This window comes from Tateyamaria armeniaca, from assembly GCF_045797845.1.
Classification (GTDB): Bacteria; Pseudomonadota; Alphaproteobacteria; order Rhodobacterales; family Rhodobacteraceae; genus Tateyamaria; species Tateyamaria armeniaca.
Map to the genome: position 1 here is coordinate 284257 of NZ_JBHDIY010000002.1, position 56269 is coordinate 340525.

Sequence of the window (56269 nt, forward strand, 5' to 3'; positions counted from 1 at the left end):
GAAAGGCGATCAGGTCATCCAGTGGCGCGGCTGGCAGCCCGCAGGTCTGCGCAAAGGCATCCGAGGAATAAAGCGCATGCCGCGCCGGGTAGAGCGCATGATAGAGCGCGCGCTCCCCCTGCCCGACGGTGCGTGGCACGGCGTGGATCAGCACATCGCCGACCTTGTAATCCTCAAAGAACCGGCCCTGATTTGTCTTGCCCATGCTCAGTGCGCCCCAAGTTTGGTGTCAGCGGTATAGGTGCCGGTCACCTCTTTGGTCACCGCCTGTCCACAGCGCATGACCCCTGCCGCATGATCCCAAGTCTGGGTCGGGCTGCCGTGCAACTCCCACCCTTTGTTCAGCGCCTCGGTGACTTTGTGACAAAAGGCTGACGTGTCCACTTCGGACAGAAAACGATAGAGTTTCATATGCTTAACCCGGAAATGGCCAGACACCGGCCCAGATGTGGATACCGGCCACGACGCCGAACATGACCAGCGTGATCACAACCACCAGAATGTCCTTTTTTGCGTCGCCCGGCTTGGGACGTTTCCAGTCTGGTTCGGCCCGATTGATGAGGATGACCGAACCGATGGCCCAGGCGAGCAATCCGCCGAACAGGATGATCGAGGCCAGGTCGCCGTTCACCAGCAGGTGCGCCACGGCCCAGATCTTGACCGCTGTCAGTTGCGGATGACGCATCTTGCCCCGCAAACGGCCCGTGGTCGCAGACATGCCATAGACGAAAAAGGCGACCAACATCAGCAGGTTGTTGATGTGCACCATGAAAGCGGGCGGAAACCAGACGGGGATAAACGGCGCCCATTTGTACCCAAAGATCATGGCCAGCACGCTGACCACGATCAGCAACGCGACGACACCCTTGCCGGGATTGCCCATGCTGGCGCGCAAATCGGGGGCGAGACGTTTGAAGTAATGCGCCACGATCCAGAGGATCAGGCCGAGGATAAGAAGGGTCATGTGCTGCTCTCCGCTGCAAGGGCTGCGATGGCCTGCGTTTTGGCCAGTGTTTCGCGCGCCGTCACGATGTGCAGATTTTCAACGATACGTCCATCGACGACCGCAACACCCTGCCCCGAGGCTTCGGCGGCTTCAAAGGCGTCGATCTGGCGGCGTGCAAGGTCGACGTCAGCCTCGGACGGCGAAAACGCCGCATTTGCGATGTCGATCTGGGCCGGGTGAATCAGCGTTTTGCCGTCAAATCCCATGTCGCGCCCTTGCGCGCATTCCGCCGCAAGCCCTGCCTCGTCCTTGAACGCGTTATAAACCCCGTCGATGATCGCAAGCCCGTGCGCCTTGGCGGCCAGCAGGCACAATCCCAGTCCCGTTTGCATGGGCAAACGGTCAGGACGCGCGCGTGTCTGCAATTCCTTGGCCAGATCGTTGGTGCCCATCACCATGCCCGTCAGCTTGGGATGCGCGGCAATGCTTGCCGCGTTGAGCATCCCAAGCGCTGTTTCCATCATCGCCCACAGCGGCGTATCACCGGTGATCTCGGGAAGTGCATCCAGATCTGACGGCGCGGATACCTTGGGCAGCAGGATCGCATCTGCCCCCATTTTGACAGCGGCCTTTGCATCCGCTCGCCCCCACGGCGTTTCGAGGCCGTTGATGCGGATGATCTTCATACGCGCCCCATAACCGCCCGTGCTCAGTGCGTCGGCAAGGGTGTCGCGGGCGGCCTCTTTTTCCTCCAGCGACACGGCGTCCTCGAGATCGAAGATGATCGCATCCACCGGAAGTCCGCGCGCCTTGTCCAGCGCACGCGGTTTGGAGCCGGGGATATACAGAACGGAACGCAGCGGGCGGGCGATGGTCATGTGAGCCTCCGTAGAGTCATAAAGTTGCGCGGAGAGGTGCAATTATTTTCCAGATAGTTCAAGACCGGATGTGCCGCATCGCAGAAAATTCCATCTTCACCATCTGCAAAGATCAAATTGAACAGATCACCGAACGCGGCATTAACCATTAATTCAGAGCCTAAGCGCACCCTGCGTGCATTCCGACATCTCCGGGAGGGCCGTTTCAGCTGGGCCGCTGAACACTTTTGCGGAAAATGAGAGAACGCGGAATGCGATATGAACCGGGGCCGCCCGGTCATCACCGGGAAGACCGGTTGGGCCAGATGACCAGAGGTGACGCCTTCCATTGTGAAAGGCTGAACAAAATGACACGGAAAATGACTTTGATGACGATGGGTACGCTCGTCACGGCGGCGGCGCTGAACCTGATCACGTCGGGCATGGCCGCCGCGCAGCAGGCCCGCAATTGCGGCCCGCGCGAATTGGTGGTGAACCGACTGGCCGAGGGCTATGGCGAGACCCGTCAATCCATGGGGCTTGGGGCCAATAACGCGGTGGTCGAGGTGTTTGCCTCGGACGAGATCCGGAACGTGGACCATTACGGTGACATCCCCGAACGGTGTGACCTGCCTGGTTGCAAGCGGTCAGGCCTTTGAAGAGTTGGCCGAGGCGCTGCCTGCCAAGGGCAACGACGCCTGAGCACTGACGACTCGTTTCAAACCTGCAAGGCGCGCCGACGGGTGCGCCTTTTTCATGTCAGGCACCGCCTTGGGACGTATCGCTATTTGATTGACGCGTCGGCGCGCGGCGGATCGTCATCCCCCACTTTTCATCCGCGCCAAATCCCAAAGCCTCGTAGAACCCGCGCGCCTGCCCCTTTTTGCCCGACAGCAGCATGATCTTGTAACAGCCGGCCGCCCACGCTGCCTCCATCGCGGAATTCATCACGGCGCGGCCAAACCCCTGCCCGCGATGATCCCGGTGCGTCACGACATTTTCGATCAGCGCATAGCTGCGCCCTTGTTGCGTGATGTTGGGTAGGATGTGCAGCGTCGCCACGGCCACCAATGCACCATTTTCAAAAGCACCTCTGACCTGCGTGCCGGGATGATCAACCATCCCAGCAAAATCCGTCAGGTCCCCGAGCTGCTGATCCCCGACAAGGTGCGCATAAAGCGCAAGCGCGTCGGTTCCGTCTGATGCAGAAAGCAATCGCACACTCATGTCAGCCCATCCCAGATCAGTTTCGTCCCCGTGAGGATCAACAATACATATGTCAGTAGGAAGAACGCCCGCTCGGGCATCCAGTGGTGCGCCTTGACGCCCAACCAAGTGCCCAACAGGGCAAAAGGTGCCAATGCAAGATTTGCGGTAAATGTCTGCAGGGTGAACATGCCAAGAAAGGCGTAAGGCACGAATTTGAAGACATTGATCGCCGAAAAGATCAGCACAGTGTTGGCCTGATAGGTGGTTTTCCCCAGCTTCAACGACAGCAGATAGACCGCTGCGGGTGGGCCGCCCGCGTGACTGACAAAGCTGGTGAACCCGGCAACGGCCCCCGTGAGCATCCCGACCCAGTTCGGCAGGGCCCGTTCCGCCATCCGAGATCCAGCCCCGGGCCCGTCCGACCTGCCAGACCACGAAAGCAATTGAAATCGCACCGATCAGCAACCGGAACACATCTGCATCTGTGCGCGCAAAAAGCCACGCACCGAGCGCCACACCGGGCAGTCCCCCAAGGATCATGCGTCGCGAAATCTGCCAATTCCATTTGCCCCAATAGGGCCGCAGGGACGCGGCATCGATCAACATAAGCAGCGGCAGCGTGACGCCCAGCGCCAGCCCCGGCTCAACAACCAGCGCCAGAATCGATGTCGCCGCAAAAGCCGCGCCCGACCCAAAGCCGCCCTTGGATATTCCGGCAAAGACGATGGCAGGCGCGGCAATGGCGAAAAACCAGAGATCCAGCTCCAACATGTCCCGCCCCCTTGAAAAAGCCCGCGTTCCTCACCCTTTAGACCAGGGTTGCGCGACCGGCCAGCGATCACGAAACACCTCGCCGCACTGCAGCACACTTGCACGGCGCGCCCATGCGCGCTAGGCACCGCGCCAACGAAAACCCCTAGTGCGGAGAATTTCACCCATGGCCAGACCCAAGATTGCCCTGATCGGCGCCGGTCAGATCGGCGGCACACTTGCCCACCTCGCAGCCCTCAAGGAATTAGGCGATGTGGTCCTGTTCGATATTGCCGAAGGCACACCCGAAGGCAAAGCCCTCGACATCGCGGAATCCGGCCCGTCCGAAGGCTTTGATGCCAAGATGAGCGGGACACAGTCCTATTCCGACATCGCGGGCGCAGATGTGTGCATCGTGACCGCCGGTGTGCCCCGCAAGCCGGGGATGAGCCGGGATGACCTGTTGGGCATCAACCTCAAGGTCATGAAATCGGTGGGCGAGGGCATCCGCGATCACGCGCCGAACGCCTTTGTCATCTGCATCACCAACCCGCTGGACGCGATGGTCTGGGCGTTGCGCGAATTTTCGGGCCTGCCCCACGAGAAAGTCTGCGGCATGGCTGGCGTGCTCGACAGCGCGCGTTTCCGCCACTTCCTGTCCGAAGAATTCGGCGTGTCGATGCGCGACGTCACGGCCTTTGTTCTGGGTGGGCACGGCGATACGATGGTGCCACTGACCCGCTATTCGACTGTTGCGGGCATCCCGCTGCCCGATCTGGTCAAGATGGGCTGGACCACCCAAGAGAAACTGGATGCGATCGTCCAGCGCACCCGCGATGGCGGTGCCGAAATCGTTGGCCTGCTGAAAACCGGTTCGGCCTTTTACGCACCAGCCACATCGGCGATTGAGATGGCCGAGGCCTACCTCAAGGACCAAAAGCGCGTTCTGCCCTGTGCGGCCTATGTCGATGGCGCGCTTGGCCTCAAGGGTATGTATGTTGGTGTGCCGACCGTGATTGGCGCGGGCGGCGTCGAAAAGGTGATCGATATCCAGATGACCAAGGACGAGCAGGCGATGTTCGACAGCTCGGTCGCGGCCGTCAAAGGCCTTGTGGACGCCTGCAAGGGCATCGACGACAGCCTGACCTGATCCGACCTGTTTCGTGATTTTTCTGGCCGGGCGCAGTCGCGTCCGGCCTTTTTCGTTGCTATATGCCCCTCATGCCACAGTCGCGCCCCATAGATCGCAAGCTCACCACTATCCTTGCCGCGGATGCCGCCAACTATTCCGGCCGGATGAACCGCGACGAAGAGGGCACCGTGCGGGCGCTACGTGCCGCACGCGGCGTAATCGACACAGCGATTGCTGACGCGGGCGGGCGCATCGCGAACACGTCGGGTGACGGTCTGATCGCCGAATTCCCGTCCGTTGTGCGCGCCGTGCGCTGCGCCATCCTGATCCAGACCACCCTGAACGAGCGCGGCGATATGCTTCCGTTTCGCCTTGGCGTGCACCTGGACGATGTCATCATCGAAGGGGACGACCTTCTGGGTGATGGTGTGAACCTTGCAGCGCGTCTGCAGGAAATGGCTGAAATCGGTGGAGTCCTGGTCTCTCAACAGGTGTTTGACCACGTGCGCGGCAAGATCGAAGGCGTCGAATTACGCCCGCTGGGTCCGGCGACCCCAAAACATCTGGCGGATGAGGTCGGACTGTACGCCGTCGTTGCGCAAGGGCTGAACGTGCCACGTCTGCTCGACAATTTGGGACCCAAAGTGGAGCCAAGCAGGCCCGAGCCAAGTCCGCCCATTGACCCTGAACCGCTGCCAGTCCCCGCATCGCCCGAGGTCGAAGCGGCGCGTGCGCAGTTCAAGAAAGACCGCTGGCGGCTGGGCGGCGGCATCGTCGGATTGGCCGCTCTGGACATTGCAGCCGGACTGCCGCCCGCGGTAACTCTGATCCCCACAGCGGTGCTGATCGTCATCCTCTATCGCAAATGGAGCAAGCTGCGCGCGACTGAGACGTCTCAGGCCTGATCCAACCTCAGCAGGTCATGCACCCACGGGTTTCTTTCCAGCAGGTCAGCGTCAAATGCGGCGGGCGAGAGGTAGGGTGTGTTGCCTCCAATCACTGCACCTGGATCAAAGGGCACCTCGCACAACAGATCGAACTGCGCCAGTTGTGCGCACCGTTCCGGCGTTGCCTGGAGTAGCTTGGCGTGAGCCGCCAGTGCGTCCGTCATGGTCGCGCATCGCTCCAGCATCCATTCGATCTGTTCTGCACGATGCGATTGCAGGATGGTCTTTTGCACCTCAGTCGGAGTGCGGCGATACCGCATCATCTTGATCACCCAGTGCAACGGCGTCAGACCATCAAAATGCAGCAACCGCGCCGTGTTCGAAACATGACGCGCCGAGCGTCTCCACTTGCCCCCCGCCGCTCGGTCGCATTGTGCACCCCAAGGCGCAGATCATCATGCACGCGCACCCCGCTCTTGCCCGCGCCATGTGAATACTGCCCGCGTTTCATCATCGCGGCGAACGGGCCAAAAGCGACGGATTGATCAGTGGCACTCAGATCGCTGGTGGCGCGAAAGATGCCGTCAAACAGACTGGCCTGCGCAACATCATGCGGGAACAGCCGTTCCAGCACGGGCAAATTCACTTCAGTCCTGTCGGCGATACCCCCAGCCAATTCGTCAGCCAGCGGAAGGTCTTGCCAGATGAATTCATCCGCATCGATGTGAAACAGCCAATTGGTGCGCGCCACGTCCTTGGCTGCATTCGCATTGATCGACTGACGGCGCATTTGCGAGGCGGGTTGCCCACGCTTGCCACGATGGCACGCCCAGTGACCATCATCGCACAGTGTCACATGACATCCCTTGATGGCATTCAAGGCCCCGGCTACGGGGTCCGTCGGATCATCCAGATAGACGTGAACCGCCTGCGCACCGGTCGCCAGATGCCAGCGCACATTGCAAAGAACCAGTGCCGCAGGTTCGTTGACTGTCATCACGACACCCCAACTCGGGGCCGTTTCCGGGTGCGATGGACTGGTCTGCGCTGGCGGCACTTGATTCCCTTTTGTAGCAACAGGATAATTTTGTGATCACACATTTTTGGGCAGTGATCACAAAATTCACTTTTCTGCGCAAAAACCGCCCCCTAGGCACATTCGCGGTTTACGCCACGTTCAGTCCTGTTCGTATAGGGCCAACTGAGATGCATCAATACGGGACCTTACGCTCATGAACATCCACGAATACCAGGCCAAAGCCCTTCTGCGCAGCTACGGGGCTCCCGTTTCGGACGGACGTGTCGTTTTGCGCGCCGAAGACGCAAAGACAGCCGCCGGCGAAATGGACGGCCCGCTTTGGGTGGTCAAGGCACAGATCCACGCAGGCGGGCGCGGCAAGGGGACGTTCAAAGAGGCCGACGCGGGCGAGAAAGGCGGCGTGCGCCTGACCAAATCCGCAAGCGAGGCCGCCGAAGAAGCCAAGAAGATGCTGGGCCGCACGCTGGTCACCCACCAGACCGGCCCCGTCGGCAAACAGGTCAACCGCATCTATATCGAGGATGGCTCGGGTATTGAGACCGAGATGTATCTGGCCCTGCTGGTTGATCGCCAGACCAGCCGCGTCAGCTTTGTCTGCTCGACCGAGGGCGGTATGGACATCGAAGAAGTCGCCGCCGCGACCCCCGAAAAGATCCTGAGCTTTTCCGTTGATCCCGCCACCGGTTATCAGGCCTTCCACGGTCGCCGCATCGCCTTTGCGCTGGGTCTGAGCGGCAAGCAGGTCAAACAATGCGTGGGCCTCATGAGCCTGCTTTACAAAGCGTTCATGGAAAAAGACATGGAGATGCTGGAGATCAACCCGTTGATCGTGACGGACAGCGGTGATCTGAAGGTGCTGGATGCCAAGATCAGCTTTGATGGCAACGCCATGTACCGCCACGCCGACATCAATGAACTCCGCGACGAGACCGAGGAAGACCCCAAGGAACTTGCCGCCTCCAAATACGACCTCAATTACATTGCGCTGGACGGCGAGATTGGCTGCATGGTGAACGGCGCGGGTCTGGCCATGGCGACGATGGACATCATCAAACTCTACGGTGCTGAGCCTGCCAACTTCCTCGATGTGGGCGGCGGTGCGACCAAGGAAAAGGTCACCGAAGCGTTCAAGATCATTACCTCGGACCCGCAGGTCAAAGGCATTCTGGTCAACATCTTTGGCGGCATCATGCGCTGCGATGTGATCGCCGAAGGGGTGGTGGCCGCCGTGAAAGAAGTGGGTTTGAAAGTGCCGCTGGTGGTCCGTCTTGAGGGCACGAATGTCGAAGCGGGCAAGGACATCATCAACAATTCCGATGTCGACGTGATTGCAGCGGACGACCTCAAGGACGGCGCGCAGAAGATCGTGAAAGCGGTGAAGGGGTAACCCCACGATGAGCACCCGCAACAGCTGCATCGCAGTGGCAGGTTTCGCGCTGTTGACCAGTGCGCAAGGTTCGGCCGGACAGGAAATGACACTGCCTGTTCTGGTCGATCAATGCGTGGCGCGATATGCGACCACCTGCGGGACGGCGTTTTCCGATCTCGAAAGTTATGTTGCGCCTTTGTCGTCCGACCCCAATGTCACACTGTCAAATTCCGCAGACGGCTCGACCCTTGTTGTGTCGCGCACAACGGCAGCGGGAGGGGAAGATGGCATTTGGGAGCGCGCCAGCATCGCCGTGCTGGGCGACGCACGCTACACATTTTGCTCGCTCGACTGCAACAGGTCCGACACTGCTGATCCCGCCGGGTCAATTCAACTTTTCAAGGATGCCGTAGCGTCGCGTTTCCCGGGCGCAACAACGACAGGCGGCGATCTGCTCGACGTTCCGCCACAGATCGAAAGCGTGATCTGGTGGGGCTCTCATGTGATCTATGTCCGCAATTGGACCGATGACGTAGTCCAGCCGATGATCGCAACGTTGCACGAGGGCGGTCTGACCTTGCACAGCCTTCGGATCGAGCGGGCTGGTCCATGATCTTGGGTGCCGACACATATTTTGCCGCGCCGCCACAGCAGGAAATGCAGTTTGCATCTTTGGACATGCGGGGGCGCCAATGACCCGGTGGCGCATCCTGCCAGCGGGTGCCATCTGGTGCGTGGCGCTGATCGGCCATGCGCCATTTGGTGCAGCCAGCGCCCACCCGGCCATCGACGCCTTTACCGCCTATTGCTTCAAGGCCGGTCAGACGCCTGCACAGGCCCGTGCCAACATGACCGATCTGGTGGGCGACCCCCTGCCCTTCACCCTCACCTTCTGGGACAAGACGCTGCAGCCCGCCCCCGGCACCCCCGCACATGCTGAACGGCGCTGCGAGGTGGCTTTTGACGGCGATCACGCGGCGGATGCCGTGACCGAAGTGCAGGCCAAGATGGCCACACCGCCCGTCTTTGGTACCTCGATTCCGCTGACCTCTCCTTATGAGCCCAATGCAGGCACCGCCTATCTCGATGCCCGTGAATTGCTGCGCAAACGCGTCGCCGTGGTCCATATCGGCACCCGGGATGGCCCCGAGACCTTCATCCGTGTCGACCGTCTGCCCCCCGGCATGGGGCTGAGCGAATGAGCGATCTGCGTCCCTGCCCCGGTTGCGATGATCCCTCGGCCACCCGCCTCGACGCCTACAGTCAGGACCTTTGGCACGTGGCCACATGCGACGCCTGCCATCTGACCTACCTGCGCAACCCCGTGGCGTACGAAGCACTCGAAGAAGATTTTGCCCGGGAAAAGACTTACGAAGAAAAGAAGAAAACCGGTGGATCAACCGGCCTGAGCCCCGTGATCCGCCGCTTGCGGGAACAGCTTGGCCTGACCCATAAAAGCAAACACGGCAAGCTGGGCGGCTGGTTCAACAACGGCAAGGTGCTGGATATCGGTTGCGGCGGCTATCAGAACGTGCCTGAACCGATGATCCCTTACGGTATTGAACTGAGCCGCGCCCTGCACGCCCATGCTGACAAGGCCATGCGCGCACGTGGTGGCTATTGCGTACACGGAGCCGGGGCCGAGGCGATTTGGGATTTCGATCCGGAGATGTTCGATGGTGTGCTGATGCATTCCTATCTCGAACACGAGATTGACCTCATGGGCATCCTCACGGGCGTGTTTCGCGCCCTCAAACCCGGTGGTGCGGTCTATGTGCGGGTGCCCAACTTTGGTTCGATCAACCGGCATGTGATCGGTCCCAAATGGTGCGGGTTCCGCTACCCCGATCATGTCACATACTTCACCCTCCCGACCCTGCGCGACACTGCGCGGCGCGCCGGGTTCACCACCCATCTGGTCAACCGCATTGGCCTGCCCATCGACGACAATATCAAGGCGCTGCTGCGCAAACCGCAGGTGGCCGCATGACACATCAATTCCCGAAATACCCCGAAGGAGACGCCCAAAATGGCCGTACTGATTGACGAAAACACCAAGGTGATCTGCCAGGGCCTGACCGGCTCACAAGGCACGTTCCACACTGAACAGGCGATCGCCTATGGCACCAAGATGGTCGGCGGCGTCACACCGGGCAAAGGTGGGCAAACGCATCTGGACTTGCCCGTCTACAACTCGGTCCACGAGGCGATGGAGATGACCGAGGCGAACGCGTCGGTGATTTACGTGCCGCCCCCGTTTGCAGCCGACTCGATCCTTGAGGCTATCGACGCGGAAATGCCGCTGATCGTGTGCATCACCGAAGGCATCCCCGTTCTGGACATGATGCGGGTGCAGCGCGCGCTGGAAGGATCGAAATCCCGCCTGATCGGCCCAAACTGTCCCGGTGTCATCACACCCGACGCCTGCAAGATCGGGATCATGCCCGGCCACATCCACAAGCGGGGTTCCTGTGGGGTTGTCTCGCGCTCGGGCACGCTGACCTATGAGGCGGTCAAGCAGACAACCGATCTGGGCTATGGCCAGTCGTCGGCTGTGGGCATCGGGGGCGACCCGATCAAGGGGACCGAACATATCGACGTGCTGGAGATGTTCCTGGCTGATCCGGAGACGGAAAGCATCATCATGATCGGTGAGATTGGTGGGTCGGCTGAAGAAGACGCGGCACAATTTCTGGCCGATGAAAAGAAGGCAGGCCGCTGGAAGCCGACGGCTGGATTTATTGCGGGCCGCACCGCCCCTCCGGGCCGCCGGATGGGCCATGCAGGCGCGATCGTGGCGGGCGGCAAAGGCGGGGCCGAGGACAAGATCGAGGCCATGCGCGCCGCCGGAATCGTGGTGGCCGACAGCCCCGCGACATTGGGTGAGGCCGTGAAGGAGGCCATCGAGGCCTAAAGGCGTGTCCCACGCTGGGACACATCCTCGCCTGAGGAAAATCAAGGGGTTACAGGGGCGGTTTTACCATCCCTTAACCTTTGAAGGGGAATGGGCCCCGGGTCAGGGCTTGGGAGCCGGTAAGAAATGGAAGGAATTTTGCTTTGGATTTCATGACAGCGGTACGCACCTGCCTGACCGAGAAATACGCGAGCTTTCAGGGCCGCGCGCGCCGATCCGAATATTGGTGGTTCATTCTGTTCGTCGTCATCCTGTGCGTGGTGAGTTCACTGATCTGGTGGGTTCTGTATCTGCTAGTGTCTCTGGCACTGCTGGCTCCGGCGCTGGGGGCCGGGTTTCGCCGCCTTCAGGACACCGGGCGACCCGGCTGGTACATCCTGATCCCCTTTGGCCTTTCGGTGCTGACCAGCCTGTTGGCGCCAACCCTGCCCGACCCCGACACCATCGCCGCGACCGGAGAGTTGCCCGACATGGGCGGCACGTTGCTGTTTTCCCTGCTGAGCATCGTGCAACTGGTGATCAGCCTTGTGTTCCTGTGGTGGCTGACGCGGCCATCGCAGCCCGAAACCAACGCCTATGGGCCGCCCCCGGTATGAGTGGGTTTGGCGAAAATATCTGGCGGCAGGTGCGGTGGGCAGAATGCCCACCCTACGGCATATCCGAAGCGCGGTTTTTGGGGAGCGGCCACACATGCTGAGCCGGTTGACCTATGCACTTAAAGCATCCCCTTGCCGCGGGCGGGGAGTATGCCGCGCGGCAAAGCCGCTGAGCCGGGCGATGCCCGGGGTGGCCGCTGGGCGGGGGAGTGTCAGCGATGACCCTGACCGAGTCCGTCAAAACCTGCTTTAGTAAGTATGCCACTTTTTCCGGGCGCGCCTCCCGCCGGGAATTCTGGTATTTCTACCTTGGCACAAAGGGCATGATACTTGTGTCGGCAATTGTTTTCGCCTGGGCCGCCGTCGTTGTCTATGTTGTCACGCTCGTACCGGCACATGCCGCAGCCGTGAGACGGTTGCGTGATCAGGACAGATGGGTTTGGCCCATCCTGATCCTCAGCCCAATTATTCTCGTCGCAAATCTGCTTTTCCTGGCCGCTTTGGAAGAGCAACTCTACGCATCAGAGCCTGAAGTTTTTCTCGTCTTCACACTCATATGGGCGCTGCCCATCTTCCGCGCCTTCTGGATTCTCACTGGCCCGAGCGCTCAACACGCACGCTCGGATCAAAACAATGAGGTAACCCCATGACCGACCAATCCCCCAATGACCAGTTCCATGCCTCTTCCTTCATGCAAGGGCACAACGCGGAATACCTTGAACAGATGTACGCGCGATACGCCAATGATCCGCACGCGGTCGACGAAGCGTGGCAGGCGTTTTTCAAGGCGATGGGCGATGACGAAGTGTCCGTCAAGCGCGAGGCCGAGGGGCCAAGCTGGGCGCGCAGTGACTGGCCCCCGGTTCCGGGCGATGATCTGACCCAGGCCCTGACGGGCGAGTGGGCGGCCCCCGCCGAAGTGAAAGGTGCGGGCGACAAGATCAAGGCCAAGGCCGCCGAAAAGGGCGTTGAGGTTTCCAACGATCAGATCAAGCGGGCGGTGCTGGACAGTATCCGCGCGCTGATGATCATCCGCGCCTATCGTATCCGGGGCCATCTGGTGGCCGACCTCGATCCGCTGGGTATGCGCGATCAGACGCCGCATCCCGAACTTGATCCCAAATCCTACGGCTTTACCGAGGCCGACATGGACCGCCCGATTTTCATCGACAAGGTTCTGGGCCTCGATGTCGCCACCATGCGCGAGATCATCGACATCGTGAAGCGCACCTATTGCGGCACTTTTGCGCTGCAATACATGCACATTTCCAACCCGGAAGAGGCGGGCTGGCTGAAGGAACGCATTGAAGGCCTCGGCAAGGAAATCCAGTTCACCCGCGAAGGGCGCAAGGCGATCCTGAACAAGATGGTCGAGGCCGAGGGGTTCGAAAAATTCCTGCATGTCAAATACATGGGCACCAAACGCTTTGGTCTGGATGGCGGTGAATCCCTGATCCCGGCGATGGAACAGATCATCAAACGCGGCGGCAATCTGGGCGTGCGTGACATCGTGATCGGGATGCCCCACCGGGGCCGTCTGAGCGTGTTGGCGAACGTGATGGCCAAACCCTACAAGGCGATTTTCAACGAATTTCAGGGTGGATCGTTCAAGCCCGAAGATGTCGACGGGTCGGGCGATGTGAAGTACCACCTTGGTGCCTCCAGCGACCGCGAATTTGACGGCAACACCGTGCACCTGTCCCTGACGGCCAACCCCAGCCACCTAGAGGCAGTGAACCCCGTGGTTCTGGGCAAGGCGCGCGCCAAGCAGGATCAGAACAACGATCCTGAGCGCACCACCGTCATGCCTATTCTGCTGCACGGCGATGCGGCCTTTGCCGGGCAAGGCGTTGTGGCGGAATGTTTTGCGCTGTCTGGTCTGCGCGGTCACCGTGCAGGCGGCACCATGCATATCGTTGTGAACAACCAGATCGGTTTTACCACGGCGCCGCACTTTTCCCGCTCAAGCCCCTATCCCACCGACAATGCGCTGGTGGTCGAGGCCCCGATTTTCCACGTGAACGGCGATGATCCGGAGGCCGTGGTCCATGCCGCCAAGGTCGCCACCGAGTTCCGCCAGAAATTCCACAAGGACGTGGTTATCGACATCTTCTGCTATCGCCGGTTCGGGCACAACGAGGGCGACGAGCCCATGTTCACCAACCCGGTGATGTACAAGCGCATCAAGAAGCATAAGACGACGCTGACCCTTTATACCGAGCGTCTGGTCAAGGACGGGCTGATCCCCGAGGGCGAGATCGAGGATATGAAGGCCGCGTTTCAGGCGCATCTGAATGACGAGTTCGAGGCGGGCAAGGATTATCGCCCCAACAAGGCCGACTGGCTGGATGGCAAGTGGTCTCACCTCGATAAGATGGCGGAGAAGAAATACCAGCGTGGCAAGACGGCCATCCCCAAAAAGACGTTTGATGATGTGGGCCGCGCGCTGAGCACGGTGCCGTCGGGTATTCCGCTGCACAAGACGGTGGAACGTCTGCTTGAGGCCAAGGCGAAGATGTTCGAGAACGGCGCCGGGATTGACTGGGCGACCGGCGAGGCGCTGGCCTTCGGGTCGCTGCTGACCGAAGGCTATCCTGTGCGTCTGGCCGGGCAGGATTCCACCCGCGGGACGTTTTCGCAGCGCCATTCGGGGCTGGTGAACCAGGAGACGGAAGAGCGCTATTACCCCCTCAACAACATTCGCACCGGGCAGGCCCAGTACGAAGTGATCGACTCGATGCTGAGCGAATATGCGGTTTTGGGTTTTGAATACGGCTATTCGCTGGCCGAACCCAATGCGCTGACCCTGTGGGAGGCGCAGTTCGGTGATTTCGCCAACGGGGCGCAGATCATGTTCGATCAGTTCATCAGTTCAGGTGAATCCAAGTGGCTGCGCATGTCCGGTCTGGTTGTGCTGCTGCCTCACGGGTTCGAGGGGCAAGGGCCTGAACACTCAAGCGCCCGGCTGGAGCGGTTTTTGCAGATGTGCGGGCAGGACAACTGGATCGTGGCCAACTGCACGACGCCGGCGAACTATTTCCACATCCTGCGCCGCCAGATCCACCGCGATTTCCGCAAGCCGCTGATCCTGATGACGCCCAAGTCGCTGCTGCGTCACAAGATGGCTGTCAGCAAGACCGAGGAGTTCACCACCGGATCATCCTTCCACCGCATCATGTGGGACGACGCCCAGCACGGCAATTCGGACACCAAACTGGTGGACGACGCCAAGATCAAGCGCGTCGTGATGTGTTCGGGCAAGGTGTACTATGACCTGCTCGAAGAACGCGATGAGCGCGGGATTGATGACGTGTACCTGATGCGGTTCGAGCAGTTCTATCCCTTCCCCGCCCAGTCGGCGGTCAAGGAACTGGGCCGCTTCAAGCAGGCCGAGATGGTCTGGTGTCAAGAAGAGCCGCGTAATCAGGGTGGCTGGACCTTTATCGAACCCAACCTCGAATGGGTGCTGGGCCGCATCAAGGCCAAGCACACCCGCCCCGTTTACGTGGGCCGCGCCACCTCTGCCTCGCCCGCCACGGGTCTGGCCAGCAACCACAAAGCCCAACAAGCCGCTCTCGTCGACGAAGCGCTGACCATCAAAGGGAAGAAATAACCATGACAACCGAAGTCCGCGTGCCCACCCTGGGCGAAAGCGTTACCGAAGCCACTGTTGCCACGTGGTTCAAGAAACCGGGCGACACCATCGCCGTCGATGAAATGCTGTGCGAGCTGGAGACCGACAAAGTAACTGTCGAAGTGCCAAGCCCGGTTGCAGGTTCGCTTGCCGATATCATCGCCGCCGAAGGGGAAACCGTGGGTGTCGATGCGCTGCTTGCCACCATCTCCGAAGGGGATGCAGGTTCCAAAGCGGCCCCCAAGGGCAAGGAAACAGCCACTGATCCCAAGGCCGAAAGCTCCGCTGCGCGCACTGAGGCCAGCGACGAATCCGGCGGCGACAGTGTTGATGTCATGGTGCCCACTCTGGGCGAATCCGTGACAGAGGCGACGGTCAGCACATGGTTCAAGGCCGTTGGCGACAGCGTCACACAGGACGAGATGCTGTGCGAACTTGAAACCGACAAAGTCAGTGTCGAAGTTCCTGCCCCCGCCTCCGGAGTGCTGGCGGAAATTGTTGCGGGCGAAGGCACGACTGTCGATGCCTCCGCCAAGCTGGCGGTGATCTCATCCTCTGGCGCGGCGGCAACAGGGTCGGGCAGCGCCAAAACCGAAGGCAGTGCGGAGCCGACAAGCAACTACCAGAACCCACCTGCCGGTCAGGGCACCGCCCGTTCGGATGTCGAAGATGCGCCTGCCGCGAAAAAGGCCATGGCAGAGGCCGGGATCAGCCGTGATGCCGTCACCGGATCGGGCCGCGATGGCCGCGTGATGAAGGACGACGTGGCCAAGGCGGTTGCCGCCGCAAGTGCAGCCCCTGCGCCTGCCCCTGCCGCCGCGCCGCGTGCGCCGGTGGCCGCAGACGATGCGGCGCGCGAGGAACGGGTCAAGATGACCCGCCTGCGCCAGACCATCGCCCGCCGCCTCAAGGACAGCCAGAACACCGCTGCCATGCTGACCACCTATAACGAGGTCGACATGACCGAGGTGATGGCCCTGCGCAGCGAATACAAAGACCTGTTCTTGAAGAAACACGGGGTCAAGCTGGGCTTTATGTCCTTCTTTACCAAGGCGTGCTGTCATGCGCTGAAAGAGGTTCCGGAAGTCAACGCAGAGATCGACGGCACCGACATCGTCTACAAGAACTTTGTCCATATGGGTGTCGCCGCTGGCACGCCCACAGGCCTTGTTGTGCCGGTGATCCGCGATGCCGACGCGATGAGCTTTGCCGCCATCGAAAAGGCGATTGCCGAAAAAGGTGCGCGCGCGCGTGATGGCAAGCTGAGCATGGCCGAAATGCAGGGCGGCACGTTCACACTGTCCAATGGCGGCGTCTACGGCTCGCTCATGTCCTCGCCCATCCTGAACCCGCCGCAGTCCGGCATTCTGGGCATGCACAAGATTCAGGACCGGCCCATGGCGATTGGCGGTCAGGTTGTGATCCGGCCCATGATGTATCTCGCCCTGTCCTACGACCACCGGATCGTCGACGGCAAAGGGGCGGTCACGTTCCTTGTGCGGGTGAAGGAAGCGTTGGAGGATCCACGGCGGTTGTTGATGGATTTGTGATGCGATGACGCTCCGGCTCGCCCTGCTCAAGATTCCGGTGACCGATGTGACCGCATCGGTTGCCTTCTACGAGGCTGTGCTGGGGCGTGCGGCCGTGTTTGTGTCTGACGAATACGGCTGGGCGCAGTTTGACCATCCCGAACCCGGCCTTGCCCTGTATGTTCCGGGCAAGGGCGGGGGTGACGCGACACCGGGCGGATCGGTCGGCTTTCACCTGTCCGCGCCAGACCTGGATGTGCTGCACGCGCGGCTGCGGCCATTGACCGAAACAGCAAGCATTCACAGCAACGCAGATGGGTCCAAAAGTCTCGAACTGAACGACCCGGATGGCAACACTTTGAAAATCATGGAAGAGCACGCATGACCCCCGAACTCACCTACCTCACTTACGCCGTGATCCTGCTGATCGTCCACATGCTGATCCAGGCCACGTTTTCGGACCTGTCCAAAGGCATCGGCTGGGCGCTTGGCCCGCAGGATGAAAAGCGCGAACCGAGCCTTGTTGCGGGCCGCCTTGAGCGGGCGCTGACCAACTACGTCTACAACCTGCCTGCGTTCATCGCGCTGGCCCTGATGCTGGCGGTCACCGGCCTTGGCACCGAAACCACCGCCCTGGGCGCTGCCATCTGGTTCTGGGCGCGCGTGGCTTACGTGCCTGCCTATGCCTCGGCGATCCCCATGGCCCGCTCGATTGCGTGGTTCGCATCGCTCGCGGGCCTTGTTCTGATGATCGGTCCGCTGCTGGGCGCATGACCCTTGCACAGACATATCAGCGCGCCGTCGCCGCGCGGCGCGCCTTTGCCCTGCCGGGCTATCCGACGCTTGCGCAGGCGGGGTTCGATGGCGACTACGTCTCGCCCATCCAGATGACGTCCGGCAATCTGACCGGGCCGCTCTTGATGTCCAAGGACTGGCTTGATGCGCCGTCGGCGGAACGGCACAGGGATCAGCTGCAGGCCACGGGGTATTTGCCGACCAACCCGTTCAATCAGGTGATCGACCGGGTGCTGGGGTTGCTGGGCCTGACGCGGGCCGACATCTACATCACGCCGATCTTTCACCTTTTGACGCCTCGCCGGTCCTCCACCATCCCAGTCGCCCATGCGCGCGCCAGCTTTGACGCGGTGGGGCGGTTCGAGCTGATGGGGCGGCGGCCTGTGGCGCTTGGCACCGACAGCGCGCGGGTGTTGCGCCATTTCGGGGTCCATCACGTGCCTGCCCCCCACCCCTCGGCCCGGATCGGCAGCTATGATGCGCGTGCTGCACAGATCGCAGCGGCGGTGCGTGCCGTATGACGCCCGAGTTGACCGCCCTCACCCTTGCCGCGCTGTTACAGGTGGTCCAGTTCGTGCTGATGGCGGTGCCCGCCAACCTTGAGCTGGGACAGGGCAAAACGCTCAGCCCACGCGACCGCGACCGCCTTGGCGGCAGCCTCGAAGACATGCTGAGCACCCGCACTGCGCGCCTGTATCGCGCGCTCGACAACCACTTCGAAGGGCTGATCCTGTTTTCAATCGCCTGCGTGGTGGTGACACTGGGTGAAAAATCCGGCACGTTCACCACAATATGTGCCTACATTTATCTGATCGCCCGCATCGCCTACATCCCGGCCTACGCTTTCGGGTGGAGCCCGTGGCGCTCCTATATCTGGATGACCGGCTTTTCCGCCACCACCGCCATGCTGATCGCAGCGCTGATATGAGTTTCTTCTGACCGGAAATACCACGGGGGTTCCGGGGCAGCACCCCCGTCCCGACTTGCCAAAAAGGACCAACAAAATGGCTTCTTACGACGTGATCATCATCGGCTCCGGCCCGGGCGGCTATGTCTGCGCGATCCGCTGCGCGCAGCGGGGGTTGAAAACCGCCATCGTCGAGGGGCGCGACACGCTGGGCGGCACCTGCCTGAACGTGGGCTGCATCCCCTCCAAGGCGCTGCTGCACGCGTCCCACATGCTGCACGAAGCCGAGCATAATTTTGCGACCATGGGCCTAAAGGGCAAGTCGCCGTCGGTCGACTGGAAACAGATGCTGGCCTACAAGGACGACACCATCGGGCAGAACACCAAAGGTGTCGAATTCCTGATGAAAAAGAACAAGGTCGACTGGCTGAAAGGCTGGGGCAGCATCCCCGAAGCGGGCAAGGTCAAGGTCGGCGACGACGTGCACGAGGCCAAGTCGATCGTCATCGCCTCAGGGTCCGAGCCGTCCTCCCTGCCCGGGGTCGAGGTTGATGAAAAGGTTGTCGTCACCTCAACCGGTGCGCTGGAACTGGGCAAGGTGCCCAAGCGCATGGTCGTGATCGGTGCGGGTGTGATCGGGCTTGAGCTTGGGTCGGTCTATGCCCGCCTGGGTGCCGAGGTCGAGGTGATCGAATTCCTTGACGCCATCACGCCGGGAATGGACGCCGAGGTGCAGCGCCAGTTCCAGAAGCTGCTGACCAAGCAGGGCCTCAAATTCACCATGGGGGCCGCTGTGCAGTCGGTCGAGGCGATGAAGACCAAGGCCAAGGTCACCTACAAGATGCGCAAGGATGACAGCGAACATACCGTGGACGCGGACATCGTTCTGGTCGCAACAGGGCGCAAACCCTACACCGAAGGATTGGGGCTGGACGCCCTGGGCATCGAGATGACCAAGCGCGGCCAGATCGCAGTCGATGCCCACTGGCAGACCAACGTGTCCGGCATCTATGCCATCGGCGACGTGATCGAAGGGCCGATGCTGGCCCACAAGGCGGAAGACGAGGGCATGGCCGCCGCCGATCAGATCGCGGGCAAACATGGGCACGTGAATTACGGCGTGATCCCCGGTGTGATCTACACCCACCCCGAGGTCGCCAATGTCGGTATGACCGAAGAGGCGCTGAAAGAGGCGGGCACCAAATACAAGGCTGGCAAGTTTTCGTTCATGGGCAACGGGCGGGCCAAGGCGAATTTCGCAGGCGACGGGTTCGTGAAAATCCTCGCGGATGCAGACACCGACCGTATCCTTGGCGCGCATATCATCGGCCCTGCGGCGGGTGATCTGATCCACGAAATCTGCGTGGCCATGGAGTTCGGCGCCTCGGCCGAGGATCTGGCGCTGACCTGTCACGCCCACCCCACCTATTCCGAAGCAGTGCGCGAGGCGGCACTGGCCTGCGGCTTGGGGGCCATCCACAGCTAAGGATCAGCGCGCACAGCCATGTGCATGGGACGTGTTTCAAGGCAGCAGGCCGGGTCTCTCCGGGCGGCGCGGCACGGCTGATCCACGGCCAGCCGTATGGTGAGATGCGTCCCTAAGTACTTTGCGCCGCCCATCATCGGGCGACTCTTCGCCGATCCTGCGCGGTTTGTCTGGAACTTTTCTGCCAAGGCCTACGTTTGACCGTACGCAGGCGTGGGCTGGGGATATCTTTTGTCGCTCGCTTGCTTCTTGTTTCTATCCGAGCGGAAGGCGTCGCCTTGCCGCCAGACAAAAAAGCAAAGGATGACATCATGAACCGTCGCAGCACTCTGAAACTCATTGGGGGCGGTGCCGCCCTGCTGACCCTCGCCGCATGTGCCCAACCACAGGGTGACGACATCGTCGATATCGCAGCGGGTGATCCGAACTTCTCGACCCTTGTCGCCGCCCTTCAGGCCGCCGACCTTGTGGATACGCTGCGAGGCGATGGACCATTTACCGTGTTTGCGCCGACCAATGCCGCCTTTGCCGCGCTGCCCGCTGGCACACTTGACAGCCTGCTGCTGCCTGAAAACAAAGACACGCTGACCAGCATCCTGACCTATCACGTTGTGCCCGGTCAGATCACCGCGGGCGATGTGCTTGGCACCCGTCAGAACGTCACAACCGTGAATGGCGCGACTGTCGATGTGAACGGGATTGTCGGAAAGTTCGGCTCGGGCGTCAAAGTCAACGATGCCAATGTCATCGCCGCCGACATCTTTGCGACAAACGGCGTGATCCACGCCATCGACAAGGTGCTGCTGCCCTAAGCGATACCGGCCCGGACCCGTCGGGTCCGAAGCCAGACTACCACATGGTCCGCGCAGCACGCGCGGGCCATTCTGCGTCGTAGGCTGTGCCGCCTTCTTCGCCATTTGACACTTCGGCCAGAATTTCACCCGGTGTCGGCAATCCGTTCGCATCATCGCGCGACCACAGCCCGGCGCGCATCACGGCGCGCGCGCATTGGGTGTAAACCTCGCCCACGGCAATCACGATCACAGTTGCGGGCTGGCGCCCTTTTTGTTCGAACCGTGCGCGCAGATCGGCATCCGCCGTCAGCCGCGCCTGCCCATTCACGCGCACAACCGTGTTCGACCCCGGCACCATGAACATCAGCGACACGCGCCCGTCCTCGACGATATTGCGCAGTGAATCGAGCCGTTGGTTGCCGCGCCAGTCGGGCATGGCCAGCGTGTACGGATCGAGCGGCGTCACCACCGGCCCGTCATCGCCGCGTGGACTGCCATCTGTGCCCGCCGGCCCAACGGTGGTCAGCACAGTGAACCGCGAGGCCGCGATCCATTTGGCGTAAAGCGGGGTCAGATGATCGGCGACCTTGCGCATCGAGGCCGCCCCGGGCGTGCCATAGAGCGCTTCGAGCCCCGCAACGCTGTCAATGAATTCCATCAAACCCTCCTTCGTGCATCAGCGCATCGGACCGCGTTTCAACCACATCTTCGAGATGCGCGAGAAACGCGCTTTTTCCATGCCCGGTTCGATGACCGGCAGGAATTCGACCACCGCCAGACCAGGCTTGCGCCACATCCCCTTGCGCGGCCAGAAGATGCCCACATTGGTTGCGACCGGCACGCAGGGCTGGCCCAGCTGTTCATACAGCACCGCGGTACCGACCTTGTAGGGCTGTTTCACGCCCGGTGCGACGCGCGTGCCTTGCGAATAGATGATCAACTGTCCCGGATCGATGCGCCCCGCCTGCACGTCTGCCACCATTTTGCCGATGGCCGCGCCCCGTTTGCCCCGGATCACCGGGACGCAGTCCAGCCGTTTGGCGTAGAACCCGATGATCGGCGTCCACAGGATGTCGCGTTTCATGATGAACTTGGCCTTGGGCAGCGCCGTAAAGATCATCATGATGTCGAGGAAGGACTGGTGCTTGGCCGCGATCAGCACTTCGCCCTCGGGCACGTCCCCGCGCACTTCGTGGCGGATGCCGACCATCCAGCCCATGCTCCAAAAGACATAGCGGCTGAATGTCTTGCAGCACAGTCGCGCGCCTTCCTTGTTGAACAGCGCATAAGGGAAAAAGCCGAGGCCGATGACCAGCATCATGACGTACATCTGCGCGATGAACAGGTAGGATCGGATGGTCTGTATCATGACAGGCTCCTCAGGGCGCGGCTGGCGGCAAAGGCAGTGGCGGCCAGCGCCACCACGGCGCAGACAAGCGGCAGCACAAGGGGGACGAGCCACCCGACCCCCTGAAACCCGATGCCTGTGAGAAAGCTGGGCGCATCACCGCCCGAGGGCAGCAGCCAGACGGCGACAAGGCCGATGACCACCCCCACGCTCGATCCCACAAGGGCGCGCCATGTAAAGCGGCGCACGAAGGCCTGGGCGATGTAACTGTCGGTCGCCCCCACAAGGCGCAGCACGGCCACGACCTGGGCGTTGGCGGCAAGGGCTGCGTTCGCCGCGAGCGTGACCATCGCAGCCACTGCCGCAAGGATCAGCGCCGCCGCGAGCCAGCCCAGGACACGCAACCGCTGTGCCGCGGCCACAAGCGGCGCGCGCCAGCGGCCGTGATCGTCCAGAACGGCACCCGGTACTTCGGCCGCGAGGCGCAGGCGCAGGCCCGTCGCGTCAAAGCCCTGCCCGGCGCTCACAATCTCGATCAGGCGCGGCACGGGCAGGCTGTCCAACGGCAGGTCCGATCCAAACCACGGGGCCAGAAGGGCCTGTTGCTCGGCATCGGTCAGGGCACGGGCGCGCGCAATGCCGGGTGTGGTTTCAAGCACCTGAAGGGCCGCCGCAGTCTGTTGCGCGCGCTGGTCCTGCGGGGCCACGATGCGGATCGTCGCCGTGCCGGCCAGTTCGTTTCCCCAGCGTTCGGCCAACCGCCCGCTGGCCAGCGACAGGGCCAGCGCGAACACCGCCAGAAAGGCCATCGCGCCAGAAGCAAACAGCGTCAGTTGCGCGGTAAAGCCCGACGGCGGCACCACCCGGCCCGCATAGGGGTCGCCCAATATCAGCCCGCGCAAGGTCTTGAATTTGAACGTCACAGGTCAGCCCCTGCCAATTGTACGCGGCGGTTGGAAATGCGCAGCACGCGGGCCTGCACCTGCGCCTTGGCCGCCCGGATCAGGCTGAGGTCGTGGGTCGCGATCAGCACCGTCTTGCCCATGCGGTTCAGCTCGACCAGCAGGGTCAGCAGGCGTTGCGACATTTCCCAGTCGATATTGCCGGTGGGCTCATCCGCGAGCACGATGTCCGGTGACATGATCACGGCGCGCGCAAGGGCGGCGCGCTGGCGTTCCCCGCCCGACAGTTGCGGCGGCAGGGCCTCGGCCCGGTTGGTCAGGCCGACCCAGTTCATCAACTCGGCAAGGTCCGGGCCCGCTGCTTCGGCGTGGCGCCCTGACACGGTCAGGGGCAGCGCCACGTTGTCCGTGACCGACAGATGATCCAGAAACTGCACATCTTGATGCACCACACCGATCTTGCGACGCAATTGCGCGACGTCATCGCGTTCAAGCGAGCGCACGTCGGTCTGAAACAGGCGGATGTAACCGGCAGAAGGCAGCAGCGCCCCATAGCACAGCTTGAGCAGCGTGGTTTTGCCCGCGCCCGACGGTCCGGTCAGGAAATGAAACGATCCCGGCGCGAGCTTGACGGAGATATCCGACAAAAGTTCGCCCCCACCGTAACTGTACGCCACATTTTCAAGCTCGATCACGCGTGCCCCCGCCCATCGCGCCTGTTGTGCCTCAGCATCATGCGGGATTCAATTGGTAAGCTGGGCCACGGATACGCAAATATTACTTTTCTGGAAGTTCAACACAACATATGGTGGAACGTAAAAAGAGAGCAGGAACCGAGATGCGGCTGATTTGTCCCAATTGCGATGCGCAATATGAGGTGGTGGATGACGTGATCCCGACCGAAGGGCGGGACGTGCAATGCTCCAACTGCGGTCAGACCTGGTTTCAGCACCACCCCGACCACATGCCAGAGGCGAGCGAAGAGGTCGACGAGCCTGCGGATCTGGGCGAACCCGATGACGCCCCGGGCGAGGATGAGGAACGGGTCGCAACCACGCCGCAGCGCAAGGAACTCGACACGTCCGTCGCAGATATCCTGCGGCAGGAAGCGGAACTGGAAGCCAAGGCCCGCGCGGGCGATGCGCTCGAAAGCCAGCCGGAACTGGGGCTTCAGGACGGTGAGAGTGACGCCGAGCGCCGCAACCGCGAAGCCCAGGAGCGCATGGCCAAAATACGCGGCGAAGAAACCCCCGAACGCGCTGTGAGCGAAGCGGCGGCCACGGCCGCGGCACTGGGATCGCGTCGCGATCTGCTGCCCGATATCGAAGAGATCAATTCAACGCTGCGTTCGTCCGGCGACCGGCAGGCCGGAGTGTCAGGCCCCTCAAGTGATGCCCATGCCGCCCCGGTTGCGCCCCCTGCAAAATCGGGGTTTCGCCGTGGTTTTTCCCTGATGATCCTGCTGACAGTTGTTCTGGGCGCGATCTACGTGATGGCCCCGCAGATTGCGCAGTCGATCCCGCAGGTCGATCCGTATCTCAGCAGCTATGTGGCGCAGGTTGATACGGCGCGCGCGTGGCTGGATGGCCATGTGACGTCTGTTTTGACGTGGCTCGACGCAGTTGCGTCCTCTCATGAAGGCTGACGTCGCAGCGCTTTTCGCCCAAGATCAGACGGTTCAGAATCGATCCAGCAGGCGCTTGAGGTAATCCAGCTCGACATCCGGACGTTCCCCTTCGCCCGAGCGGCGGCGGATTTCGTCCAGCAGATCGCGCGCCCGGCGATAGACATCCTCGCCCTGCAACAACCCTTCTTCGGTGCCCACGGACCCGTTTGACCCGGGATCACGCCCCAATGGATCGCGCGCGTCGGCCCGGCGATCGGAATCGGCCATGCCCTGACCCTGCTGACCATTCTGCGCCTCTTGCTGCATCGCCTCACCCAGCGCGCGCATGCCTTCGCGCAGCGCTTCCATGGCCTGGGACTGGTTGTCGATGGCTTCGGCAAAATCATCCTGGCGCAGCGCCTCTTCGGCCCCGTCCATGGCGCGTCCTGCGCGATCCAGCGCGTCACGGGCGGCATCCCCTTCGGGCGTGCCCGCACCGGGAAGGCTGCCTTGCTGGCGGTTCAACTCATCGCGCAGCGCCTGCTGGCGGTCGGCGAGCGACTGTGCGCCCTGCCCCTGACCCTGCTGGTCGCCTTCGGCGCCTTCCTGGCCGTCACCCTGTTCGCCCTGACCTTCACCACCCTGACTGTGCTGCTGGCCCTGACCCTGGCCGCCACTGCGCCCTTCATTGCCCTGACTTTCGCCGGCCTGTGCCCCGGGATTGAACTGTTCCTGAAGGTCGCGGAAGGCCTGATCGGACAGGCCCTGCTGTTCGCGCAGTGTTTCGGCCAGCCCTTCCATCGCCTGTTCACCGGGGGATTGGCCGCCTTGGCCCTGCCCTTGGGTGACGCGCATGTTTTCGAGCATTTCCTGCAATTCCTGCAGCGCCTGTTCGGCTTCGGCCATGCGGCCCTGTTCCATCAATTCCTGAATGCGGTCCATCATGCGCTGCAGATCGTCCTGATTCATCTGCATCTGGTTCTGGCCGTTTTGCTGATTGCCGCTGTTGGGGTTGGCCTCGTCGTCAAGCTCGGCCTGACGCGACAGCTGGCGCATGTAGTCGTCCGTGGCGCGGCGCAACTCGCGCATCAACTCTTCGATCTCGGCCTGACTGGCCCCGTCGCGCATCGCCTGGTTCAACCGTTCCTTGGCGCGGCGCAGGCGTTCGAGTGCGCTGGACAAGTCCCCCTCTTCGATCCCGAGGGCGAGGTCCCACATGTCGCGCGCGATGTCGTCCTGCTGTTCGTCGGTGAGGCCGTAGCTTGCCAGCGTTTCGAGTTTGGTGATGACGCGGCGCAGGCGCAACTGGTCGACTTCCTTGCGGAACACCTCTTCGGGGCGGTGGGCGACGGCGCGCAGGATCTGGCCGATGCGCGTGGCGTTGTCCCGCGACCACAGCAGATCGCGGCGCTGTTCGATCACAGCCGCCGCCAACGGGTCAAAAAAGCGGCGCCCCGGCAGCACGATCTGGCGCGGCTCGGTCTCGGCCTGTTGTTCGGCGGCATCCAGCACGCTCAGCACCACGGTCACGGGCAGGTTGGCCCATGGGTGTTCGGAAAAGTCTTCGATCAGGCTTTCCTCGAACTGGGCGCGGTCGCCGGCGATGGGCATGGGCAGGGACACCGTCAGTTCGGGCCGTGGATCAGGGTCGATGGCCAGCCCGTGGCGGCGGTCAACCGATGGCAGATCAAGTGCGAAACGCGCCTCGCCTGCCTCGACGCCGTAGTCGTCCGATGCGCTATAGGGCAGCGACATCTCACCCAGCGCATCCGAATCCGGCCCGTTGAGGATGGAAACACGCGGGGCGGTGTCCGGGATCACCGCGACCGACCATGTGCGCCCGCCAGGGCCGCTGATGGCGATTTCGCCCGAATTGACGACTGTGAAATCCTGTTCGGAGGCCGAGGCCGGGGGCAATTCGCCCGTCCGTCCCGACACTGTTTCGGAAACGGTCAGCGCACCGACTTCGCCGTAAAGGCGCAAGGTGATTAGGCTGCCTGCGGGCACTTCCAGCGGCCCTTCGGCGATATCGTTGAGGTAGATCGTGGGCCGCCCGGTGTAGCGCGGGCTTTCTGCCCAGCCTTCCCAGACCGGGCCTGTGGCAAGGCCCTCGCCCGCGCCGGGGGTCATGTTCGTGACGGACCCGACGCGCCATATCGATCCGAAAATCAGCGCCACGGCAAAGATTACCACCGCCACATAGCGCAGCGCATAAGGGTCGCGCCGTGCGATGCGCAGGTCGGCGGGAACCGGTTTGGCCTGCGCCGCGCGCTCTGCCATGCGCGCCTGATGTGCGCGCCACACCGCCATCGAGGCGGCGTCGGCATCGCCCACGGCTTGCGTGTCCATCAACGCCTGAATGGGCCGTCCGGGCAGGGTTTCATCAAGCCGCACAAGGGCAGCCCCTCGCGTCGGAAGCCTAAAGCGCATCACGGCATAGATCAGAGCACCAAGGCCCGCGAGAGCGGAAACGACTGTCGCCCCCCAGACCGCTTCGACCACAACGCTGTCCTGCAGGCCCAGCATCAGAACGGCCAGAACTGCCAGCACCACCGTGGCCAGCGGCCATGTGGCGCGCCAGAAGTTTTCGGCGAACATGCCAGCGCGGGTCCAGAACAGCGGCCAGCGCAATCCGCTTAGCCCGCGGCGCACGTCATGTTTCGAAAAACTGGCCATATCTCGCGTCCCTTACCGGCGGCGCGGCGCACCATAGCACCATAAACCCTCAATATAGGCTCTGATCGTATCAAAGCCACTCGGGGATGCTATCGCGATTTATCATTTCTTCAAAGGTCGGGCGTTGGCGGATCACCGCGTATTGATCGCCTTTCACCAAAACCTCCGGAATAAGAGGCCTTGTGTTGTATTCGCTGCTCATTACCGCGCCATATGCGCCCGCGGAACGGAAGGCGACGAGGTCGCCCGCATTCAGCGGCGGCATCATGCGCTGTTTGGCGAACGTATCACCAGACTCGCAGACTGGCCCGACGATGTCATAAGGCACCTGTTCGATGCCCGGAGCGGGTTCGATCACGGGCACGATGTCGTGGTGTGCCTCGTACATGGCGGGGCGGATCAGGTCGTTCATCGCGCCGTCCAGGATCAGGAAATCGCGGCCCTCGCCTGACTTCACATAGATGACTTCGCTCACCATGCAGCCTGCATTGCCTGCGATCAGACGGCCCGGTTCGATCTCGATCTCGCAGCCAAGGTGGCCGACGGTGCGTTCGACCAGTTTGCCGTAGTCGCTGGGCAGCGGCGGGGCCTCGTTGCTGCGGGCATAGGGAATGCCAAGGCCCCCGCCCAGATCAAGGCGGCGGATGGTGTGCCCGTCGGCGCGCAGGGTTTCGGTCAGCTCGGCCACCTTTTGATAGGCCAGCTCGTACGGGGCAAGATCGGTCAGTTGCGATCCGATGTGAACGTCGATGCCGATCACTTCGAGATGTTCCATCGCCGCCGCCATAGCATAGACGTCGCGGGCGCGTGCGATGGGGATGCCGAACTTGTTTTCCGACTTGCCGGTGGCGATCTTGGCGTGGGTTTTTGCGTCCACATCCGGGTTCACGCGGATGGTGATGGGGGCGATCACGCCGACTTCACCCGCGACGCGGTTTAGCACCTCCATCTCGGGTTCGGATTCGACGTTGAACTGGCGGATGCCGCCCGTCAGGGCCATACGGATTTCGTCTGCCGTCTTGCCGACACCCGAAAAAACGATCTTGTCGCCGGGCACGCCGGCCGCCTTGGCGCGCAGGTATTCCCCGCCCGACACCACGTCCATGCCCGCGCCCGCCTGCGCCAACGTCTTGAGGATCGCCTGATTGCTGGCCGCTTTCATCGCGTAGCACACCAGGTGGTCCATACCTGCAAGCGCGTCGTCGAGCACCTTGAAATGGCGCAGCAACGTGGCCGTGGAATAGACATAGAACGGCGTGCCGACCGCTGCCGCAATCTCGGCAATCGGGACGTCTTCGGCGTAAAGGGCGCCATCGCGATAAAGAAAATGATCCATCCCTGCGCCTTTATCGGGGCGCAAGGGCCAGATCAATTGCTGTTTACGGGCTGCGACTTAACGCTTCTTCTTGGCGCCTTCGTTCAGCCGCGCGACCTGTTTGGTCTGGCGGGCGGCAACAGCGTCCCAGATCGGGGCCAAATCGGAGTTCGCAACCCCGCGCGCAGCGGCAATCTGGTAAAGCATGTGCGACGGGTTGTCGTTGCATTCAACAATGTGCGGACCGTTTGCAGTCACCGCGATGTCGAACCCGCAGATGCCGAATTCCGGGAACACCGCATGGGCGTCACAGGCGATTTGCAGCGTTTCGGCCCAATGGGGCAAGGTGATGCCGATGACCGGTTGGCCGGATGTCGGATGATCAAGGATCTCTTCGGCCTTGAGGCCGGTCCCGCGCACGCAGGACAGGACCTGCCCACTGGTCAGATCGAGATGGGCCAGAAGGCTGCCCGCCTGCCAGAAATTGTCCGACATGGCGTCGGGTGCGGGCAGTTTCCACACTGCATATGCCGGTTTCGGGCCACTGCCGTCATTGGTGGTTACGACGCGCACGCAGCCGATGGCCGCGCCTGCGATCCCGGCCATGGTCGGATCGGGCGACAGCGCGTCCTGAAACAGGAAGCCACCGGGATAACGCTCCATCACTTCGGCAGCGAACGTGTCGATGTTGAGGATGTTGCCATTGCCCAGACGCAAGCTGTCGCCATCGCGCGCCTGAATGCGCACAGACCCTTCGGACAGCGAACCGTGATGGGGTTTGCCAAACAGGGGATAGGTTGCGTCGTTGCGCAGGAACGCAGCGACAGCCGCCGCATCGCGCAGCACAGGCAGTTTGCCTGCGTCACGAAAACCGCTGACCAGTGCCTGCGTTTGCGCAGTCGCGATCCCGAGTTGGGTCAGAAGTTGCGTGTAGAGCAGCTTGTTGCCCACAAAGGCGCGTGTCGGCACGGCCACGGGCGGGTTCATGGAGGTGTTGAGCGCGTTCACCCCGGCCTGCCCCAGAAAGGCGCGCTTGTCCTCAGCGCTTTTGGCCGGATCGAACAGGCGCAGGGAATAATACTCTGGCCCGCTCAGTTTTTGCGCGCCACGGCGCATCGAAAAGATATCGCGCATCTGCCGGAACGGGCTGACCCCGTATGCTTTGGCGACTTGCGCGATCATTGGGGCTTCGGCCTTTTTCGCCTTGCCCGGCGCGTCCAGAAGCGCCCCTTTTGGTGCCTGTATGCTTGTATCTGTCATGGTCTCGTGCCCCGTTTTTGATACCCAATTCTACCTCGGGTTCAGCCATAGAGCGCGAAAATGGCAACAATTGGGCGGGATTGTTTCCGAATTGGTGAGAATTTTAGGAGAGTGCGGTGGCGACCTGGGCCGGGCCTTACGCCCTAGCTAACGGGCCGTGAGCGCAGGAACAGGTAGAGCGGCAGGCCACAGCTGACCCCGATGCAGAAGGTCGCGGGGATCGCCAGCAGGCCGATCCAGTTTCGCCGCACCGCGACTTCGGAGATGATGAAGACCGTAAGGGCCACAGCCGCGATTGTCAGATCCCAGACCAGACCACTGGTCGCGGCATTGACGTGCCACGCATCGACCATTGCCATGATGTCATAGCCGTTTTCGTTGAACCACGAGATGAAGTAATACATCGGGTGGATCGACCCCCAGATCGCGAGGGCAAGGTACAGGATACGGATCGGGGCCATCAGATCAGAAGATGCCCACGCCGACACTCAGCGGCCCGCGAGAGACACCGATCGTGCCGCCCACATGCCCGCCAGACCCGACAGAGATCCCCACATTGGTCGAGATTGGCCGTTCGGGTTCACCGTCCACGCCGCAGGCAGCGACGCCGAGCAGGGCAATCAGGCAAAGGGCATGTTTCATGACAGCATCTCCTTCCAGCGGGCGACTTGCGCGCGCACCTGATCGGGCGCGGTGCCTCCGTAAGATGTACGCGATGCGACGGAATTTTCCACGCCCAAAACGTCAAAGACGTCAGATGTGATGCCGTCATGGGCGGATTTCATCTGTTCCAGCGTCAGATCGGGCAGGTCACAGCCTTGCGTTTCGGCCATGGCCACAAGGGCGCCGGTGATGTGATGTGCGTCGCGAAAGGGCAGGCCCAGCACCCGCACCAGCCAGTCGGCAAGATCGGTTGCCGTGGAAAAGCCGGAGCCTGCAGCCGCGGCAAGGCTTTCGCGATTTGCAGTCATATCCCGCACCATTCCGTCCATCGCGGCCAGCGCCAGCATCCAGTTGTCGGCTGCGTCAAAGACCTGTTCCTTGTCTTCCTGCATGTCCTTGGAATAGGCGAGCGGCAGCCCCTTCATCACCATCATCAGCGCCGTATTGGCCCCAAAGATGCGGCCCACCTTGGCGCGGATGAGTTCTGCCGCATCCGGGTTTTTCTTTTGCGGCATGATGCTGGACCCGGTCGAGAACCGGTCGGACAGGGTGACAAAGCGGAACTGGGCCGAAGACCAGATCACCAGTTCTTCGGCAAAACGGCTGAGGTGCATGGCGCAGATGCTGGCCACGTTCAGGAATTCTAGGGCAAAGTCGCGGTCACTCACCGCATCAAGGCTGTTGGCGGCGGGGCGATCAAAACCCAGGGCCTGCGCCGTCATTTCCCGGTCGATGGGAAAGGATGTGCCTGCCAGTGCCGCGGCCCCCAAGGGGCTTTCGTTCATGCGGGCACGCGCATCGCGCACACGGGACAGATCGCGGCCAAACATCTCGACATAGGCCATCATGTGATGGCCCCATGTGACCGGCTGCGCGGTTTGCAGATGGGTAAATCCGGGCATGACCCAATCTGCGCCGGCCTCGGCCTGATCGAGCAGGGCCGAGATCAGCGACAGCAATGCCCCTTCGGCAGCGTCGAACTGATCCCGCACCCAGAGTTTGAAATCGGTCGCCACCTGATCATTGCGCGACCGACCCGTGTGCAGGCGGCCCGCTGGTTCGCCGATGATCTCTTTCAGTCGCGCCTCGACGTTCATGTGGATGTCTTCCAGCGCGGTTGAAAACGCGAACGTGCCGCCCTCGATCTCTGACAAGACCGTGAGCAGGCCTTCCCGTATCGCCTCGACATCCTTATTGCTCAATATGCCCGTGGCGCCCAACATGGCGGCGTGGGCGCGCGAGCCTGCAATATCCTGGGACGCCATGCGCTGGTCAAACCCGATCGAGGCATTGATCGCCTCCATGATCGCGTCCGGCCCGGCGGCAAAGCGTCCGCCCCACATGGTGTTTGCAGATTTATCGGTCATCACAGTGGCCCATCAGAGGTAAGAAAATGAAAAGACTAGTTGCTGCAGCCCTCTACATGGCCCTCGCACTCAGCGCAATTCCCGGCCATGCCGACACGTCTGCCGCTGCCGCCCTGCGGGACGGCGATATGCGCAAGCTGATCTTTCACGACACGCCCGAAGCGGTGTCTTCGGCCGCCTTTTACCTGGCCGATGATGCGGGCACGGCGACCCTTGAGGATTATCAGGGCAAGTATGTGCTGCTGAACTTCTGGGCGACGTGGTGCGCGCCCTGCCGCCACGAGATGCCCATGCTGTCCGAACTGCAGACCGAATTCGGTGGTGATGATTTCGAAGTGCTGACCATCGCGACCGGGCGCAACTCGCCCGCTGGAATTGTCAAATTCTTTGCCGATACCGGTATCGACAACCTGCCCCGCCATCAGGACCCCAAACAGCAACTGGCCGCCCAAATGGGCATCTTTGGCCTGCCCATCACGGTGATCATCGACCGCGAGGGCCGCGAGATTGCGCGGCTGCGCGGAGATGCGGATTGGTCGAGCGATAGCGCCAAGGCGATCATTGCGGAACTGATCGGGGCCGAGGGCAGCTGACGCAACGCCACGCTTGACGCATACGACCCAACCCCGATGAGATGGGGCCGGGAGGATGCGACGTGCCACTGCACATTCTGCTCATAATGGTGATCGGCGGCATCGCGGGCATTGCGCTGGCGCTGCACCTGCTGGGGCTGTCACGCCAGTCGCCCTTTACCGAAGGGACCGCACGCGCCGCTTGGCTGCGCCATCGCCCGGACGACACTGTCCTGACTGTCGATCTGACCAATGACGGGCTTGCCGCGCGCATCCTTTCGGACAAGGGGCGCGGCATTCTGTGGCACATGGGGGCCGACACTTGTGCCCGCCTGCTGACTGGGGGCGAAGAAGCGCATGTGCGCCGGAATACCGTCACCCTGCATCTGAATGACTACACCGCCCCGAAAATCCGGCTGCACCTTACCCCGGACGAGCAGGAGAGTTGGGCCAACTGGATTACCGAGCGATGATGAGCGATCTGACCTATCCGGACGTCGTGCAACTGGCCGTGCCCTTCTTTATCGCCGCTATCGCGATTGAACTCACGTGGATTGTGATCAAGGGGCGTGGGGGGCGGTATGAAACCCGCGATGCGGTGACATCGCTGATAATGGGGGCGGGCAATGTGGCGTCGGGCATCCTTCTGGGCTTTATCGCCTATGGGTTTTTCATGTGGCTCTGGACGATCACGCCACTTGATCTGGGCACGTCGCTATGGGTGGTTGCGCTATGCTTTGTGCTGGACGATCTGCGCTATTACTGGGTCCACCGGTTCGGGCACCGCATCCGCTGGGTCTGGGCCAGCCACGTCAATCACCACTCGTCCCAGCACTACAACCTGACCACAGCGCTGCGCCAGACATGGACGGGGACGTTCACCTTTATGATGGTGGTGCGCGCGCCGCTGATCCTGCTGGGGTTTCACCCGGCCATGGTGCTGTTCTGTGGCGGGCTGAACCTGATTTACCAGTTCTGGATTCACACCGAAGCGATCAAGAAGCTGCCCCCGTGGGTCGAGGCTATCATGAACACGCCGAGCCATCACCGTGTGCATCACGGGCGCAACGCGCGCTATCTGGATGCGAACTATGCCGGCGTGTTCATCATCTGGGACAAAATGTTTGGCACGTTTGTGCCCGAACTTGAAAAGGAGAAACCGGATTACGGGCTGGTCGAAAACCTGGGCACGTTCAACCCGATCCGCGTAGCCTTTCACGAATGGGTCGGCATCTGGCGCGACATCACGCAGCCGGGCCTCAGCCTGCGCGAACGGGTGATGTACGCCGTCGCACCGCCGGGGTGGAGCCATGATGGAAGTCGCGACACATCCGAGCAGATCAAGACCAAGCATCTGGCGCGCAGACCCGGCGACAAAGGCACGCCGGGCTTTTCGTGAGACAGCCGCCTCAGGCCGCGTGGCGCAGGATCGCCGCCTCGCTGCTGCTGAGGTTGCGCCGGGCATAGGTGCCATAGGTGTGGGGATCGAATTCCAGCTCGGGCAGACGGTGCAGCAGCCGCGTGCGATCAGATTCGTCCAGCGTTGAGAGCGCCGTGTTCGCGGGATGAAAGCTTTCGGTTTCGACGCCATTGGCGCGCAACACTTCGTGGCGGGGCAGCAGGAGGTGCACATATGTCACCTGAGGCACATTCAGATCGACACTGATGGTTGTGCCATTGATCAGGTCTTTGGCGGCGACAAGCACTTCGTGTGCGTTGAACAGATCGCGCGCAACCGGGCCGTCGATCAGCATCCGGTGTTCGGGAGAGACGAGCAGTTCCTGATCCGGGCGTTCCACACCCAGTGCGCCGGTCGAGATACGCACCGGACGCAGGCGCGGCATGGCAAAAAGGCGCGCGCCGGACATGCGACGCGACCCGATCCACTGGATGTCCTGTGCGCCGTTGTCCTTGGTCGACACCTGATCGCCCTCGCGCAACTCTTCGATCAGGCGCGGGCCGTCGGGCGTGTCAATCAACGTGCCCGGCGTGAAGCAGATCACCCCACCGGCCCCTGCCCCCATCCCGTCACCGGGTGAGGTGTTGAGCGTATGGTGCACGACCCACAAATCAGTGTTGCGCGGCGGAATGTCGTCGACAAACATCAACAGCGGCGGCTTGTGCACGCCGACCTCGATCAGCGTCACGGTATAGCTTTTGCCGCCATCGGTGACGACAAAGCTGTTGTCACTGAGATGCTGCGGCGCGTCAGGATCGGGCGGGGTCAGGGGTGCGTCATCAAGGGCCGCACCCACAAGGCGATGCACCATGCGCGCCGCCCGTCTGCGCAGCGCTTCACTTCCGTCCGCCTTGTCCAGACGCAACACATCATGCGGCCCATCCACGCGCACGACGTCCCCGCGCCATGCCCATGCGGCCCCCACTGCCAATGCCGGCAACGGTGCGGCCTCAAGACCATCTACTTCTGTTTGCGACCAGGAGATGACAAACGTGCCACGAAAGCCCGTCTTCATTGCCCTATGTGCCTGCCTTGTCTTTTTTTATTGCGGCTATCAAAGCGGCTGGCCGACGAGAAGTCAAAATTTGTATCGGATTCCAGCAGGTTGAAGGGTGAAATTCACCCGATTTCCTGAAATGTGTGGCATAAGTGTGATAATTTCGGCCTCAGGCGGGCCTAGAACGGGACGCGCAGCCGTATCGATCCGACGACCTGTCCTTCGGTCTGGCCCTCGAATTCCTCGCCCAGATAGGTCAGCCCGTAAAACGCGGTAATCCCTGTTTCGCTGCGCCATGTGAGGCCCGCGCGCACCCGTTCACGCGTATCGCGCAAGGTCACCGACCCGGCATCGGGCAGGAATTCACTGTCGCTCACCGCCGCAATATCTGCGCCCAGAACAAAGCTGTATCCGCTCCATTCGCCCTCGACCGCGCGGTAGCGGTGGCCGCTGACACTGTCGCGCACCAGCAATTCACCCCGGCCCAATTGTCCGAAAGTCACATCAAAGCCCACACGCGCCAGCGTTTCATTGCCCAACCTACCTTCGACAAAGGGGCGGATCGTGGTGGTGTCATTCAGGGCAAAGTTTTGGGCGATCTCGACCACCGCGGTGGGATTGATCGCGTTGCCGATCTGCGCGGCGCGCACCGAGTCGGATGGGCGAGGAATGTTGAAGAGGTCGTGGAACGCATCCTGAAACTCGTCCAGTTTGGTCTGCGGACCCACGAACACCACGTCGCCGCCCATGGCAAATTCAGTCTGTCCGCGCTGGAAATGGGTGTGGAGCCCAACCGACAGCGCACCTGCATAGGCACGATCACCGGGCGAGACATTGCGAATATCATCCGGCGCGAGGATTTCGGCACCCAGCCGCAATTCCAGCAACTGCCCGAACCCTTCGGGTGCAACGCCCGTCCAAGAAGGCCCCCACACGCGCGAGGACTGGATGCTGCCTGTGCGCCAGCGGTCCTCTCCATCCCCAAAGAAGTCATTTGTGATCAGGCGCCCATAGCCCAGCCGCGTTCTGTCTTGCGCATCCGCTGCGTGGGAAAGGCAAATCGACGCCACAAGAGACGCCGCAATCAATCGAAACATCAGGCCATCCTGAACAAATGTGCCCCCCGAGCCATCTCTGGATAGTCGCCTGCGCGCGCCTTGCCTAGTGCGCACGCGCCTTGCCGGGATCAGTTCACCCCGGTTGCGTGCAGCAACGCCACAGTTTCGCGCCCGTGGCGGGCAAGATCACATCATCCGCACTTGGAAAAGCCGCAGGAGGCGCAGGTCATGCACCCCTCGACCATGCGCAATTCATATGAGCCGCAGCTTGTGCACGCCTTGCCGCGCGGCGCGCCGAGTTGCGCCACATCAGCCTTGGGATCAGCCTTGAGGCCCATACCCTCGCCCGCGATAAAGCCCGTGGCGATCATGTGCTGTTCGATCACGCCCCCGATGGCGGCAAGGATCGACGGGATATATTTGCCCCCCATCCACGCGCCCCCGCGCGGATCGAACACGGCCTTCAGTTCCTCGACAACAAAGCTCACATCGCCCCCGCGCCGGAACACCGCCGAGATCATGCGGGTCAGGGCCACGGTCCAGGCGAAATGCTCCATGTTCTTGGAGTTGATGAACACCTCGAACGGGCGGCGATGCCCGCCCAGCACGATGTCGTTGATGGTGATGTAAAGCGCGTGCTCGCTGTCGGGCCACTTGACCTTGTAGGTGTTCCCTTCGAGTTCGCTGGGCCGGTCGAGCGGTTCGGACATGTAGATGACGTCGCCATGGGGCTGCATGGGCTCTTCGTCACCCTGCGCCACCACCTCGGCGACGACGGGTTTCTCCTCTGCCACCGTCAAAACGGACCCGGTCACCGCATTGGGCCGATAGGTCGTGCACCCTTTGCACCCCGTATCCCACGCCTGCATGTAGACATCCTTGAACGCATCAAAGCTGATGTCCTCAGGGCAGTTGATCGTTTTCGAGATGCTCGAATCCACCCATTTCTGGGCCGCCGCCTGCATCTTTACGTGATCGGCGGGCGCGAGCGTCTGGGCGTTCACGAAATGATCAGGCAATTCGGCGTCGCCCTTGAGGTCGCGCCACATCTGCACGGCATAATCCACCACCTCTTCCTCGGTGCGGCTGCCATCCTTTTGCAGCACCTTGCGGGTGTAGGCATAGGCAAAGACCGGCTCGATCCCCGAACTGACGTTCCCGGCATAGAGCGAAATCGTCCCCGTGGGCGCAATCGAGGTCAGCAACGCGTTGCGGATACCGTGTTCGGCCACTGCGTCGCGCACGTCCTTGTCCATCGCCTGCATGGTGCCGGAGGCCAGATACCCGTCGGCGTCAAACAGCGGAAACGCGCCCTTTTCCTTCGCCAATTGCACAGAACCCAGGTACGCGGCGCGGGCAATCGCTTTCAACCAGCTTTCGGTCTGACGCGCCGCCTCGTCCGATCCATAGCGCAGGCCGACCATCAACAGCGCATCCGCCAGCCCGGTGACCCCAAGGCCGATCCGGCGCTTGGCCGCCGCCTCGCGCGCCTGCGCCTCAAGCGGGAAGCGCGAGGCGTCGACCACATTGTCCATCATGCGCACGGCAGTGCCGACGAGGTCCACGAGCTGATCTTCATCCAGTGCGGCGGCATCGCCGAACGGGTCCGCAACCAGCCGCGCGAGGTTGATCGAGCCGAGCAGGCACGCCCCATAGGGCGGCAGCGGTTGTTCACCGCAGGGGTTCGTCGCTGCAATCGTCTCGCAATAATTCAGGTTGTTGGCCGTGTTGATCCGGTCGATGAAGATCACGCCCGGTTCGGCATAATCATAGGTCGCCTTCATGATCCCGTTCCACAGATCGCGCGCCTGTACGGTCTTGTAGACGTGGTCCTCGAACACCAGATCCCACGACCCATTGGCCTTCACCGCCTCCATGAACGCATCTGTCACCAGCACGGACACATTGAACATACGCAGACGGGCGGCGTCGGATTTGGCGGAAATGAAATCCTCGATATCCGGGTGATCGCAGCGCATCGTGGCCATCATCGCGCCGCGCCGCGAGCCTGCGGACATGATGGTGCGGCACATGGCGTCCCACACATCCATAAAGCTGAGCGGCCCGGAGGCATCCGCCGCCACGCCTTTGACGCCCGCGCCCTTCGGCCGGATGGTCGAGAAATCGTAACCGATCCCACCACCCTGCTGCATGGTCAGGGCCGCCTCTTTCAACATCTCGAAAATGCCGCCCATGCTGTCGGGAATCGTGCCCATGACGAAGCAGTTGAACAGCGTGACCGAGCGCGCCGTGCCTGCCCCTGCGGTGATGCGGCCAGCGGGCAGGAATTTGAAATCTTCGAGGGCGGCGTAAAACTGGTCTTCCCACGCGCTTGGGTCGTCTTCGACCTTTGCCAGATCACGGGCAATGCGGCGCCAACTGTCCTCGACGGTGACGTCGATGGGCGTGCCATCGGCCTCCTTGAAGCGATACTTCATGTCCCAGATCTGTTCGGCAATCGGCGCGGCAAAGCGTGTCATCAAGGCATCCCCGTGAGGGCCGCCGATTCTGTCGGCAGCAGTGCAGGCATTCAATCTACGCGAATTGAACCACAACCACTAGTCAAAAATGTGGCGCGAACTACCAAATGTAGGGGTGTGACAACCACAACACCTTGCAGGTCAGCCGCGCTCTGCTACAATATTTGGTGTGGGGAGTGTTGAGTCTGTGGACAAACCTGTGAGCAACTACATCAACCTGATAAAACTGTCGGTGGGCAGCGAGACCTATGACGACATCGTCGCATGGCAATCGACCAAGCGCGCCCAGACCCCTGACGGCCTGCCCCGCCATGTCACCCGCATGTGGCCCAAGCGCGAGGCCGAAATCCTCGCAGGCGGGTCGATCTATTGGGTGATCAAGGGAGTGCTGACCTGTCGGCAACGTATCCTGCGGCTGGATGAATATGTCGGCCAGGACGGCATCCGCCGCTGCGCCATCGTGTCAGACCCTGAATTGGTGCGGGTGCAAAGCGCGCTGAAACGCCCGTTCCAGGGTTGGCGTTACCTCAAACCCGAAGATGCGCCGCCTGACCTGCCCAAAGGGCGGGAAAGCGAAGAGCCGCTGCCGGTCGAGTTGAACCGCGCGCTTGCGGAGATTGGCGTGCTTTAAGTGCCGTGAAATGCGTTGTACGTTCCTGCATGCGCAGGCACTCTGAGGCGATGCGCCAAATGACACGTGACATACTGGGGACTGTCTTTTCGCCTTTCGTCTCCGCGGTTCGAGTCCTCCCGCTGGTGTTGCGCAATTACCGGACAGTCGGCGATTTGCTTGCCGCAGGTGATATCACCGTCAGGGATTGGGCGTCGGCCTTTGTTGCGGCCAATATTCCCTTCTTTCTATTCCTGTTTTTTCAGTCCCGGACGATCACCCAGAACCTGCCATCCGAGGTCATTCTGGTGATGTTCTTTGTCGGCTACGCGGTGACGTCGGCGTTGTATTATGCTGCCACACGCCTGCTGGGGCGCCACCCGGTGAGGTTTGACGTGGTGATGGGCGCGCACGCGTTGTCCTACGTTCTGGCCATCGCCTATGTCTATGTCGTGCTGTGGCCTCTGGGCTATCTGTATCTGGCCGTCGCGTGGGTTTTCGAGCTGCAGGTCGCAGTCCCGACGGCTGTGATATGGCTGTCGCTGGCAGTGGGCGCGGTTTGCATATTTTCGTATGCAATCTGGCTTGCGCCGTTGTTCCGGGTGCACCTGGTCGTATCGATCCTGATTGGCCTGGTGACGATGTATGCTGGCATGTGGTTGACCGCTGTGATGTCACGCATGATTTTTGGCGTGGACATGTACAGCTTCTGACCTCGGATGCCGTAGGTCTAGCCCAACTGGTCCAGCAAACCACGCAAGACCACGCGATCCGCGTCATCCACCTGCGCCACGCGCGAGCGCCACAGAGTTGCCTGCGAGGCAAGGATCAGCCCGTCGTTCAGTATCTTGAGGTGATTGGCGCGCAGGGTTTCGCCGCTGCTTGTGATGTCGGCAATGGCCTCTGCCGTCTCGTTCGCGACCGTCCCTTCGGTCGCGCCCTGACTGTCGACCAACTGGTAATCCGCCACCCCGACTTCGCGCAGGAAATCGCGCACAAGCCTGTGATATTTCGTGGCAATCCGCAGGCGAAACCCATGGCGTTCCCGAAAGGCCGCCGCGACGGCGTCCAGATCATCCGTCAGATCCACATCGACCCAGCCCGCAGGCACGGCCAGCACCAGATCAGCGTGGCCAAACCCCATTTCGGCCACCGGTGCGACCTGTTGTTCCCAAAGGGGCAGTTTTTCCTGCACCAGATCGGTGCCTGTCACCCCCAAATGAATGCGCCCGGCGGCAAGTTCGCGCGGGATTTCACCTGCCGACAACAACACAAGCGCCATGCCATCGACGCCCGCAACCTCGCCTGCATATTCGCGATCCGACCCCGTGCGGGTCAGGGTCACACCGCGTTTGGCAAACCAGTCAAACGTCTTTTCCATCAGCCGGCCCTTGGAGGGCACCCCCAGTTTGATCGTCATGTCGCGCCCTCCAGCAGGGCCATGAGGTCGGGGCGCAGCACAGCGCCCACTGCCGGGATTTCCGTGCCACCGCCAAGGCGTCGGGTCAGCGCATCATAGCGCCCGCCCGTCGCGACCGGGGGCAGATCAGGGCGGGATTCGGCATAAAATCCAAAGACAAAGCCGTCGTAATACTCCATCGAGGTACGCCCGTAGCTGGCCTCGAACTCCAGCCTGTCCACATCCACACCGCGTTTGACCAGCGCCTCGGCACGGGCATCGACGCGGGTGACAGCCTTGGCAATGGCGGGCAAATCAACGGTGAGGTTCTGCAATTGCGAGAGCGCAAAGGGCAGCGTTTCGCGCACGGACAGCAGCGCATCAAGGCCCTCCATTTCCGCGGCACTGATGGGCGGTTCGGCGGCATCTTCGGCAAGGGCCTTGATGCGCGCATCGACCTCGGCCTGACTGCGCAGACCGGTGAGAGGGGCATCCAACGTCACAACGCCCGCCAGCAGCGCACGGCGGGTTTCCGGCACCTGCACCCGTCCCCCGAAACGGTCCAGAAGCGCGCGGAACCGGCGGGGCCGCCAGATGTGGCGACGCAGCGCAGCCTTGCGGCGCGCAGAGGTCTTCAACCCATCCACGGCGGCCATCAGCACACCGATATCACCCGTGGCCGCGCGCAAGGCGAGTGGCGCAACCGCTTGCGCAATCAGCGAAAATACGTCGGCATCTGCGGCTGCCGGGTCAGTGCTGTCAAAGACTTCGTAGCCGACCTGCAGGTATTCGCTGGCGCGGTCGGGATCATCTTCCTGTCGGCGAAACACCTCGCCAGCATAGGTGTAGCGCGCCGGGTCCGCCCCGTTGGCCATGTGCATCTGCACGACAGGTACGGTGAAGTCGGGGCGCAACATCTGCTCGCCCCGCATCGCGTCGCTGGTCACGTAGGCGCGGGCGCGGATGTCCTCGCCATAAAGGTCCAGCAACAGGTCTGCCGACTGCAAGACGGGGGGTCGACCGCGCGTGCCCCTGCGGCGACAAAACTGTCGCGCAAGGCCAGTGCGCGGGCCCGCACGTCGCTCATCCCGCCAGGATCTCGCGCACTTTGGCCAGCATCTCGGAGCGCGGCACTTCGAACTGACTGGGGCGGTCTTTCCATTCTTCGTGGGTCGCCGTTTCGGCAATTTTTGCGCCAAGGATCAGGTCCTTGATCTGCACCACGCCACGCTCCTTTTCATCGCCGCCTTCGATGATCGCGATGGGGGAGTTGCGCTTGTCCGCATATTTGAGCTGATTGCCAAAGTTCTTGGGATTGCCCAGGTACACCTCGGCCCGGATGCCATCTGCGCGCAGTTCAGCGACCATCGCCTGATAGTCGGCCATGCGATCGCGGTCCATGACGGTGACGACAACGGGGCCGTGGGTTTCGGAGCCAATGCGCCCCGTGGCACGCAAAGCGGTCAGCAGGCGATCGACGCCGATGGAAACGCCGGTTGCGGGCACTTCCTGCCCGGTAAAGCGTTTGACCAGATCGTCATAACGTCCACCGCCCGCGACGGAACCGAACTGAACCGTCTGGCCCTTGTCGTTCTGAACGTCGAAGGTGAGTTCCGCCTCGTAGACGGGGCCGGTGTAGTAGCCGAGACCGCGTACGACGGAGGGGTCGACTAGTACCCTATCGGAGCGATAGCCCTGCGAAAAAAGTAGTTGTGCAACTTGGTCGAGCTCTTCGACGCCTTGCTTTCCAATTAAAGACCCACCTACCAACCCTCGAAGCATTTGAAGCGTAGTAGCGTTTGGGTTTTCTCCGCCAAACGCAGCTTGGTCTATCGGATTGCCAGATTTCACTACTTCAACCTGTCTGCTGACCTTTGCTTTATGGGCGTTCAACTGCGCTACACCGACTTCCAGATAAGAAACGATTACCGCAGCCTGTTCCGCAGTCAGCCCTGCGCCCTTCGTGAAATCCCCACTCTCATCCTTGCGGCCCTCACCGAGTAGCGCGCGCACCCCATCCGGCCCCAGCCGGTCCAGCTTGTCAATCGCACGAAGGACGATTCCGCGCTCGGCCTCCTTGTCGTCGCCCGAGAGGCCCGCAACCTCCATCACACCATTCAACACCTTGCGGTTGTTGATACGGATCACATAGTCACCACGTTCAATACCGACGGCCTCCAGCGTATCCGCCAGCATTGCACAAATCTCAGCATCCGCGGCCATGCTTGCCGTGCCCACCGTATCTGCATCACATTGATAAAACTGGCGAAACCGACCCGGTCCCGGCTTTTCATTGCGCCAGACGGGGCCCATCGTGTAGCGGCGATAGGGGCTTGGCAGATCGCCCCGGTGCTGGGCATAGACGCGGGCCAGCGGGGCAGTCATGTCATAGCGCAGCGCCAGCCAGTCGCCGTCTTCTTCCTGCCATGCGAACACGCCCTCGTTCGGGCGGTCCACGTCAGGCAGGAACTTGCCCAGCGCCTCGACCGTCTCAACCGCGCTGCTTTCCAGCGCGTCGAACCCGTAGCGATGATAGACCTCGGCGATGCGCGACAGCATCGCAGTCCGCTCGGTCACGTCGCTGCCGAAATAGTCGGCAAAGCCCTTGGGCGTCTGAGCCTTGGGGCGCGGGGTCTTTTTGGGCTTGGCCATGGTGCCACTCCGATTGGGTTCGGGCGCGTCGTATCGCAGGGCGGGTAAGGGGGCAAGGTGCGCGCGGCTTGCGCAAGCGTCCCTTTTGCCCCACATGAGGCTCATGGACAGCCGCATCAACGCCCTTGAAGAGCAAATCGCCCATTTGACCCGCACGGTCGATGACCTGAGCGATATCGTTGCGCGGCAAGAGCGCGAGTTGGCGTTGCTGACGCGGCGGGCACAGATGCTGATGGCGCGCGAGGCCGAACGCGAGGCCCAGGGCAGCGGCGGAGTTGTTGTCGGGGACGAGCGCCCGCCGCATTACTGAAACCGCAACAGGCGGCCCGTTCAGGGCGTCTTTACGGACATCGCCAGCAGCGCCCCGTCGTGCAACAGCATGTCCGCCCAGCGCCCGTTGTCACCGAAATGCTCGTAAACACTGACAAAGGCCGTCGTCTTTTCGAGCCGTGATATGCGTGGCCCGCATGGTTTGTTGCGCCCGACATTGCAAACCTTGGCCTTCACCTTTTCATAGGCGCGGTCCGTGGTTGAGTAGGGGTATTCGCTGGCAGGCAGACCATAGCGCAACTGTTCGTGAAATTCCGGCGTACCAAAGATCGCCAGTTCCGCCGTGAACTGGCGCGCGCAGTTGTCACCAAAGCCGGTGACAAAGAATGACCGTGGCTCAGCGCTGTTTGGCGCGCTGTCAAACAGGTTATAGCCCCGCCCTTTTCCCGCAGCCTGTTCGACCAGTTTGCCCAGATCGCGCGTGCGCACATCGCAGACACGGGCGACTTCGCCGAAGGGCAATACCGCACCCGGGTCCACATCCCGCAATGCCATGCCCGCAGCGGGTGCAGGTGCCGCACGCCCAAAGAGGCGGCGCCGTTTTTGCGGCTCGACCAATTCTGGTGCAGGCACCGCAGCGCTTTCCGGGGACAATGATGCGACCTGAACGTCTTCGATCTGCGGATCGGTTTCAGCATTTCCAGGGATGTCGAGATCGAGGTCATCGCCTTCGTCTGTTCCGTCAAACACCTCTGCATTGCTCACTGGTGCGGCTTCGGAAACCGGGTCCCGGCGCAGCCAGCCAAACACACCTTTGCGTCTTGGTTCGGAATCGGCGGATGCGGTGACGATTGCTGAAGTCTCGGCATCATCGGGCAGAGCCTCAACGGGCATATCCGATACCACTGTAACGCCATCATTCGCGGCCTGTCCGATGTCAGTTGTGCCAACGTCTGCCAAAAGTTCTTCAGGCTCTGCCCGCTTGCGGAACAGCCCGGACAGGATGCTCGTCTCGCGCGCCAGCTCGTCTTCGGTCGGCAAGGCCGTGGTGACAACGCTGTCCGGAAACGCCACACCGTCAGACACACGCTCGACCCCGGCAAGGGGATCGCCACATGCGCCAAGCACAAGTAAAGATGGAATAATCGCCCACGCCTTGCGCATATCGTTTTGCCTCCCCCGGCGGCAAAACTAGCGTGTGAACACTTCGCCGTCCAGTCAGGCGGGCGAAACCCGCCTACATCTCCTGCACTTCGACGACGCCGGACAGCGACTTGATCGCGCCTTTGATCTGCGGGGTGACGGGGAATTCCGCGCCCAAATCCATTTCCACTTCGCCCGGCAGGCTGTCATCCATCAGGCAGACGGTGATTGGCCCACGCCCTGCCCCTTTGGCCGCTTGCGCGGCACCATCCAGAACGGTCGCAACCGAAGACAGGGCCGATGGCGCGTCCACGAAAATGCGCAATCCCATGCTGCCCACATCCGCCACGACGGTGTCGATGGGTGCGACCGACCGGCCGAGCAGTTTCAGCTGATCCGCCTCCATCGTGGCCTCGACGGTGACCAGCACCTTTTCACCTGCGACGAGAAAATCCTGCGCTTTTTCGAGACTGTCCGAGAACAGGGTGACCTCGAAGGCGCCGCTCGTGTCCGACATCTGGCAAAAGGCAAAGCGATTGCCGCGGGCCGATTTGCGCACCTGCAAACCCGCGACGACACCCGCCAGTTTCGCGATCAATGGCTGGTTTTCGGCCTTGGCGGTGACTTCGTCCAGCGTGATCACGCCCTTGCGCTTGAGCGCGCCCATGTAGTCGTCCAGCGGATGGCCTGAGAGGTAAAAGCCCACGGCCTTGAACTCTTCGCCCAGCCGCTCAGCCGGCAGCCAGTCGTCCACCGGCATCAGGCGCGGTTCGGGAAGATCGTCGCCGGCCTCCCCAAACAATGACACCTGGTTTGAGTTCTTCTGATCATGTACCGCCGCAGAATAGGCCGACAGCGCATCCAATGCGTCAAACACGCGCCGCCGGTTGGGATCGAGCTGATCAAACGCCCCGGCCCGCGCCAGCATTTCCAGCGGTCGCTTGCCCACTTTCTTCAAATCCACCCGGCGCGCCAGATCGAACAGCGTGGCAAAGGGCTTGTCACCACGCCCCTCGACGACCAGCCGCATCGCCTCGACCCCGACGTTTTTCAGTGCGCCCAGCGCGTAGACGAGCGCACCGTCAACCACCTTGAACGTCGCATCAGACCGGTTCACACAAGGCGGCACCCACGGCAATTGCAGGACTTTGCGCACTTCCTCGAAATAGACCGCCAGCTTGTCGGTCAGATGGATATCACAATTCATGACCCCGGCCATGAATTCAACCGGGTGGTTCGCCTTCAGCCATGCAGTCTGGTAACTGACCACCGCATAGGCCGCCGCGTGGGATTTGTTGAAGCCGTAATTGGCGAACTTGTCGAGCAGGTTCCAAACCTCGATCGCCTTGGCTTCGTCCACCCCGTTTTCGCCTGCTCCTTTCAGGAATTTGGGGCGTTCTGCGTCCATCGCTTCTTGAATCTTTTTGCCCATCGCGCGGCGCAGCAGGTCAGCGCCACCCAGCGAGTAATTCGCCATCTCCTGCGCGATCTGCATCACCTGTTCCTGATAAACGATGATGCCTTGGGTCTCGTCCAGAATGTGATCGATTGTCGGGTGCAGCAACTCACGCTCGGACTTGCCGTTTTTGACCTCGCAGAACTTCGGAATGTTCTCCATCGGGCCCGGTCGATAGAGGGCGACAAGAGCGATGATGTCCTCGATACAGTCCGGTTTCATGCGTTTCAGGGCATCCATCATGCCCGAGCTTTCCACCTGAAACACCGCCACCGTCTTGGCCGAGGCATAGAGCTTGTAAGAGGCCTCATCATCCAACGGGATACCGCCGATGTCATTCTCCATACCCTGCGCGGGGGTGTAAAGTTCGGTGCCATCGGCGGCCACGTGCAAGGGACGGCCCGAGACAAGGATCTGGTCCACCGCGTTCTGGATCACAGTCAGGGTTTTCAGCCCCAGAAAGTCGAATTTGACGAGGCCCGCCTGTTCCACCCACTTCATGTTGAATTGGGTCGCGGGCATGTCGGATCGCGGATCCTGATAAAGCGGGACAAGCGCGTCCAAGGGCCTGTCGCCAATCACCACCCCGGCGGCGTGGGTCGATGCGTTACGCAGCAGCCCCTCGACCTGCTGGCCATATTCCAGAAGACGCGCGACAACTTCTTCGTTGCGGGCCTCCTCGCGCAAGCGGGGTTCGTCCGCCAGTGCCTTTTCGATGCTGACGGGTTTGACCCCCTCGACCGGGATCAGCTTGGACAAGCGATCCACCTGCCCGTAAGGCATCTGCAAGACGCGTCCGATATCGCGCACCGCCGCTTTGGACAAAAGCGCACCAAAGGTGATGATCTGCCCCACCTTGTCGCGCCCGTATTTGCCCTGCACGTAGCGGATCACTTCCTCGCGCCGGTCCATGCAGAAATCGATGTCGAAGTCAGGCATGCTGACCCGCTCGGGGTTGAGGAACCGTTCGAACAGAAGGGCATAACGCAAAGGGTCAAGGTCCGTCACTGTCAGGGCATAAGCCACAAGGCTGCCCGCACCCGAGCCTCGGCCCGGGCCCACCGGAATGTTCTCATCCTTGGCCCATTTGATGAAGTCAGCAACGATCAGGAAGTAGCCGGGAAAGCCCATGCCCTCGATGATATCCAGCTCGAAATCGAGGCGCTTCTGGTATTCTTCGACCGATGCTGCGTGGGGAATGACCTTGAGCCGCTCGACCAGCCCGGCATTGGCCTGCTTGCGCAACTCTTCCACCTCATCGTCCGCAAATTTGGGCAGGATCGGGTCGCGCCGATAAGCCATAAATGCACAGCGCCGCGCGATTTCCACCGTGTTTTCAATCGCTTCGGGCAGGTCCGCAAAAAGCGTCACCATTTCGGCCTGGCTTTTGAAGTAATGCTGGGCGGTCAACCGGCGGCGCGGTTCCTGCTGATCGACGTAAGCCCCGTCGGCAATGCAGATCAGCGCATCATGGCTTTCATACATGTCGGCCTTGGGGAAATAGACGTCGTTGGTGGCGACCAACGGCAGGTCCATCGCATAGGCCATCTCGACAAAGCCGCGCTCGGTCAGGCGTTCAGCCTCGGGGGCACCGCCCTCACCGGGATGGCGCTGCAATTCGACGTAAAGGCGATCACCGAACACATCGGCCAGCCGCGTCATAAGGGCCTGCGCGGCAGGGCGCTGGCTGGCCTGCAACAGCATACCCACTGGTCCGCTCGGCCCGCCCGTGAGGCAGATCACGTCGCTGGAATGTCCTGCCAGTTCCTCGACCGTGACAAAGGGCAATTCGGATCCGTCCCGCAAATACAGGCAGGAATTGAGCTTCATCAGGTTCTCATACCCCGCCTCGGACTGCGCCAGCAGAACAAGCGGCGCCGGGGCGCGGGGCCGTTCGCCGGGGCGCGAAGTGATGTATTGCAGGTCGACCTGACAGCCGATGATGGGCTGGATGCCCGCACCCGCCATACCGACGGAAAATTCGAGTGCCGCGAACATGTTGTTGGTGTCCGTCAGCGCGATGGCAGGCATCCCTGCGCCCCGCACCAGATCGGGCAGCTTTTTCAGGCGCATCGCCCCTTCCAGCAGGGAATATTCGGAATGGGTGCGCAGGTGAATGAATCGGGGGGCATCTGTCATGGCGACCAGATTAGGGCCAGCACGCCCCTATATCCAGTGGTGCCGCAAAGTTATGCACACCAAATCGGCATCATCGATTGCCACGTAATGCCTCTTGCAAAGGCCCGACTGACCCGCATAGCCTCAAAACCAGTTCCGCCCTGGCAACTGCCTCTACGCCGCATCGAGGCTGCCAAATCAAACGGGCTCAAGGTAGCGCGGCAGGTCATGAGAATGCACACGACATTTCTTCTCAACGGAAGGCGCGTCACTGCTGACACAACTCCTACAACGACCCTGCTGGACTGGCTGCGCGAGGATCAGCACCTGACCGGCACCAAGGAAGGGTGCAATGAAGGGGATTGCGGGGCCTGTTCGGTCATTGTGACGGATGAAAGCGGTGCAAATGCTCTGAACGCCTGCATCCTGTTCATACCGCAACTTGAGGGCAAGGCGGTTCGCACCGTCGAGGGGATCGCAACCCCCGAGGGCGCATTGCACCCGGTGCAAAAGGCGATGATCAAGCATCATGGCAGCCAATGCGGGTTTTGCACGCCCGGCTTTGTCACCACGATGGCCTGTGCACATCTGAATGGCGCGCAGGATCACGACACACAACTGGCCGGGAACCTGTGCCGCTGCACGGGCTACGCGCCCATCATCCGTGCCGCGCAAGAGGCCGCAGAGGCGCCAGTGCCGGATCACATGCACGACGCCCCGCTTCTTCTGACCGAGAATACGGCGGGGGAGGCGACGGGGGCAGAGCCCCCCACCACGCCCGAAGCCCTTGCAGACTGGCTGGATCAGCACCCGGGCGGCACCCTGATTGCAGGCGCAACTGATGTGGGCCTTTGGGTTACTAAAGGCTTACGCGATCTGGGGCCTGTCGCCTTTCTGAACCGCATTCCCGCGCTGGCCGGTGTGACGGTAACCGATGACCAGATCCACATTGGCGCAATGACCACGCTCAGCGCGTTGCACAGCGCAGTGGGCCCACTCTACCCCGCCTTTGGCGAACTGATCCGCCGCTATGGATCCGTGCAGGTGCGCAATGCGGCGACTATCGGGGGCAACATTGCCAACGGCTCCCCCATCGGGGATGGATCGCCCGCGCTGATCGCGCTTGGGGCCACGTTGCATCTGCGCAGCGTGAACGGGCCGCGCAGCCTGCCGCTTGAGGATTTCTTTGTCGACTACGGCAAACAGGACCGCGCGCGGAACGAGTTTGTCGAGGCAATCACGGTTCCGCGCGCTGGCGATCATTTGCGCTGTTACAAACTGTCCAAACGCTTTGATCAGGACATATCGGCGGTCTGCGGATGTTTCTGGATCGAGGTCGCCGACGACGTGGTCAAGTCCGCGCGCCTTGCCTTTGGCGGCATGGCAGGGACACCGAAACGCGCAGCGCAGGCCGAGGCCGCCTTGATCGGGAAACCCTGGAGCGAGACCACGGTTGCGACCGCCATGACGGCACTGGCGCAGGACTTTACCCCGCTGTCGGACATGCGCGCCTCGGCCCGCTACCGGATGGCGGCGGCACAAAACATGCTGCTGCGTGCGTGGCTTGAGGATCAGGGCCAAGAAACAAATGTGCTGGAGGTGACATCGTGAGTGTCGCCAAGCCCCTGCCCCATGACGCCGCGCACCTGCATGTGACCGGCGCTGCGCGCTATGTGGACGACATGCCGATGCCCACAGGTACGCTGCACCTCGCCTTTGGCCTCAGCACTTGTGCCAGTGGCTCGATCACCGCGCTTGATCTGAACGCCGTGCGTGATGCACCGGGCGTTGTGGCCGTGCTGACAGCACAAGACCTGCCGTTTGCCAATGATGTCTCGCCGTCTGCTCATGACGAACCGCTGCTGGCCATGGACGCGGTCCATTATTTGGGCCAGCCCGTTTTTGCCGTGATCGCGCAAACCCATCTGCAGGCGCGGTATGCGGCGCGACAGGGCAAGATCGATATCGCGGAAACCACGCCGATCTTGAGCATCGAAGAAGCGCTGGAGGCTGAGTCAAGGTTCGAGGATGGCCCACGCATCTATGCCCGCGGAGATTCAGCAAGCGCCCTGGACGCCGCCGAAAACACACTCAGCGGCACGCTGCATATCGGCGGGCAGGAGCACTTTTATCTCGAAGGGCAAGCGGCCCTCGCTCTGCCGGGCGAGGATGGCGATATGCATATCATTTCCTCGACCCAGCATCCGACCGAAATCCAGCATAAGGTGGCCGAGGCCATCGGCCTGCCGATGCATGCCGTGCGGGTCGAAACCCGGCGCATGGGGGGCGGGTTTGGCGGCAAGGAAAGTCAGGGCAACGCGCTGGCCGTGGCCTGTGCAATCGCCGCGCGCCTGACAGGGCAGGCCTGCAAGATGCGCTATGACCGCGACGATGACATGATCATCACCGGCAAGCGTCACGATTTCCGCATCGATTATGACGTTGGTTTCGATGATGACGGACGCATCACCGCGCTTGACGTGCGCCAGTTCACCCGCTGCGGTTGGGCGATGGATCTGTCCCTGCCCGTTGCGGACCGCGCGATGCTGCACGCTGACAATGCCTATTGGTTGCCCAACGTCCGGATCGAAAGCCATCGCTTGCGCACCAACACCCAAAGCGCGACCGCCTTTCGCGGCTTTGGCGGCCCTCAGGGTATGTTGGGGATGGAGCGGATCGTGGATCACGTCGCCGCCGAGCTTGGGCTTGATCCGCTGCTGGTGCGCCAAAGTAACTTTTATGACTGCGGCGAGGACTCTGTCGAAACAGAAGACGTGCAAACCACGCCTTATGGCCAACCTGTAACCGATTTCATTCTGGATGATCTGGTCGATCAACTGCGCGAAAACGCCGATTATGATGCGCGGCGCGACGCGATTGCCGACTGGAACGCGGCCAATCCGGTTTTGAAAAAGGGCATCGCGCTGACCCCTGTGAAATTCGGCATCAGTTTTACACTCACGCATCTCAATCAGGCTGGTGCGCTGGTGCATGTGTATGCGGATGGCTCGATCCACCTGAACCACGGCGGCACGGAGATGGGACAGGGCCTGTTTCAGAAAGTGGCGCAAGTGGCCGCAAGTCGGTTTGGTGTCCCGCTTCCATCCATCAAGATCACCGCGACAGACACCGCGAAAGTACCCAACACGTCGGCCACCGCCGCCTCGTCCGGCAGCGATCTGAACGGTATGGCCGTCAAGGCCGCCTGCGACACCATCCGCGACCGAATGGCCGAATACCTTGCGCAATTGCACCAGTGCAGACCGGACGCTGTCGTCTTTGAGGACGGGCATGTGATGGCAGGGACAGCGCGTTACAGTTTTGCCGAAGTCGCGGCCATGACGCATCAGGCGCGCATCAGCCTGTCCGCGACCGGTTTTTACAAGACGCCCGACATCGAATGGGACCGGATCAAGGGCCATGGTCGCCCGTTCTTTTACTTTGCCTATGGCGCGGCAGTGACGGAGGTGGTCGTGGACACGCTCACCGGTGAAAACCGTATCCTGCGCGCGGACATCCTGCATGACGCAGGCGCGTCGCTGAACCCTGCGCTCGACATCGGGCAGGTCGAAGGCGGGTATGTGCAGGGCGCGGGCTGGCTTACCACCGAAGAACTGGTGTGGGACGACAAGGGCGGCTTGCGCACCCACGCGCCGTCAACCTACAAAATCCCGGCCTGTGGCGACCGGCCAGATGTGTTCAACGTGGCCCTTTGGGACGGGGAAAACCGCGCCGACACGATCTACAAGTCCAAGGCGGTGGGCGAACCTCCATTGATGCTGGGCATCTCTGCCTTTCTGGCGCTGAGCGACGCGGTGTCCGCGTGCGGACCCAACTATCCCGACCTGCACGCACCTGCCACGGCGGAAAGCGTTCTGGCCGCCATCGACCGGGCCCGCGATGTTTGATCGCGACACGCTGATCGCTGCCTGCACGGCCCATGGGCGCGTTGTCCGCGTGGTGATTGCTGCTGTGCACGGGTCGGCCCCGCGCGAGGTCGGGGCCGCCATGTGTGTCTGGGAAAGCGGGCAATCCGGCACAATCGGTGGGGGTGCGCTGGAATACGAACTGGCAATTGCCGCGCGTGCGCTGACGCAGGACACAACCAGCCGCCATGCCCTTGGCCCTGATCTGGGCCAATGTTGCGGTGGGGCCGTCGAGGTGCTGAGCGAAGTCTTTGACCTGCCCCGCGCCCTCGCCCTGCCAACAGACGTAATCGCACGCGGGCCGGACCCCATGCCGCTATCAATCAAACGTATGCTGAGCGCGGCGCGCAATCAGGGTCAGATACCAGATGCGCAACGGATCGATGGCTGGATGATCGAAGGGGTGCGTCCACCTGACCACGCTTTGTGGATTTGGGGGGCAGGCCATGTGGGGCGCGCCTTGGTCGATGTGCTGCACCCCATCCCCGGCATTGCTATCACCTGGGTCGATACGGCGGCGGATCGTTTTCCGGATGATGTGCCAAACTGCGTCACAGTTGTGCCAGCCGGTGATCCATCCCGCTTGGTGCCACACGCGCCCGTCGATGCAGACCACCTAATCCTGACATATTCCCATGACCTTGACCTGTCATTGTGCCACGCAGTGTTGCAGCACGGGTTTGGCTCTGCCGGGCTGATCGGATCAGCGACGAAATGGGCCAGATTTCGCAAACGGCTGAGTATGCTGGGGCACGGGAGCGATCAAATTGCGCGCATCACCTGCCCGATTGGCGATCCGGCTTTGGGCAAACAACCACATATGATTGCGATCGGGGTGGCGCATCGGCTACTGATGGAACGCAGGCGGGCCCACGTCCGGGCCGAGGTACGCGCATGACGACCCCACTTCTTAATCTGTCAGGCCTGACCAAAGCATATCCCGGAGTCCTCGCCAATGATGACGTGAGCCTGACCATCGGCACCGGTGAAATTCATGCGCTGCTGGGTGAAAACGGGGCCGGAAAATCCACGCTGGTCAAGATGATATACGGGTTGGTCAAGCCTGACACCGGCACGATGCAGATGCACGGGGCCGAATTTGCACCTGCCGATCCACGCGCCGCGCGCAGTGCCGGTGTTGGCATGGTCTTTCAGCACTTTTCCCTGTTTGACGCGCTGTCTGTTGCAGAAAACATCGCCCTTGGTATGGAAGCGCCTCCGCCCATGGCGACACTTGCAACCCGCATCCGCGAGGTGTCCGAGACGTACGGCCTGCCCCTGTCACCGGACCGTACCGTCGGGGACCTCTCCGCAGGGGAGCGCCAGCGTGTCGAAATCATTCGCTGTCTTTTGCAGGACCCGAAGCTTTTGATTATGGACGAACCCACGTCAGTGCTGACCCCGCAAGAAGTCGACATTCTGTTCGAGACATTGCGCAAGCTGAAGGCCGAGGGCACGGCGATCCTGTACATCTCGCACAAGCTCGAAGAAATCCGCGCACTCTGCGACGCTGCCACCATCCTGCGGGGCGGAAAAAACGTGGGCACTTGCGTGCCGCGCGTCACATCGGCGCGCGAAATGGCGGAAATGATGGTGGGCACCACGCTCGCCACGCCAAAGAGCGCGGCACATACGACGGGGGATGTGATGCTGTCGGTCAAGGGACTGTCCGCATCCTCGCCATCCGCGTTTGGCATGGCGCTGAAAGACATATCGTTCGATGTGCAGGCGGGTGAAGTGTTGGGTATCGGCGGCGTCGCCGGAAACGGGCAGGATGAATTGCTCGGCGTATTCTCGGGCGAATTGCCTTGCGCGCCGGGCATGGTCACGTTTCAGGGGCGCGATTTGGCGGGGATCGGCCCCGAAGCGCGGCGCGGCCTTGGTGTGCTTGCCGCCCCCGAGGAACGGCTGGGCCATGCTGCAGCGCCGGATATGTCACTGACGGAAAACGCGATGCTGACCGGCATGGCGCGCGAACAATTGGCGCGTGGCGGTATGCTCAATTGGCCGAAAGCACGCGACTTTGCGGAACGGATCATCGCGTCCTTCGATGTGCGCACACCGGGGCCACACAACGCTGCACGCTCGCTGTCGGGCGGCAATTTGCAGAAATTCGTGATCGGGCGGGAAGTGCTGCAACGCCCGGAGGTGTTGGTCGTGAACCAACCCACATGGGGTGTGGATGCCGCCGCAGCGGCGGCGATCCGTCAGGCCCTGCTGGATCTTGCGGCTGGTGGCACGGCGCTTGTGATCATCTCGCAAGATCTCGACGAGTTGATGGAAATCTCTGACCGCTTTGCGGCCCTGAACGAAGGGCGGCTCAGCGCGCCCAAGCCGACCTCGGGTCTGAATGTCGAGCAGATTGGCCTGATGCTGGGTGGCGCGCACGGCATGGAGGTTGCGCATGTATGACACCGGCCCCTCGGGGAGGATTTTTTCAAATCAGAGAAGCAGGGGACGGCCATCGTGATCCGCCTAGAGAAACGCCCCCAACCGTCACAGATGATGTCCTGGGCCACACCCTTGCTGGCGGTGCTGGCCACGATGATCTTTGGCGGCGTGCTGTTTGCGGCATTGGGCAAGGACCCGATCCAGTCGATCCTCACCATTTTCTGGGAACCGCTGTTTGGCGAATTTTCCTTCTTCTATCGCCCGCAATTGCTGATCAAGGGCGCGCCGCTTGTGCTGATCGCCATCGGGCTAGCCCTTGGGTTCAAGGCTGGCATCTGGAACATCGGGGCCGAGGGTCAATACATCGTTGGGGCCATATGTGGCGCCGGTGCGGGCCTTGCGTTTTACCCGGCAGAGAGCATTTTCATCTTTCCGATCATGATACTGGCGGGTGCTTTGGGCGGCTGTCTATGGGCGCTGATCCCGGGAATTCTGAAGGTGAAATTCGGCACAAACGAGATCCTTGTCAGCCTCATGCTGGTCTATGTGGCCGAGCAACTTCTGGCCTCCATGTCATTAGGATTGCTGAAAAACCCGGAAGGATTTGGATTTCCCGGGTCGCGCAACCTGCAGCAATACCCATCGGCCCACAATGCCGAGTTGATCGCGGGCACGGGCATGCATTGGGGTGTCGTTGCGGCCCTGATCGCCGTCATTTTTGCCTATGTCCTGCTGACGCGCCACCGGTTGGGCTTTGCCATTCGGGTCACGGGTGAAGCACCACGTGCCGCGAGGTTCGGAGGCGTGAACCCGGCGCGGCTGGTGCTGTTCTGCCTTGGAACATCTGGCCTGTTGGCGGGGCTGGCAGGATTTTTCGAAGTCTCCGGCCCGGCGGGACAGATCACTATCGATTTCAATGTGGGTTATGGGTTCACGGCCATCATCGTGGCCTTCCTCGGGCGGCTCAATCCGCTGGGGATTGTGGCCGCGGGGCTGCTGATGGCGCTCACCTATATCGGAGGGGACATCGCGCAATCCCAACTCGGCCTGCCTGCGGCAGCGATACAAGTGTTTCAGGGGATGCTGTTGTTTTTCCTGCTCGCGCTGGATGTGCTGACCAACTATCGCGTGCGGTTTGGAACAAGCGAGGTGGCGACATGACCCGACACAGTCTGATGCCCTTTGTCATGGGTGCCGTTATGGGCCTGGTGATGCTCTGGATGCTGCACATGCAGATCACTGGCGAAGGTGATCAGAGCATCGCTGCGCTGGTTGTCTTTGCCGCTGCACATGTCGGCGCACTGGCCGCCATTCTTGTCGTGCCGCTGTTCGCCGCGCGGCGGCTGGCATGGGTGCGCCGCCTTGCAAAACACATGCACAGGCCGCGCCTGTCCCAAGCTGTCTACATGCTGGCCGGTGCCGTATTTGCCGCAGCCATCACGCATGTGATCATCCACGGCGGGGTGATCTGACATGGACCTATCCGCCATCAACCCCATCCTTCTGGTCGCCGCGATGATTGCCGCATCGACCCCCATTCTGCTCGCCGCCATCGGCGAGTTGGTCGTCGAACGCGCAGGTGTTCTGAACCTCGGGGTCGAGGGGATGATGATCACGGGTGCGGTCTGCGGCTTCATCATCACCGTCAACACAGGCTCGCCCGCTGTCGGCTTCATCGCCGCTGCTTTGGGCGGTGCCGTGCTTTCGCTGTTGTTTGCGTTCCTCACCCAGGTCGCGCTGGCCAACCAAGTGGCAAG

At 61.8% G+C, this 56269-nt stretch carries 54 protein-coding genes and 4 pseudogenes (2 of these 58 running past the window's edge); 32 read left to right on the forward strand and 26 right to left on the reverse strand.

The genetic code is table 11. The features are described 5' to 3' along the window. The 4 genes in view from ACERZ8_RS01475 to ACERZ8_RS01490 are tightly spaced (at most 4 nt apart) and all read right to left on the reverse strand, a layout consistent with a single transcriptional unit that may run on beyond the window. Nucleotides 1-205, reverse strand: the 5' end (the start) of a protein-coding gene (locus ACERZ8_RS01475; RefSeq protein WP_407590350.1) for a MaoC family dehydratase. 827 nt of this gene lie to the left of the window's left edge; only the first 205 of its 1032 coding nucleotides appear in the window; it begins with the start codon at nt 203-205; the stop codon falls past the left edge of the window. A gap of 2 nt (nt 206-207) precedes the next feature. Then, nucleotides 208-411 (reverse strand): DUF1737 domain-containing protein, encoded by a 204-nt coding sequence (locus ACERZ8_RS01480; protein ID WP_407590351.1) that lies wholly within the window; start codon nt 409-411, stop codon nt 208-210. A gap of 4 nt (nt 412-415) precedes the next feature. Next, the gene (locus tag ACERZ8_RS01485; protein WP_407590352.1) at nt 416-964 is read right to left on the reverse strand and encodes an NnrU family protein; all 549 of its coding nucleotides are present in this window, start codon (nt 962-964) and stop codon (nt 416-418) included. Beyond that, the gene (locus ACERZ8_RS01490) at nt 961-1824 is read right to left on the reverse strand and encodes an HpcH/HpaI aldolase/citrate lyase family protein (protein ID WP_407590353.1); all 864 of its coding nucleotides are present in this window, start codon (nt 1822-1824) and stop codon (nt 961-963) included. The genes ACERZ8_RS01485 and ACERZ8_RS01490 overlap by 4 nt, the downstream gene beginning before the upstream one ends. A gap of 374 nt (nt 1825-2198) precedes the next feature. On the opposite strand from ACERZ8_RS01490, the pseudogene ACERZ8_RS01495 reads away from it, so the two are divergent. After that, nucleotides 2199-2505, forward strand: a pseudogene (locus ACERZ8_RS01495) (hypothetical protein). A gap of 57 nt (nt 2506-2562) precedes the next feature. Here the strand turns inward: ACERZ8_RS01495 and ACERZ8_RS01500 are convergent. Next, nucleotides 2563-3030: a GNAT family N-acetyltransferase gene (locus tag ACERZ8_RS01500; RefSeq protein WP_407590354.1), complete on the reverse strand. Its 468-nt coding sequence runs from the start codon at nt 3028-3030 to the stop codon at nt 2563-2565. Continuing rightward, nucleotides 3027-3783: pseudogene (locus tag ACERZ8_RS01505) on the reverse strand (sulfite exporter TauE/SafE family protein). The gene ACERZ8_RS01500 and the pseudogene ACERZ8_RS01505 overlap by 4 nt, the downstream one beginning before the upstream one ends. Before the next feature lie 166 nt (nt 3784-3949). Here ACERZ8_RS01505 and mdh point away from each other — a divergent pair. Both mdh and ACERZ8_RS01515 read left to right on the forward strand, forming a co-directional pair. Next, a complete protein-coding gene (gene mdh, locus ACERZ8_RS01510; protein WP_407590355.1) occupies nt 3950-4912 on the forward strand; it encodes a malate dehydrogenase in 963 nt (320 codons plus the stop codon). A gap of 71 nt (nt 4913-4983) precedes the next feature. Next, nucleotides 4984-5799 carry an adenylate/guanylate cyclase domain-containing protein gene (locus tag ACERZ8_RS01515; RefSeq protein WP_407590356.1) on the forward strand — a complete coding sequence of 272 codons (816 nt, stop codon included), beginning with the start codon at nt 4984-4986 and terminating at the stop codon, nt 5797-5799. Here ACERZ8_RS01515 and ACERZ8_RS01520 read toward each other — a convergent pair. Both ACERZ8_RS01520 and ACERZ8_RS01525 read right to left on the reverse strand, forming a co-directional pair. Next, complete coding sequence (locus tag ACERZ8_RS01520) at nt 5790-6149, reverse strand: hypothetical protein (protein ID WP_407594330.1); 360 nt, start codon at nt 6147-6149, stop codon at nt 5790-5792. The two genes, ACERZ8_RS01515 and ACERZ8_RS01520, sit on opposite strands and share 10 nt — an antisense overlap. Continuing rightward, nucleotides 6128-6778 carry a glycosyltransferase family 2 protein gene (locus tag ACERZ8_RS01525; protein WP_407590357.1) on the reverse strand — a complete coding sequence of 217 codons (651 nt, stop codon included), beginning with the start codon at nt 6776-6778 and terminating at the stop codon, nt 6128-6130. The genes ACERZ8_RS01520 and ACERZ8_RS01525 overlap by 22 nt, the downstream gene beginning before the upstream one ends. Before the next feature lie 235 nt (nt 6779-7013). Here ACERZ8_RS01525 and sucC point away from each other — a divergent pair, with 235 nt between their 5' ends. From sucC to ACERZ8_RS01600, 15 genes are all read left to right on the forward strand, one after another. Continuing rightward, nucleotides 7014-8207: an ADP-forming succinate--CoA ligase subunit beta gene (sucC, locus tag ACERZ8_RS01530; protein WP_407590358.1), complete on the forward strand. Its 1194-nt coding sequence runs from the start codon at nt 7014-7016 to the stop codon at nt 8205-8207. Between the two features lie 7 nt (nt 8208-8214). Beyond that, nucleotides 8215-8802 carry a hypothetical protein gene (locus ACERZ8_RS01535; protein WP_407590359.1) on the forward strand — a complete coding sequence of 196 codons (588 nt, stop codon included), beginning with the start codon at nt 8215-8217 and terminating at the stop codon, nt 8800-8802. 79 nt (nt 8803-8881) lie between these two features. Beyond that, the gene (locus ACERZ8_RS01540; protein WP_407590360.1) at nt 8882-9391 is read left to right on the forward strand and encodes a hypothetical protein; all 510 of its coding nucleotides are present in this window, start codon (nt 8882-8884) and stop codon (nt 9389-9391) included. After that, a complete protein-coding gene (locus ACERZ8_RS01545) occupies nt 9388-10179 on the forward strand; it encodes a class I SAM-dependent methyltransferase (RefSeq protein ID WP_407590361.1) in 792 nt (263 codons plus the stop codon). Before ACERZ8_RS01540 ends, ACERZ8_RS01545 begins: the two co-directional genes overlap by 4 nt. Nucleotides 10180-10218: 39 nt before the next feature. Then, nucleotides 10219-11103 carry a succinate--CoA ligase subunit alpha gene (gene sucD / locus ACERZ8_RS01550; protein ID WP_407590362.1) on the forward strand — a complete coding sequence of 295 codons (885 nt, stop codon included), beginning with the start codon at nt 10219-10221 and terminating at the stop codon, nt 11101-11103. A gap of 152 nt (nt 11104-11255) precedes the next feature. Further along, a complete protein-coding gene (locus ACERZ8_RS01555; RefSeq protein WP_407594126.1) occupies nt 11256-11699 on the forward strand; it encodes a DUF805 domain-containing protein in 444 nt (147 codons plus the stop codon). Nucleotides 11700-11917: 218 nt separating this feature from the next. Then, entirely contained in the window at nt 11918-12349 is a 432-nt protein-coding gene (locus ACERZ8_RS01560; RefSeq protein ID WP_407590363.1) for a DUF805 domain-containing protein, read from the forward strand. Then, nucleotides 12346-15312, forward strand: a complete 2967-nt coding sequence (locus ACERZ8_RS01565; RefSeq protein ID WP_407590364.1) for a 2-oxoglutarate dehydrogenase E1 component — start codon at nt 12346-12348, stop codon at nt 15310-15312. The genes ACERZ8_RS01560 and ACERZ8_RS01565 overlap by 4 nt, the downstream gene beginning before the upstream one ends. Before the next feature lie 2 nt (nt 15313-15314). Beyond that, nucleotides 15315-16883 (forward strand): 2-oxoglutarate dehydrogenase complex dihydrolipoyllysine-residue succinyltransferase, encoded by a 1569-nt coding sequence (gene odhB, locus ACERZ8_RS01570; RefSeq protein WP_407590365.1) that lies wholly within the window; start codon nt 15315-15317, stop codon nt 16881-16883. A 4-nt stretch (nt 16884-16887) separates the two neighbouring features. Next, nucleotides 16888-17247 carry a VOC family protein gene (locus tag ACERZ8_RS01575; protein ID WP_407590366.1) on the forward strand — a complete coding sequence of 120 codons (360 nt, stop codon included), beginning with the start codon at nt 16888-16890 and terminating at the stop codon, nt 17245-17247. Continuing rightward, on the forward strand, nt 17244-17636 hold the full coding sequence (locus ACERZ8_RS01580; RefSeq protein WP_407590367.1) for an MAPEG family protein: 393 nt from the start codon (nt 17244-17246) through the stop codon (nt 17634-17636). The genes ACERZ8_RS01575 and ACERZ8_RS01580 overlap by 4 nt, the downstream gene beginning before the upstream one ends. Further along, nucleotides 17633-18178 carry a hypothetical protein gene (locus ACERZ8_RS01585; protein WP_407590368.1) on the forward strand — a complete coding sequence of 182 codons (546 nt, stop codon included), beginning with the start codon at nt 17633-17635 and terminating at the stop codon, nt 18176-18178. Before ACERZ8_RS01580 ends, ACERZ8_RS01585 begins: the two co-directional genes overlap by 4 nt. Continuing rightward, the gene (locus ACERZ8_RS01590) at nt 18175-18585 is read left to right on the forward strand and encodes an MAPEG family protein (RefSeq protein ID WP_407590369.1); all 411 of its coding nucleotides are present in this window, start codon (nt 18175-18177) and stop codon (nt 18583-18585) included. The genes ACERZ8_RS01585 and ACERZ8_RS01590 overlap by 4 nt, the downstream gene beginning before the upstream one ends. A 76-nt stretch (nt 18586-18661) precedes the next feature. After that, nucleotides 18662-20050: a dihydrolipoyl dehydrogenase gene (gene lpdA / locus ACERZ8_RS01595; RefSeq protein WP_407590370.1), complete on the forward strand. Its 1389-nt coding sequence runs from the start codon at nt 18662-18664 to the stop codon at nt 20048-20050. Between the two features lie 311 nt (nt 20051-20361). Then, nucleotides 20362-20862, forward strand: a complete 501-nt coding sequence (locus ACERZ8_RS01600; protein ID WP_407590371.1) for a fasciclin domain-containing protein — start codon at nt 20362-20364, stop codon at nt 20860-20862. A gap of 37 nt (nt 20863-20899) precedes the next feature. Here ACERZ8_RS01600 and ACERZ8_RS01605 read toward each other — a convergent pair whose 3' ends face one another. From ACERZ8_RS01605 to ACERZ8_RS01620, 4 genes and pseudogenes are all read right to left on the reverse strand, one after another. Further along, nucleotides 20900-21502, reverse strand: coding sequence for a pyridoxamine 5'-phosphate oxidase family protein (locus ACERZ8_RS01605; protein WP_407590372.1), 603 nt, complete (start codon nt 21500-21502; stop codon nt 20900-20902). Beyond that, nucleotides 21489-22213, reverse strand: a pseudogene (locus tag ACERZ8_RS01610) (lysophospholipid acyltransferase family protein). The gene ACERZ8_RS01605 and the pseudogene ACERZ8_RS01610 overlap by 14 nt, the downstream one beginning before the upstream one ends. Then, nucleotides 22210-23115, reverse strand: a complete 906-nt coding sequence (locus tag ACERZ8_RS01615; RefSeq protein WP_407590373.1) for a cell division protein FtsX — start codon at nt 23113-23115, stop codon at nt 22210-22212. Before ACERZ8_RS01615 ends, ACERZ8_RS01610 begins: the two are co-directional and overlap by 4 nt. Continuing rightward, nucleotides 23112-23789 carry a cell division ATP-binding protein FtsE gene (locus tag ACERZ8_RS01620; protein WP_407590374.1) on the reverse strand — a complete coding sequence of 226 codons (678 nt, stop codon included), beginning with the start codon at nt 23787-23789 and terminating at the stop codon, nt 23112-23114. Before ACERZ8_RS01620 ends, ACERZ8_RS01615 begins: the two co-directional genes overlap by 4 nt. A 143-nt stretch (nt 23790-23932) precedes the next feature. On the opposite strand from ACERZ8_RS01620, the gene ACERZ8_RS01625 reads away from it, so the two are divergent. Further along, nucleotides 23933-24739 carry a zinc-ribbon domain-containing protein gene (locus ACERZ8_RS01625; protein WP_407590375.1) on the forward strand — a complete coding sequence of 269 codons (807 nt, stop codon included), beginning with the start codon at nt 23933-23935 and terminating at the stop codon, nt 24737-24739. 33 nt (nt 24740-24772) lie between these two features. Here ACERZ8_RS01625 and ACERZ8_RS01630 read toward each other — a convergent pair whose 3' ends face one another. The 6 genes from ACERZ8_RS01630 to argH all read right to left on the reverse strand — a co-directional run bounded on the left by ACERZ8_RS01630 (nt 24773) and on the right by argH (nt 31981). Continuing rightward, nucleotides 24773-27376 carry a TIGR02302 family protein gene (locus tag ACERZ8_RS01630; RefSeq protein ID WP_407590376.1) on the reverse strand — a complete coding sequence of 868 codons (2604 nt, stop codon included), beginning with the start codon at nt 27374-27376 and terminating at the stop codon, nt 24773-24775. Between the two features lie 70 nt (nt 27377-27446). After that, nucleotides 27447-28712: a diaminopimelate decarboxylase gene (lysA, locus tag ACERZ8_RS01635; protein WP_407590377.1), complete on the reverse strand. Its 1266-nt coding sequence runs from the start codon at nt 28710-28712 to the stop codon at nt 27447-27449. 57 nt (nt 28713-28769) lie between these two features. Then, complete coding sequence (locus tag ACERZ8_RS01640; RefSeq protein ID WP_407590378.1) at nt 28770-29951, reverse strand: sugar-transfer associated ATP-grasp domain-containing protein; 1182 nt, start codon at nt 29949-29951, stop codon at nt 28770-28772. Nucleotides 29952-30094: 143 nt separating this feature from the next. Further along, complete coding sequence (locus ACERZ8_RS01645; RefSeq protein WP_407590379.1) at nt 30095-30412, reverse strand: DUF2834 domain-containing protein; 318 nt, start codon at nt 30410-30412, stop codon at nt 30095-30097. Nucleotides 30413-30416: 4 nt separating this feature from the next. Beyond that, complete coding sequence (locus tag ACERZ8_RS01650; RefSeq protein WP_407590380.1) at nt 30417-30593, reverse strand: hypothetical protein; 177 nt, start codon at nt 30591-30593, stop codon at nt 30417-30419. Then, nucleotides 30590-31981: an argininosuccinate lyase gene (gene argH, locus ACERZ8_RS01655; protein WP_407590381.1), complete on the reverse strand. Its 1392-nt coding sequence runs from the start codon at nt 31979-31981 to the stop codon at nt 30590-30592. Before argH ends, ACERZ8_RS01650 begins: the two co-directional genes overlap by 4 nt. Before the next feature lie 26 nt (nt 31982-32007). Between argH and ACERZ8_RS01660 the strand changes: the two genes are divergently transcribed. From ACERZ8_RS01660 to ACERZ8_RS01670, 3 genes are all read left to right on the forward strand, one after another. After that, a complete protein-coding gene (locus ACERZ8_RS01660; protein WP_407590382.1) occupies nt 32008-32574 on the forward strand; it encodes a TlpA disulfide reductase family protein in 567 nt (188 codons plus the stop codon). A gap of 62 nt (nt 32575-32636) precedes the next feature. Continuing rightward, nucleotides 32637-33026 carry a hypothetical protein gene (locus ACERZ8_RS01665; protein WP_407590383.1) on the forward strand — a complete coding sequence of 130 codons (390 nt, stop codon included), beginning with the start codon at nt 32637-32639 and terminating at the stop codon, nt 33024-33026. Further along, nucleotides 33023-33952, forward strand: a complete 930-nt coding sequence (locus ACERZ8_RS01670; RefSeq protein ID WP_407594127.1) for a sterol desaturase family protein — start codon at nt 33023-33025, stop codon at nt 33950-33952. Before ACERZ8_RS01665 ends, ACERZ8_RS01670 begins: the two co-directional genes overlap by 4 nt. Nucleotides 33953-33962: 10 nt before the next feature. Here ACERZ8_RS01670 and ACERZ8_RS01675 read toward each other — a convergent pair whose 3' ends face one another. The 3 genes from ACERZ8_RS01675 to ACERZ8_RS01685 all read right to left on the reverse strand — a co-directional run bounded on the left by ACERZ8_RS01675 (nt 33963) and on the right by ACERZ8_RS01685 (nt 38547). After that, nucleotides 33963-35027 (reverse strand): Hint domain-containing protein, encoded by a 1065-nt coding sequence (locus tag ACERZ8_RS01675; RefSeq protein ID WP_407590384.1) that lies wholly within the window; start codon nt 35025-35027, stop codon nt 33963-33965. A gap of 161 nt (nt 35028-35188) precedes the next feature. Next, nucleotides 35189-36106, reverse strand: a complete 918-nt coding sequence (locus ACERZ8_RS01680) for a lipid A-modifier LpxR family protein (RefSeq protein WP_407590385.1) — start codon at nt 36104-36106, stop codon at nt 35189-35191. A 152-nt stretch (nt 36107-36258) separates the two neighbouring features. After that, nucleotides 36259-38547 carry an adenosylcobalamin-dependent ribonucleoside-diphosphate reductase gene (locus ACERZ8_RS01685; RefSeq protein ID WP_407590386.1) on the reverse strand — a complete coding sequence of 763 codons (2289 nt, stop codon included), beginning with the start codon at nt 38545-38547 and terminating at the stop codon, nt 36259-36261. 199 nt (nt 38548-38746) lie between these two features. Here ACERZ8_RS01685 and ACERZ8_RS01690 point away from each other — a divergent pair, with 199 nt between their 5' ends. Then, nucleotides 38747-39178, forward strand: a complete 432-nt coding sequence (locus ACERZ8_RS01690) for a DUF1489 family protein (RefSeq protein WP_407590387.1) — start codon at nt 38747-38749, stop codon at nt 39176-39178. Nucleotides 39179-39237: 59 nt separating this feature from the next. Beyond that, nucleotides 39238-39870 carry a hypothetical protein gene (locus tag ACERZ8_RS01695; RefSeq protein ID WP_407590388.1) on the forward strand — a complete coding sequence of 211 codons (633 nt, stop codon included), beginning with the start codon at nt 39238-39240 and terminating at the stop codon, nt 39868-39870. 17 nt (nt 39871-39887) lie between these two features. Here ACERZ8_RS01695 and hisG read toward each other — a convergent pair whose 3' ends face one another. From hisG to hisS, 3 genes and pseudogenes are all read right to left on the reverse strand, one after another. Next, entirely contained in the window at nt 39888-40577 is a 690-nt protein-coding gene (gene hisG / locus ACERZ8_RS01700; protein ID WP_407590389.1) for an ATP phosphoribosyltransferase, read from the reverse strand. Next, nucleotides 40574-41643, reverse strand: a pseudogene (locus tag ACERZ8_RS01705) (ATP phosphoribosyltransferase regulatory subunit). Before ACERZ8_RS01705 ends, hisG begins: the two are co-directional and overlap by 4 nt. Further along, on the reverse strand, nt 41640-43208 hold the full coding sequence (gene hisS / locus ACERZ8_RS01710; protein ID WP_407590390.1) for a histidine--tRNA ligase: 1569 nt from the start codon (nt 43206-43208) through the stop codon (nt 41640-41642). The pseudogene ACERZ8_RS01705 and the gene hisS overlap by 4 nt, the downstream one beginning before the upstream one ends. Before the next feature lie 115 nt (nt 43209-43323). On the opposite strand from hisS, the gene ACERZ8_RS01715 reads away from it, so the two are divergent. Further along, complete coding sequence (locus tag ACERZ8_RS01715; protein ID WP_407594128.1) at nt 43324-43518, forward strand: SlyX family protein; 195 nt, start codon at nt 43324-43326, stop codon at nt 43516-43518. A gap of 20 nt (nt 43519-43538) precedes the next feature. Here the strand turns inward: ACERZ8_RS01715 and ACERZ8_RS01720 are convergent, their stop codons facing one another. Continuing rightward, nucleotides 43539-44642, reverse strand: a complete 1104-nt coding sequence (locus tag ACERZ8_RS01720; protein WP_407590391.1) for a hypothetical protein — start codon at nt 44640-44642, stop codon at nt 43539-43541. 73 nt (nt 44643-44715) lie between these two features. Next, nucleotides 44716-48216 carry a DNA polymerase III subunit alpha gene (gene dnaE, locus ACERZ8_RS01725; protein WP_407590392.1) on the reverse strand — a complete coding sequence of 1167 codons (3501 nt, stop codon included), beginning with the start codon at nt 48214-48216 and terminating at the stop codon, nt 44716-44718. Between the two features lie 213 nt (nt 48217-48429). On the opposite strand from dnaE, the gene xdhA reads away from it, so the two are divergent. The 7 genes in view from xdhA to ACERZ8_RS01760 are tightly spaced (at most 54 nt apart) and all read left to right on the forward strand, a layout consistent with a single transcriptional unit that may run on beyond the window. Continuing rightward, the gene (gene xdhA / locus ACERZ8_RS01730) at nt 48430-49806 is read left to right on the forward strand and encodes a xanthine dehydrogenase small subunit (RefSeq protein ID WP_407590393.1); all 1377 of its coding nucleotides are present in this window, start codon (nt 48430-48432) and stop codon (nt 49804-49806) included. Beyond that, complete coding sequence (gene xdhB / locus ACERZ8_RS01735; protein ID WP_407590394.1) at nt 49803-52103, forward strand: xanthine dehydrogenase molybdopterin binding subunit; 2301 nt, start codon at nt 49803-49805, stop codon at nt 52101-52103. Before xdhA ends, xdhB begins: the two co-directional genes overlap by 4 nt. Continuing rightward, on the forward strand, nt 52096-53019 hold the full coding sequence (gene xdhC / locus ACERZ8_RS01740) for a xanthine dehydrogenase accessory protein XdhC (RefSeq protein ID WP_407590395.1): 924 nt from the start codon (nt 52096-52098) through the stop codon (nt 53017-53019). The genes xdhB and xdhC overlap by 8 nt, the downstream gene beginning before the upstream one ends. Beyond that, nucleotides 53016-54533, forward strand: a complete 1518-nt coding sequence (locus ACERZ8_RS01745) for an ABC transporter ATP-binding protein (protein WP_407590396.1) — start codon at nt 53016-53018, stop codon at nt 54531-54533. The genes xdhC and ACERZ8_RS01745 overlap by 4 nt, the downstream gene beginning before the upstream one ends. 54 nt (nt 54534-54587) lie before the next feature. Then, nucleotides 54588-55673: an ABC transporter permease gene (locus tag ACERZ8_RS01750; RefSeq protein ID WP_407590397.1), complete on the forward strand. Its 1086-nt coding sequence runs from the start codon at nt 54588-54590 to the stop codon at nt 55671-55673. Then, entirely contained in the window at nt 55670-55984 is a 315-nt protein-coding gene (locus ACERZ8_RS01755; RefSeq protein WP_407590398.1) for a hypothetical protein, read from the forward strand. The genes ACERZ8_RS01750 and ACERZ8_RS01755 overlap by 4 nt, the downstream gene beginning before the upstream one ends. Before the next feature lies 1 nt (nt 55985). Then, on the forward strand, nt 55986-56269 hold the 5' end (the start) of the coding sequence (locus ACERZ8_RS01760; protein ID WP_407590399.1) for an ABC transporter permease. The gene runs 637 nt beyond the window's last position; only the first 284 of its 921 coding nucleotides appear in the window; the start codon lies at nt 55986-55988; its stop codon lies off the right edge, out of view.

Bases quoted from the DNA above. Each gene is read 5' to 3' on its own strand.
- ACERZ8_RS01480 (WP_407590351.1), bottom strand. From the start codon at position 411: ATGAAACTCTATCGTTTTCTGTCCGAAGTGGACACGTCAGCCTTTTGT.
- ACERZ8_RS01485 (WP_407590352.1), bottom strand. From the start codon at position 964: ATGACCCTTCTTATCCTCGGCCTGATCCTCTGGATCGTGGCGCATTAC.
- ACERZ8_RS01490 (WP_407590353.1), bottom strand. From the start codon at position 1,824: ATGACCATCGCCCGCCCGCTGCGTTCCGTTCTGTATATCCCCGGCTCC.
- ACERZ8_RS01500 (WP_407590354.1), bottom strand. From the start codon at position 3,030: ATGAGTGTGCGATTGCTTTCTGCATCAGACGGAACCGACGCGCTTGCG.
- mdh (WP_407590355.1), top strand. From the start codon at position 3,950: ATGGCCAGACCCAAGATTGCCCTGATCGGCGCCGGTCAGATCGGCGGC.
- ACERZ8_RS01515 (WP_407590356.1), top strand. From the start codon at position 4,984: ATGCCACAGTCGCGCCCCATAGATCGCAAGCTCACCACTATCCTTGCC.
- ACERZ8_RS01525 (WP_407590357.1), bottom strand. From the start codon at position 6,778: ATGACAGTCAACGAACCTGCGGCACTGGTTCTTTGCAATGTGCGCTGG.
- sucC (WP_407590358.1), top strand. From the start codon at position 7,014: ATGAACATCCACGAATACCAGGCCAAAGCCCTTCTGCGCAGCTACGGG.
- ACERZ8_RS01535 (WP_407590359.1), top strand. From the start codon at position 8,215: ATGAGCACCCGCAACAGCTGCATCGCAGTGGCAGGTTTCGCGCTGTTG.
- ACERZ8_RS01540 (WP_407590360.1), top strand. From the start codon at position 8,882: ATGACCCGGTGGCGCATCCTGCCAGCGGGTGCCATCTGGTGCGTGGCG.
- ACERZ8_RS01545 (WP_407590361.1), top strand. From the start codon at position 9,388: ATGAGCGATCTGCGTCCCTGCCCCGGTTGCGATGATCCCTCGGCCACC.
- sucD (WP_407590362.1), top strand. From the start codon at position 10,219: ATGGCCGTACTGATTGACGAAAACACCAAGGTGATCTGCCAGGGCCTG.
- ACERZ8_RS01555 (WP_407594126.1), top strand. From the start codon at position 11,256: ATGACAGCGGTACGCACCTGCCTGACCGAGAAATACGCGAGCTTTCAG.
- ACERZ8_RS01560 (WP_407590363.1), top strand. From the start codon at position 11,918: ATGACCCTGACCGAGTCCGTCAAAACCTGCTTTAGTAAGTATGCCACT.
- ACERZ8_RS01565 (WP_407590364.1), top strand. From the start codon at position 12,346: ATGACCGACCAATCCCCCAATGACCAGTTCCATGCCTCTTCCTTCATG.
- odhB (WP_407590365.1), top strand. From the start codon at position 15,315: ATGACAACCGAAGTCCGCGTGCCCACCCTGGGCGAAAGCGTTACCGAA.
- ACERZ8_RS01575 (WP_407590366.1), top strand. From the start codon at position 16,888: ATGACGCTCCGGCTCGCCCTGCTCAAGATTCCGGTGACCGATGTGACC.
- ACERZ8_RS01580 (WP_407590367.1), top strand. From the start codon at position 17,244: ATGACCCCCGAACTCACCTACCTCACTTACGCCGTGATCCTGCTGATC.
- ACERZ8_RS01585 (WP_407590368.1), top strand. From the start codon at position 17,633: ATGACCCTTGCACAGACATATCAGCGCGCCGTCGCCGCGCGGCGCGCC.
- ACERZ8_RS01590 (WP_407590369.1), top strand. From the start codon at position 18,175: ATGACGCCCGAGTTGACCGCCCTCACCCTTGCCGCGCTGTTACAGGTG.
- lpdA (WP_407590370.1), top strand. From the start codon at position 18,662: ATGGCTTCTTACGACGTGATCATCATCGGCTCCGGCCCGGGCGGCTAT.
- ACERZ8_RS01600 (WP_407590371.1), top strand. From the start codon at position 20,362: ATGAACCGTCGCAGCACTCTGAAACTCATTGGGGGCGGTGCCGCCCTG.
- ACERZ8_RS01605 (WP_407590372.1), bottom strand. From the start codon at position 21,502: ATGGAATTCATTGACAGCGTTGCGGGGCTCGAAGCGCTCTATGGCACG.
- ACERZ8_RS01625 (WP_407590375.1), top strand. From the start codon at position 23,933: ATGCGGCTGATTTGTCCCAATTGCGATGCGCAATATGAGGTGGTGGAT.
- ACERZ8_RS01630 (WP_407590376.1), bottom strand. From the start codon at position 27,376: ATGGCCAGTTTTTCGAAACATGACGTGCGCCGCGGGCTAAGCGGATTG.
- lysA (WP_407590377.1), bottom strand. From the start codon at position 28,712: ATGGATCATTTTCTTTATCGCGATGGCGCCCTTTACGCCGAAGACGTC.
- ACERZ8_RS01640 (WP_407590378.1), bottom strand. From the start codon at position 29,951: ATGACAGATACAAGCATACAGGCACCAAAAGGGGCGCTTCTGGACGCG.
- ACERZ8_RS01645 (WP_407590379.1), bottom strand. From the start codon at position 30,412: ATGGCCCCGATCCGTATCCTGTACCTTGCCCTCGCGATCTGGGGGTCG.
- ACERZ8_RS01650 (WP_407590380.1), bottom strand. From the start codon at position 30,593: ATGAAACATGCCCTTTGCCTGATTGCCCTGCTCGGCGTCGCTGCCTGC.
- argH (WP_407590381.1), bottom strand. From the start codon at position 31,981: ATGACCGATAAATCTGCAAACACCATGTGGGGCGGACGCTTTGCCGCC.
- ACERZ8_RS01660 (WP_407590382.1), top strand. From the start codon at position 32,008: ATGAAAAGACTAGTTGCTGCAGCCCTCTACATGGCCCTCGCACTCAGC.
- ACERZ8_RS01670 (WP_407594127.1), top strand. From the start codon at position 33,023: ATGATGAGCGATCTGACCTATCCGGACGTCGTGCAACTGGCCGTGCCC.
- ACERZ8_RS01675 (WP_407590384.1), bottom strand. From the start codon at position 35,027: ATGAAGACGGGCTTTCGTGGCACGTTTGTCATCTCCTGGTCGCAAACA.
- ACERZ8_RS01680 (WP_407590385.1), bottom strand. From the start codon at position 36,106: ATGTTTCGATTGATTGCGGCGTCTCTTGTGGCGTCGATTTGCCTTTCC.
- ACERZ8_RS01685 (WP_407590386.1), bottom strand. From the start codon at position 38,547: ATGACACGCTTTGCCGCGCCGATTGCCGAACAGATCTGGGACATGAAG.
- ACERZ8_RS01695 (WP_407590388.1), top strand. From the start codon at position 39,238: ATGACACGTGACATACTGGGGACTGTCTTTTCGCCTTTCGTCTCCGCG.
- hisG (WP_407590389.1), bottom strand. From the start codon at position 40,577: ATGACGATCAAACTGGGGGTGCCCTCCAAGGGCCGGCTGATGGAAAAG.
- hisS (WP_407590390.1), bottom strand. From the start codon at position 43,208: ATGGCCAAGCCCAAAAAGACCCCGCGCCCCAAGGCTCAGACGCCCAAG.
- ACERZ8_RS01720 (WP_407590391.1), bottom strand. From the start codon at position 44,642: ATGCGCAAGGCGTGGGCGATTATTCCATCTTTACTTGTGCTTGGCGCA.
- dnaE (WP_407590392.1), bottom strand. From the start codon at position 48,216: ATGACAGATGCCCCCCGATTCATTCACCTGCGCACCCATTCCGAATAT.
- xdhA (WP_407590393.1), top strand. From the start codon at position 48,430: ATGCACACGACATTTCTTCTCAACGGAAGGCGCGTCACTGCTGACACA.
- xdhC (WP_407590395.1), top strand. From the start codon at position 52,096: ATGTTTGATCGCGACACGCTGATCGCTGCCTGCACGGCCCATGGGCGC.
- ACERZ8_RS01745 (WP_407590396.1), top strand. From the start codon at position 53,016: ATGACGACCCCACTTCTTAATCTGTCAGGCCTGACCAAAGCATATCCC.
- ACERZ8_RS01755 (WP_407590398.1), top strand. From the start codon at position 55,670: ATGACCCGACACAGTCTGATGCCCTTTGTCATGGGTGCCGTTATGGGC.